Source organism: Phenylobacterium sp. (assembly GCF_016793225.1).
GTDB lineage: Bacteria > Pseudomonadota > Alphaproteobacteria > Caulobacterales > Caulobacteraceae > Phenylobacterium.
In genome coordinates, this window is the sequence record NZ_JAEUMN010000080.1 from 1 (window position 1) to 53782 (window position 53782).

The 53782-nt window shown below is 72.2% G+C and carries 60 protein-coding genes and 1 other RNA gene (1 of these 61 cut by a window edge); 28 read left to right on the forward strand and 33 right to left on the reverse strand.

Features of this window, described 5'->3' with window-relative positions:
- The first annotated feature begins 13 nt into the window (after positions 1 to 13).
- Together JNK30_RS09530 and JNK30_RS09535 are read left to right on the forward strand one after the other, a co-directional pair.
- Positions 14 to 382 (forward strand): DUF2200 domain-containing protein, encoded by a 369-nt coding sequence (locus tag JNK30_RS09530; RefSeq protein ID WP_293481978.1) that lies wholly within the window; start codon positions 14 to 16, stop codon positions 380 to 382.
- 287 nt (positions 383 to 669) lie between these two features.
- Positions 670 to 1878, forward strand: a complete 1209-nt coding sequence (locus tag JNK30_RS09535) for a CoA transferase (RefSeq protein WP_293481980.1) — start codon at positions 670 to 672, stop codon at positions 1876 to 1878.
- Positions 1879 to 2092: 214 nt separating this feature from the next.
- Here the strand turns inward: JNK30_RS09535 and JNK30_RS09540 are convergent, their stop codons facing one another.
- Positions 2093 to 3505 (reverse strand): HWE histidine kinase domain-containing protein, encoded by a 1413-nt coding sequence (locus tag JNK30_RS09540; protein ID WP_293481982.1) that lies wholly within the window; start codon positions 3503 to 3505, stop codon positions 2093 to 2095.
- Positions 3506 to 3654: 149 nt separating this feature from the next.
- Here JNK30_RS09540 and JNK30_RS09545 point away from each other — a divergent pair, with 149 nt between their 5' ends.
- From JNK30_RS09545 to JNK30_RS09555, 3 genes are all read left to right on the forward strand, one after another.
- Positions 3655 to 3969, forward strand: a complete 315-nt coding sequence (locus tag JNK30_RS09545) for a hypothetical protein (protein ID WP_293481984.1) — start codon at positions 3655 to 3657, stop codon at positions 3967 to 3969.
- On the forward strand, positions 3966 to 4391 hold the full coding sequence (locus JNK30_RS09550) for a hypothetical protein (RefSeq protein WP_293481986.1): 426 nt from the start codon (positions 3966 to 3968) through the stop codon (positions 4389 to 4391). Before JNK30_RS09545 ends, JNK30_RS09550 begins: the two co-directional genes overlap by 4 nt.
- 93 nt (positions 4392 to 4484) lie before the next feature.
- On the forward strand, positions 4485 to 4670 hold the full coding sequence (locus JNK30_RS09555; RefSeq protein ID WP_293481988.1) for a DUF1328 domain-containing protein: 186 nt from the start codon (positions 4485 to 4487) through the stop codon (positions 4668 to 4670).
- Between the two features lie 60 nt (positions 4671 to 4730).
- Here the strand turns inward: JNK30_RS09555 and JNK30_RS09560 are convergent, their stop codons facing one another.
- Genes JNK30_RS09560 through JNK30_RS09570 form a run of 3 tightly spaced genes read right to left on the reverse strand, consistent with a single transcriptional unit; the run spans position 4731 to position 6714 of the window.
- Positions 4731 to 5519, reverse strand: coding sequence for a metallophosphoesterase (locus JNK30_RS09560; protein WP_367118740.1), 789 nt, complete (start codon positions 5517 to 5519; stop codon positions 4731 to 4733).
- Positions 5516 to 6403: a diacylglycerol kinase family protein gene (locus JNK30_RS09565; RefSeq protein ID WP_293481990.1), complete on the reverse strand. Its 888-nt coding sequence runs from the start codon at positions 6401 to 6403 to the stop codon at positions 5516 to 5518. Before JNK30_RS09565 ends, JNK30_RS09560 begins: the two co-directional genes overlap by 4 nt.
- A gap of 17 nt (positions 6404 to 6420) precedes the next feature.
- Entirely contained in the window at positions 6421 to 6714 is a 294-nt protein-coding gene (locus tag JNK30_RS09570; protein ID WP_293481992.1) for a hypothetical protein, read from the reverse strand.
- A gap of 126 nt (positions 6715 to 6840) precedes the next feature.
- Here JNK30_RS09570 and JNK30_RS09575 point away from each other — a divergent pair, with 126 nt between their 5' ends.
- The 4 genes from JNK30_RS09575 to JNK30_RS09590 all read left to right on the forward strand — a co-directional run bounded on the left by JNK30_RS09575 (position 6841) and on the right by JNK30_RS09590 (position 8637).
- Positions 6841 to 7182 carry a YMGG-like glycine zipper-containing protein gene (locus JNK30_RS09575; protein WP_293481994.1) on the forward strand — a complete coding sequence of 114 codons (342 nt, stop codon included), beginning with the start codon at positions 6841 to 6843 and terminating at the stop codon, positions 7180 to 7182.
- A 76-nt stretch (positions 7183 to 7258) separates the two neighbouring features.
- Positions 7259 to 7711, forward strand: coding sequence for an OmpA family protein (locus JNK30_RS09580; protein WP_293481996.1), 453 nt, complete (start codon positions 7259 to 7261; stop codon positions 7709 to 7711).
- Positions 7712 to 8140: 429 nt separating this feature from the next.
- Complete coding sequence (locus JNK30_RS09585; RefSeq protein ID WP_293481998.1) at positions 8141 to 8350, forward strand: hypothetical protein; 210 nt, start codon at positions 8141 to 8143, stop codon at positions 8348 to 8350.
- A gap of 11 nt (positions 8351 to 8361) precedes the next feature.
- Positions 8362 to 8637 (forward strand): hypothetical protein, encoded by a 276-nt coding sequence (locus tag JNK30_RS09590; RefSeq protein ID WP_293482000.1) that lies wholly within the window; start codon positions 8362 to 8364, stop codon positions 8635 to 8637.
- A gap of 75 nt (positions 8638 to 8712) precedes the next feature.
- Here JNK30_RS09590 and JNK30_RS09595 read toward each other — a convergent pair whose 3' ends face one another.
- Complete coding sequence (locus JNK30_RS09595; protein WP_293482002.1) at positions 8713 to 9513, reverse strand: response regulator; 801 nt, start codon at positions 9511 to 9513, stop codon at positions 8713 to 8715.
- A 233-nt stretch (positions 9514 to 9746) separates the two neighbouring features.
- On the opposite strand from JNK30_RS09595, the gene JNK30_RS09600 reads away from it, so the two are divergent.
- The 4 genes from JNK30_RS09600 to JNK30_RS09615 are packed head-to-tail and all read left to right on the forward strand — an operon-like array spanning position 9747 to position 12453.
- Positions 9747 to 9935 (forward strand): NepR family anti-sigma factor, encoded by a 189-nt coding sequence (locus tag JNK30_RS09600; RefSeq protein WP_293482057.1) that lies wholly within the window; start codon positions 9747 to 9749, stop codon positions 9933 to 9935.
- Complete coding sequence (locus JNK30_RS09605; RefSeq protein ID WP_293482004.1) at positions 9935 to 10546, forward strand: sigma-70 family RNA polymerase sigma factor; 612 nt, start codon at positions 9935 to 9937, stop codon at positions 10544 to 10546. The genes JNK30_RS09600 and JNK30_RS09605 overlap by 1 nt, the downstream gene beginning before the upstream one ends.
- Before the next feature lie 9 nt (positions 10547 to 10555).
- Positions 10556 to 12265 carry a sensor histidine kinase gene (locus JNK30_RS09610; RefSeq protein WP_293482006.1) on the forward strand — a complete coding sequence of 570 codons (1710 nt, stop codon included), beginning with the start codon at positions 10556 to 10558 and terminating at the stop codon, positions 12263 to 12265.
- A gap of 50 nt (positions 12266 to 12315) precedes the next feature.
- Positions 12316 to 12453 carry an entericidin A/B family lipoprotein gene (locus JNK30_RS09615; protein ID WP_293482008.1) on the forward strand — a complete coding sequence of 46 codons (138 nt, stop codon included), beginning with the start codon at positions 12316 to 12318 and terminating at the stop codon, positions 12451 to 12453.
- 69 nt (positions 12454 to 12522) lie between these two features.
- Here the strand turns inward: JNK30_RS09615 and JNK30_RS09620 are convergent, their stop codons facing one another.
- The 4 genes from JNK30_RS09620 to chpT form a co-directional block, all read right to left on the reverse strand.
- Positions 12523 to 13341 (reverse strand): protein-glutamate O-methyltransferase CheR, encoded by an 819-nt coding sequence (locus tag JNK30_RS09620; RefSeq protein ID WP_293482010.1) that lies wholly within the window; start codon positions 13339 to 13341, stop codon positions 12523 to 12525.
- Entirely contained in the window at positions 13338 to 13706 is a 369-nt protein-coding gene (locus JNK30_RS09625; RefSeq protein WP_293482012.1) for a response regulator, read from the reverse strand. The genes JNK30_RS09620 and JNK30_RS09625 overlap by 4 nt, the downstream gene beginning before the upstream one ends.
- 75 nt (positions 13707 to 13781) lie before the next feature.
- Entirely contained in the window at positions 13782 to 15854 is a 2073-nt protein-coding gene (locus JNK30_RS09630; RefSeq protein WP_293482014.1) for a S9 family peptidase, read from the reverse strand.
- A gap of 31 nt (positions 15855 to 15885) precedes the next feature.
- Entirely contained in the window at positions 15886 to 16536 is a 651-nt protein-coding gene (gene chpT, locus JNK30_RS09635) for a histidine phosphotransferase ChpT (protein WP_293482016.1), read from the reverse strand.
- Between the two features lie 88 nt (positions 16537 to 16624).
- On the opposite strand from chpT, the gene cysQ reads away from it, so the two are divergent.
- The gene (cysQ, locus tag JNK30_RS09640; protein ID WP_293482018.1) at positions 16625 to 17392 is read left to right on the forward strand and encodes a 3'(2'),5'-bisphosphate nucleotidase CysQ; all 768 of its coding nucleotides are present in this window, start codon (positions 16625 to 16627) and stop codon (positions 17390 to 17392) included.
- Between the two features lie 13 nt (positions 17393 to 17405).
- Here cysQ and JNK30_RS09645 read toward each other — a convergent pair whose 3' ends face one another.
- Positions 17406 to 17585 carry a hypothetical protein gene (locus tag JNK30_RS09645; protein WP_293482020.1) on the reverse strand — a complete coding sequence of 60 codons (180 nt, stop codon included), beginning with the start codon at positions 17583 to 17585 and terminating at the stop codon, positions 17406 to 17408.
- 346 nt (positions 17586 to 17931) lie between these two features.
- Here JNK30_RS09645 and JNK30_RS09650 point away from each other — a divergent pair, with 346 nt between their 5' ends.
- From JNK30_RS09650 to JNK30_RS09670, 5 genes are all read left to right on the forward strand, one after another.
- Complete coding sequence (locus JNK30_RS09650) at positions 17932 to 20067, forward strand: TonB-dependent siderophore receptor (protein ID WP_293482022.1); 2136 nt, start codon at positions 17932 to 17934, stop codon at positions 20065 to 20067.
- A 65-nt stretch (positions 20068 to 20132) separates the two neighbouring features.
- Positions 20133 to 20954, forward strand: coding sequence for an enoyl-CoA hydratase-related protein (locus JNK30_RS09655; protein ID WP_293482023.1), 822 nt, complete (start codon positions 20133 to 20135; stop codon positions 20952 to 20954).
- A 36-nt stretch (positions 20955 to 20990) separates the two neighbouring features.
- Positions 20991 to 22181, forward strand: coding sequence for an acyl-CoA dehydrogenase (locus JNK30_RS09660; RefSeq protein ID WP_293482024.1), 1191 nt, complete (start codon positions 20991 to 20993; stop codon positions 22179 to 22181).
- Between the two features lie 119 nt (positions 22182 to 22300).
- On the forward strand, positions 22301 to 24658 hold the full coding sequence (locus JNK30_RS09665; protein ID WP_293482025.1) for a PAS domain-containing protein: 2358 nt from the start codon (positions 22301 to 22303) through the stop codon (positions 24656 to 24658).
- A 62-nt stretch (positions 24659 to 24720) separates the two neighbouring features.
- Positions 24721 to 26127 carry a M20/M25/M40 family metallo-hydrolase gene (locus tag JNK30_RS09670; RefSeq protein WP_293482026.1) on the forward strand — a complete coding sequence of 469 codons (1407 nt, stop codon included), beginning with the start codon at positions 24721 to 24723 and terminating at the stop codon, positions 26125 to 26127.
- A gap of 11 nt (positions 26128 to 26138) precedes the next feature.
- Here JNK30_RS09670 and tilS read toward each other — a convergent pair whose 3' ends face one another.
- The 13 genes from tilS to JNK30_RS09735 all read right to left on the reverse strand — a co-directional run bounded on the left by tilS (position 26139) and on the right by JNK30_RS09735 (position 37318).
- On the reverse strand, positions 26139 to 27308 hold the full coding sequence (gene tilS / locus JNK30_RS09675; protein ID WP_293482027.1) for a tRNA lysidine(34) synthetase TilS: 1170 nt from the start codon (positions 27306 to 27308) through the stop codon (positions 26139 to 26141).
- A gap of 107 nt (positions 27309 to 27415) precedes the next feature.
- A complete protein-coding gene (gene ybgF / locus JNK30_RS09680) occupies positions 27416 to 28258 on the reverse strand; it encodes a tol-pal system protein YbgF (RefSeq protein ID WP_293482028.1) in 843 nt (280 codons plus the stop codon).
- Positions 28259 to 28264: 6 nt separating this feature from the next.
- Entirely contained in the window at positions 28265 to 28831 is a 567-nt protein-coding gene (pal, locus tag JNK30_RS09685; RefSeq protein WP_293482029.1) for a peptidoglycan-associated lipoprotein Pal, read from the reverse strand.
- A 67-nt stretch (positions 28832 to 28898) separates the two neighbouring features.
- Complete coding sequence (gene tolB, locus JNK30_RS09690; protein WP_293482058.1) at positions 28899 to 30194, reverse strand: Tol-Pal system beta propeller repeat protein TolB; 1296 nt, start codon at positions 30192 to 30194, stop codon at positions 28899 to 28901.
- Positions 30195 to 30196: 2 nt separating this feature from the next.
- Positions 30197 to 31006 carry a hypothetical protein gene (locus JNK30_RS09695; protein ID WP_293482030.1) on the reverse strand — a complete coding sequence of 270 codons (810 nt, stop codon included), beginning with the start codon at positions 31004 to 31006 and terminating at the stop codon, positions 30197 to 30199.
- Entirely contained in the window at positions 31003 to 31497 is a 495-nt protein-coding gene (locus JNK30_RS09700; protein WP_293482031.1) for a biopolymer transporter ExbD, read from the reverse strand. Before JNK30_RS09700 ends, JNK30_RS09695 begins: the two co-directional genes overlap by 4 nt.
- Before the next feature lie 3 nt (positions 31498 to 31500).
- Positions 31501 to 32202, reverse strand: coding sequence for a protein TolQ (gene tolQ, locus JNK30_RS09705; RefSeq protein ID WP_293482032.1), 702 nt, complete (start codon positions 32200 to 32202; stop codon positions 31501 to 31503).
- 51 nt (positions 32203 to 32253) lie between these two features.
- Entirely contained in the window at positions 32254 to 32703 is a 450-nt protein-coding gene (locus JNK30_RS09710; RefSeq protein WP_293482033.1) for a YbgC/FadM family acyl-CoA thioesterase, read from the reverse strand.
- Between the two features lie 310 nt (positions 32704 to 33013).
- Positions 33014 to 34042, reverse strand: coding sequence for a Holliday junction branch migration DNA helicase RuvB (gene ruvB / locus JNK30_RS09715; RefSeq protein WP_293482034.1), 1029 nt, complete (start codon positions 34040 to 34042; stop codon positions 33014 to 33016).
- 121 nt (positions 34043 to 34163) lie between these two features.
- A complete protein-coding gene (gene ruvA / locus JNK30_RS09720) occupies positions 34164 to 34778 on the reverse strand; it encodes a Holliday junction branch migration protein RuvA (RefSeq protein ID WP_293482035.1) in 615 nt (204 codons plus the stop codon).
- A 78-nt stretch (positions 34779 to 34856) separates the two neighbouring features.
- A complete protein-coding gene (locus JNK30_RS09725) occupies positions 34857 to 35990 on the reverse strand; it encodes an NAD-dependent epimerase/dehydratase family protein (RefSeq protein ID WP_293482036.1) in 1134 nt (377 codons plus the stop codon).
- Between the two features lie 75 nt (positions 35991 to 36065).
- Entirely contained in the window at positions 36066 to 36569 is a 504-nt protein-coding gene (gene ruvC, locus JNK30_RS09730) for a crossover junction endodeoxyribonuclease RuvC (protein ID WP_293482037.1), read from the reverse strand.
- A gap of 50 nt (positions 36570 to 36619) precedes the next feature.
- Positions 36620 to 37318: a cistern family PEP-CTERM protein gene (locus JNK30_RS09735; protein ID WP_293482038.1), complete on the reverse strand. Its 699-nt coding sequence runs from the start codon at positions 37316 to 37318 to the stop codon at positions 36620 to 36622.
- 211 nt (positions 37319 to 37529) lie between these two features.
- Between JNK30_RS09735 and JNK30_RS09740 the strand changes: the two genes are divergently transcribed.
- Positions 37530 to 38489 carry a hypothetical protein gene (locus JNK30_RS09740; protein WP_293482039.1) on the forward strand — a complete coding sequence of 320 codons (960 nt, stop codon included), beginning with the start codon at positions 37530 to 37532 and terminating at the stop codon, positions 38487 to 38489.
- Positions 38490 to 38619: 130 nt separating this feature from the next.
- The gene (locus JNK30_RS09745) at positions 38620 to 39327 is read left to right on the forward strand and encodes a PEPxxWA-CTERM sorting domain-containing protein (RefSeq protein ID WP_293482040.1); all 708 of its coding nucleotides are present in this window, start codon (positions 38620 to 38622) and stop codon (positions 39325 to 39327) included.
- Positions 39328 to 39398: 71 nt separating this feature from the next.
- On the opposite strand, the gene JNK30_RS09750 is transcribed toward JNK30_RS09745, so the two are convergent.
- The 4 genes from JNK30_RS09750 to JNK30_RS09765 form a co-directional block, all read right to left on the reverse strand.
- Positions 39399 to 39941, reverse strand: coding sequence for a hypothetical protein (locus JNK30_RS09750; protein ID WP_293482041.1), 543 nt, complete (start codon positions 39939 to 39941; stop codon positions 39399 to 39401).
- A 171-nt stretch (positions 39942 to 40112) separates the two neighbouring features.
- A complete protein-coding gene (locus JNK30_RS09755; protein ID WP_293482042.1) occupies positions 40113 to 40298 on the reverse strand; it encodes a hypothetical protein in 186 nt (61 codons plus the stop codon).
- Between the two features lie 109 nt (positions 40299 to 40407).
- On the reverse strand, positions 40408 to 41136 hold the full coding sequence (locus JNK30_RS09760; RefSeq protein WP_293482043.1) for an SHOCT domain-containing protein: 729 nt from the start codon (positions 41134 to 41136) through the stop codon (positions 40408 to 40410).
- 78 nt (positions 41137 to 41214) lie between these two features.
- Positions 41215 to 42000, reverse strand: coding sequence for a site-2 protease family protein (locus JNK30_RS09765; RefSeq protein ID WP_293482044.1), 786 nt, complete (start codon positions 41998 to 42000; stop codon positions 41215 to 41217).
- A gap of 105 nt (positions 42001 to 42105) precedes the next feature.
- Here JNK30_RS09765 and JNK30_RS09770 point away from each other — a divergent pair, with 105 nt between their 5' ends.
- Positions 42106 to 42729 carry an adenylate/guanylate cyclase domain-containing protein gene (locus JNK30_RS09770; RefSeq protein WP_293482045.1) on the forward strand — a complete coding sequence of 208 codons (624 nt, stop codon included), beginning with the start codon at positions 42106 to 42108 and terminating at the stop codon, positions 42727 to 42729.
- A 31-nt stretch (positions 42730 to 42760) separates the two neighbouring features.
- Here the strand turns inward: JNK30_RS09770 and JNK30_RS09775 are convergent, their stop codons facing one another.
- Positions 42761 to 43798 (reverse strand): fatty acid desaturase, encoded by a 1038-nt coding sequence (locus tag JNK30_RS09775; protein WP_293482046.1) that lies wholly within the window; start codon positions 43796 to 43798, stop codon positions 42761 to 42763.
- A gap of 59 nt (positions 43799 to 43857) precedes the next feature.
- The gene (locus JNK30_RS09780) at positions 43858 to 44991 is read right to left on the reverse strand and encodes a serine hydrolase (protein WP_293482047.1); all 1134 of its coding nucleotides are present in this window, start codon (positions 44989 to 44991) and stop codon (positions 43858 to 43860) included.
- Positions 44992 to 45050: 59 nt separating this feature from the next.
- On the opposite strand from JNK30_RS09780, the gene ssrS reads away from it, so the two are divergent.
- The 3 genes from ssrS to JNK30_RS09795 all read left to right on the forward strand — a co-directional run bounded on the left by ssrS (position 45051) and on the right by JNK30_RS09795 (position 46722).
- A non-coding RNA gene (gene ssrS / locus JNK30_RS09785) (6S RNA) lies at positions 45051 to 45213 on the forward strand.
- A 118-nt stretch (positions 45214 to 45331) separates the two neighbouring features.
- Positions 45332 to 45889 carry a 5-formyltetrahydrofolate cyclo-ligase gene (locus tag JNK30_RS09790; RefSeq protein WP_293482048.1) on the forward strand — a complete coding sequence of 186 codons (558 nt, stop codon included), beginning with the start codon at positions 45332 to 45334 and terminating at the stop codon, positions 45887 to 45889.
- Positions 45886 to 46722 carry a TIGR00282 family metallophosphoesterase gene (locus JNK30_RS09795; protein WP_293482049.1) on the forward strand — a complete coding sequence of 279 codons (837 nt, stop codon included), beginning with the start codon at positions 45886 to 45888 and terminating at the stop codon, positions 46720 to 46722. The genes JNK30_RS09790 and JNK30_RS09795 overlap by 4 nt, the downstream gene beginning before the upstream one ends.
- A 145-nt stretch (positions 46723 to 46867) precedes the next feature.
- On the opposite strand, the gene JNK30_RS09800 is transcribed toward JNK30_RS09795, so the two are convergent.
- Complete coding sequence (locus JNK30_RS09800; RefSeq protein ID WP_293482050.1) at positions 46868 to 48607, reverse strand: ATP-binding protein; 1740 nt, start codon at positions 48605 to 48607, stop codon at positions 46868 to 46870.
- A 198-nt stretch (positions 48608 to 48805) separates the two neighbouring features.
- Here JNK30_RS09800 and JNK30_RS09805 point away from each other — a divergent pair, with 198 nt between their 5' ends.
- Entirely contained in the window at positions 48806 to 49162 is a 357-nt protein-coding gene (locus tag JNK30_RS09805; protein ID WP_293482059.1) for a phage holin family protein, read from the forward strand.
- Here the strand turns inward: JNK30_RS09805 and JNK30_RS09810 are convergent.
- The 3 genes from JNK30_RS09810 to groES form a co-directional block, all read right to left on the reverse strand.
- Positions 49159 to 49821: a DUF6624 domain-containing protein gene (locus tag JNK30_RS09810; RefSeq protein ID WP_293482051.1), complete on the reverse strand. Its 663-nt coding sequence runs from the start codon at positions 49819 to 49821 to the stop codon at positions 49159 to 49161. The genes JNK30_RS09805 and JNK30_RS09810 overlap by 4 nt on opposite strands.
- Before the next feature lie 143 nt (positions 49822 to 49964).
- Positions 49965 to 51611: a chaperonin GroEL gene (groL, locus tag JNK30_RS09815; RefSeq protein WP_293482052.1), complete on the reverse strand. Its 1647-nt coding sequence runs from the start codon at positions 51609 to 51611 to the stop codon at positions 49965 to 49967.
- Between the two features lie 42 nt (positions 51612 to 51653).
- Entirely contained in the window at positions 51654 to 51965 is a 312-nt protein-coding gene (gene groES / locus JNK30_RS09820) for a co-chaperone GroES (RefSeq protein WP_293482053.1), read from the reverse strand.
- Between the two features lie 217 nt (positions 51966 to 52182).
- On the opposite strand from groES, the gene JNK30_RS09825 reads away from it, so the two are divergent.
- On the forward strand, positions 52183 to 53397 hold the full coding sequence (locus JNK30_RS09825; RefSeq protein WP_293482054.1) for a cyclopropane-fatty-acyl-phospholipid synthase family protein: 1215 nt from the start codon (positions 52183 to 52185) through the stop codon (positions 53395 to 53397).
- 104 nt (positions 53398 to 53501) lie between these two features.
- A protein-coding gene (locus JNK30_RS09830) for a hypothetical protein (protein WP_293482055.1) crosses the window boundary here: on the forward strand, positions 53502 to 53782 show its 5' portion. It continues 145 nt past the right edge of the window; 281 of the gene's 426 nt are visible here — the first part of the coding sequence; the start codon lies at positions 53502 to 53504; its stop codon lies beyond the right edge, outside the window.

A 53782-nucleotide genomic window follows, 5' to 3' on the forward strand; every position in this document is an offset into this window, starting at 1 on the left:
CTAGCGTTCGGCCATGTCCGCACCCGGCCACCGGATCTATCGCGCCAGCTTCGCGAGCATCTATCCGCTCTACGTCGCCAAGGCCGAGCGGAAGGGCCGCACCAGGGCGGAGCTGGACGAGATCCTGCGCTGGCTCACCGGCTACGGCCAGGCCGGCCTCGAGGCGCAGATCGCGTCGAACTGCGACCTCGAGGCCTTCTTCGCCCAGGCGCCCCGGATGAACCCGGCGCGGACCGAGATCCGGGGCGTGGTCTGCGGCGTCCGGGTCGAAGCCATCGAAGAGCCGCTGATGCGTGAGATCCGCTACATGGACAAGCTCGTGGACGAGCTCGCCAAGGGGCGGGCGATGGCGAAGATCCTGCGAAGCCCGGTCGGGGCCTGAGGCGCCGCCCGGCGCGGAATTCGGCAGAACCGGTCTGCGAAATCGGGCAGTGCGGCGGAACGCGGGACCGGCCACCCTGGCGGCGGAAGAAAGGAGCCCGCCATGACCCTCGGCCTCAGCCTGATGACCCTCGGTTTCGCCGTCGTCATGGCGATCCCGCTGTTCGGCCCGATGCTGATCGCGGCGCTGTAGGGCGGCTCGCGCCGGCGGCCTGCAATTCCGTTTGCGGCCGCCGCAAACCAGAACGGGCTTCACGGCGGCGCGGGCGGACCGCTAAACGCTGCGCCATGACAGACGCGCAGCCTTCCGGCCCCCTGGCCGACCTCGTCGTGATCGAAATGGGGACGCTGATCGCGGGCCCCTTCTGCGGCCAGATCCTGGGCGACTTCGGCGCCGAGGTGATCAAGATCGAAGATCCCAAGACCGGCGACCCCATGCGCCAGTGGGGCCGCAGCCTGCCGAAGGGTCTCTCGCCCTGGTGGCCGGTCATCGGGCGCAACAAGAAGTCCGTGGGCCTCGACCTGCGCAAGCCCGAGGGCCAGGCGCTGGCCAAGGAGCTCATCGCCGGGGCGGACGTGGTGATCGAGAACTTCCGCCCGGGCGCCATGGAGAAGTGGGGCCTCTCGTACGAGGCGCTTTCGGCCGTCAATCCGCGGCTCATCATGGCCCGCATCTCGGGGTTCGGGCAGACCGGCCCCTATTCGCAGCGGGCCGGATACGGCCTGATCGGCGAGGCGATGGGCGGCCTGCGGCACGTGACCGGCGAACCGGATCGTCCGCCCGCCCGCGCCGGCATCTCGATCGGCGACAGCCTGGCGGCCATGCATGCGGTGATGGGGATCACCATGGCGCTGCATCACCGCGAGCGGTCCGGGAAGGGCCAGGTGATCGACGCGGCGCTCTACGAGAGCGTGCTGGGCGTGATGGAGAACCTGATCACCGAGTACGACATCACGGGCTACGTGCGCGAGCGCTCGGGCTCGATCCTCCCGGGGATCGCGCCGTCCAACGCCTATCCCTGCCGGAACGGCGAGATGATCCTGATCGGCGGCAACGGCGACAACGTCTATGCGCGCCTCACCGAGGCCATGGGCCGGCCCGACCTGAAGACCGATCCGAAGTTCGTCGACCACGCCAGCCGCGGCGTGAACCAGGCCGAGCTGGACGGCGTCATCGCCGCGTGGACCGCGACGTTCGATCTGCCGGCGCTGCTCGCGCTGCTGGAGGAGAAGGGCGTGCCGGCCAGCCGCGTCTACCGCGCCCCCGACATGCTGGAGGACCCGCAGTTCGCCGCGCGCGAGGCCGTGGTCACCGTGGACCATCCGGTCTTCGGGCCGGTGCGGATGCAGAACGCCTTCCCGAAGCTGTCGGCGACGCCGGGCCGGGTGCGCTGGCCGGGGCCGGCGCTGGGCCAGCACACGGACGAGGTCCTGGCCGCGCGCGCGGCGTGCTCGCCGCAGAAGCTGGCCGAACTGCGCGCCGCCGGCGTGATCTGACCGAGGGCGCGAGCCGGCCCGCGACCTTTGCCGCGGACCGATCGCCGAAGTCCGGGTCGCCTGCTTCCGGGCGAGGTCCCTTGGCCGCCGGTCCGGCCCCCGCGGTGTCCGCGAGCCTTCGTGGCGCGACGGATAGGCCCGGTGCGCGCCAAAGCAGAGGTGACGGGTTGTCCCAGCGCGCTCCCGCCGCGCGGCGTTCCGACGCAGGGGCCGGCTAGTCCTTGCCGAGGAGCTCCGCAACGGCGGCCGCCACCTGGGTGACGTCGTAGGGCTTGCGGATGACCGGCGCCTCGAAGCCGCCGGGCGCGCCGCCCACCTCGCCGTAGCCGGTGGCGAAGACGAACGGAACGCCGCGCTGGCGCAGCACCTCGGCCACCGGCGTCACCGAGCGGCCGTTGAGGTTGGCGTCGAGGACGGCGGCGTCGATCTGGCGGTCGAGCAGCGCCATCGCCTCCTCGAGCTCGTAGGCGGGCCCGACGACCTCCGCGCCCGCCTCGGACAGTCCGGTCTCCAGTTCGAGCGCCAGGAGCACGGCGTCCTCCACGATCAGCACCCGCGCGCCCTTCAGGCTGGCCGGGCCCCGCGAGGTCGGCACTGTTTCGGTGACGCGCTGGGACGGCGACTCAGGGACGACCTCCGGCCGCTCGGCCACCGCCTGCGGGCCGGCCTGCAGCCTGACCTTGACGCCGGCCGGGGGATACTCGACCGCCACATTCCCGTTGAGCTCGCGCCCGGTGACCTGCTCCAGCAGCGTGGATCCGAAGCCGCGGCGGGCGGGCGGCTGGACGGTCGGCCCCCCGGTCTCGGTCCAGGTCAGCTCGAACCCGCCCGCCCGCCGCTCCCGCCACGCCAGGTGGACGTGGCCGGTCTCGGTCGACAGCGCGCCGTACTTCACCGCATTGGTGGCCAGCTCGTGCAGCGCCAGGGAGAGCGCGTTCGCCGCCCGGGGCGTCAGGAAGAGCTCGGGACCGGCCCAGCTGGTCTGGCCGGGCGCGATCGCGCCCAGTTCGGCGGCCGCCAGGTGGTCGATGGCGGCGCCCCGCCAGCGGGCGGCCGTGAGCAGCTCGTTGGCGCTCGCCATGGCCTTGAGACGGCCGGAGAAGGTCGTGACGAAGGCGTCCAGCGAGGTCGTGCGCTTGGCGGTCTGCTGGGCCAGCGCCTGGACCGCCGCCAGGACGTTCTTCACGCGATGGTCCAGCTCGGCCATGAGCTGGAGGCGCTGGTCCTCCTCCAGCCGCCACTGGGTGACGTCCTCCACCACGCCGGTCACGCAGCGGATCCGGCCCTCCTCGCGGACGACCACGCCGGCCATGTGGAGCCAGATGATCCGCCCGTCGTCGGGCCGGATGAACCGGTAGCGGGAATCGAAGTGGTCGCCGGCCTGGAACGCCGCGTCGCGCGTGGCGCGGAAGGCCGCCAGGTCCTCCGGGTGGACATGGGGCTCGACGAAGATCCCGATGCGGCTCGCCTCGCTTTCACCGGCGGGCAGGCCGGTGATCGCGGCCATGCGCGGGCTCACCACGACGCGGCCGCCGGCGATGTCCCATTCGAACTCCCCGAGACCGGCGGCCTGGAGCGCGAGCTCGAGGCGCTCCCGATCGGCGCTGCGTGCCGCATCACGAGTCATCGCGCCAAGATAGGTAAATGTCGTCCACCGCTCCACCCAGAGGCGCAATCTTTCGCGTGCTCTGAACCTTTGCGAGCAGGCGCCTTTGCGGCGGGGGCCGGACGTCCTATGTTGCAGCGCAGCCAAGGCTCAGCTTCCGGAGACGAAACATGCCCCCCAAGGCCGGCCAACTGACGACCGACGAGGCCTCCGCGGCCGCCAACGACACCGCCGCCCGCATCAGCGCCGACGCCCAGAAGGCGATCGCCGACGCCGTGAAGCGGATCGAGGGCGCCGTCCAGCAGGGCCTGGAGCAGCTGCGGGCGCAGAGCCGCGTCTACGCCGACGTCGCCGGCGAGCAGCTCGACGAGGCGGCGCGCGCCGCCAGCGAGCAGATCCGCGCCCGGCCGCTGGCCGCCACGGGCGCCGCCCTGGGCGTCGGCGTGCTGATCGGCCTCCTGCTGGCGTCCGCCTCGCGGCGTTGAACAAGCTCTTCGAACTCCTGGACCTGCGGCGGGTGCTGGCGCTCGCCGCCGCCGTCTCCGCCGTGGCCGTCGCGGCCGGCGTGGTCGTCGTCGCCGCCGCCTATGGCGTGTTCGCCCTGGCGCGGATCTGGCTGATCCCGGCGGGCGCGGCGGCGGTCACCGCCGCCCTGTTCGCCGCCGTCGCCGTGACGGTCGCCTGGATCGCGGCGAGACCGGTGACGCCTCCCAAGCGCAAGGCCGTCGCCGCGGAGGACGAGCAGGCCGGCCTCGTGGACCGCGTGATCCTGCTGGCGCGCGAGCGGCCGCTCATCGCGCTGGGCGCCGCCGCGGCTGCGGCCGTGGTCCTGGTGCGAAATCCCGCGGTGGTCAGCGCCATCGTCACCGCCTTCATGGCGGGCGGGGCGACCCGGCCCGAGAAGTAGCCGCCGCGCGCGCCCGCGCCGCGAGGGAACGGCGCCGCTCCAGACACGTTGCCTCCGCCGCAGGCCCAAGATGGCCTGAGGAGGAGAAACGACATGCTCGGTTGGGCTCTGACCTTCCTGGTGGTCGCGCTCATCGCCGGCGTGCTGGGCTTCACTTCGGTGGCCGGCGCGGCGATGGGGATCGCCAAGATCCTGTTCTTCGTCTTCCTGGTCCTGTTCGTGGTCTCGCTGGTCCTGCACCTCGTGCGTGGACGCGGCGTCGGCCCGGGACCGCTCTAACGACGTCCTTGCGGCTTCCGGCCGGATCGCAGCCTGCGGTCCCGCCGGAAGGCGTGGGGTCTAGGACTGGGCGCGGCGGTCGAGCGCCCAGGTCCGGTAGGGCTCGTAGCGCGAACCCGTCCAGGCCAGCGCCGTCACCTTGATGCAGGCGCCTTCGACCTCGATCTCGTTGTACCCCGGCGGGACGCCACGTTCGCGGACCGACAGCGTGCCGGCCCCCACCGCATAGGTGCGGCCGTCGCCATGCGGGTAGGGCCAGGTGAAGGGCGCGTGGATGTGGCCCGACAGCACCAGGTCCACCCGGGCGCGGGCAAAGACCTCGGCCGCCCGCTCGCCGCCCCAGACCTTGGCCGTCATCGGCCCCCCGAGCATCTCGATCAGCGGATGGTGCACCACCACGATCCGCAGCGCGTCGCCCGGCGCGAACCAGTCCGCCGCCGCGCGCGCCTGGCGGACCGAGATCTGGCCCTTCGACCAGTTCAGCCGCGGCTGGGCGCCCCGCGCGGTGTTGAGGCCGCGAACCGCCACCCCATCGGCGCGCCAGCACTGCGCCTGGGCCGGCCCCACGTGCCGCTCGAACCGCGCGAAGGGCGTGAAGACCCGCTCGAGGGGCGCGAGGTAGGGGGCGTCGTGGTTGCCGGGGGTGACGAACTTCGGCTCGGGCAGCCCGCGCAGCCATGCGCCGGCCGCCTCGAACTCGGGGTGCTCGGCGAAGCGCGTGAGGTCGCCCGAGACGATGGTCAGGTCGAAGCCTCCGCCGCGGATCCGTTCGCCCGCCGCCTCGACGGCCGCGGGGTTCTCGCCGCCGAAGTGGATGTCCGACAGATGCGCGAAGCGGATCGTCTTCACCGCTCTTCCACGGGCAGGGCCAGGACCCGGCAGATCCGCGGGTCGAAGTAGACCTCGCTGGCGGGGGGCAGCATCGTGCTTTCGCCGTCGAGCAGGGCGGGGATCGCGTGCGCGCCCCAGATGCGCGCGCGGCGGCACGGCTGGTTCTCCACCGCCGGATCGACGCGCCAGTCGCGGACGATGGCGTTGATCCCCAGGCGCACGACCTCGCCCGCGCCGCGCGGGTTCAGCGCGGCCGCCTCGAGCGCGGGCGCCTCGTCGTTCATGATCTTGGACGCGATGGGACACATCAGCACGAGGGCCTCGGCCTTGGCCCGGGGGCCGCCGTCGATGCTGTAGCGCAGGCGGCCCGTGAACGCCCGCTGGAACGCCTTGCGGGCTTTCTGCACCGCCCCGGCGATGTCGCCCTCGCGCGCGGCCTCGCGGGCGGCCCCCAGCCGGGCGGGGGATCCGAGGATCGCGGCGCAGAGGAACCGGTGCCCGCCGATGCAGCCGCCGCCGATGTCGCGCTCGACGCCATCCTCCAGCAGTTCGCGCAGCGCCTCCTGCCAAGGCCGGCGCCCGTAGACGGCATGCGGCAGCATGTTCATCGTCCCGCCGGCCAGCGGCGCGATGAGGGGGCCGTCCGGTCCTGCGAGTTCGGCCGCCGCCCGCGCCGTGCCGTCGCCGGCCAGCACGATCAGGAGGTCCGGCCCGGTGTCGAGGCCCGCGCGCAGGCTGTCCACGAGGCCGCCCGGCTCAGGCAGTCGGATGTTCGGGGAAATTCCGGCCTCGCCGAGGATGCGCTCGAGCTCTTCGCGCGCGTCGGCTCCGACCCCGCCCGAGGCGAGGTTCGCCACCACCTCCACCTTGGCCAGGCGGGGACGGGTCGTGGTGTCTGGCAACGGCCCCCCTCGCCGGATCAGTTCGTGACGTCGCGCACGGCCTCGCCGGCGTTCGCGGCTGCGCCCTGCACGGCAGGGGCCGCCTGGTCGGCGGCGGTCGCGAGGTTCTGGTCGACCACCTGGCCGGCAGTGCCGAACGAACCGTTCACGGCGGCGAGCGCCATGACGATCAACCCGACCGCAGCGGCCACGATCAGGAAGGTCATGAGCACCGGATGGCGCCGGCGGGCGCGCCGTGCGTCGCGGCGGCCCATCTCGTAGGCCTGGCGGACGTCGCTGCGATTGTCGTCTCGATCGCTGTAGGAGGTCACGGCACGTCTCCCGGTCAAAGTGTTCCCGCGATGCAACGGCAGGCGTCGCCCTTGGTTCCGGAAAGGAACTGCGCCTTGGACGACGCGTTTGGGGCGCCAGGGACACCCCATAGGAGAGACATCGGCATGTTGAAGCCTGTTATCGCGATCGCCGGCGCCGGCCTTCTCGCCGCCGCCTGCACTACCACCGGCCATACGGAACGCAGCGCCGTCGGCGGCGCGGCCCTCGGGGCCCTCGGCGGCGCCGCCATCGGCGCCATCTCCGGCGACGTCGGCGTCGGCACCGGTGCGGCGGTCGGCGCCGCCGTCGGCGGCACGGTCGGCGCCGTCAAGGGCTGCAGGGACGAGGGCGGCTGCGGCGCGACCAACAACAACCGTCGCCAGTATTACGACGAGCGCGCCGGCCGCTATTACTACTACGACCCCGCGAGCGGGCGGTACTACTGGGAAAACGGCGCGCCCCGCTGAGGCGCGGCCGCAGGATGATCTGGAAACGGGCGGCCGGACTGATCCGGCCGCCCTTTCGCCATGAGCGGAGGGCGTCATGAAGACGGCGGCGACGATGGCCGGAATGCTGAGCCTGGCCGTGGTGGTCTCGGGTTGTCAGACGGTGCGGGACGCACGCGCCCGCCTGGTGCGCGAGCCGAAGGCGTGTCGCGACATGACCATCCCGGTCTACTTCGAACCCAACGTCGCGCAGCTGACCGTCGAAGGTCGCCGCGTGATCTCGGCCGCCGCGCGCCAGGCCAGGCCCTGCCGGGTCGAGGCGGTGCGCGTGCTGGGCCTGGCCGACGCCGCCGGATCCGCGGACGCGAACCTGGACCTCTCCCGCCGGCGCGCCGACGCGGTGGCCCGGGCGATCCTGGCGGCCGGGCTTCCCGCCGCGACCTTCGAGGTCGACGCGGCCGGGCAGGCGGGCGCGGTGGCCGCCGACGGCAGCGTAGCCCCCGTCCGCCGCCGCGCCGACATCACCCTGAAGCTGGGCGACCCCAGCTAAGCCGGGTCGATCCCCACCTCGCCGTCAGCTATCGTTCCGGCTTCGGCAGAGCCGAAGGCCGGGACCCATACGCGCCCGATGGCTGGGATCGCCCGCGGGCGCCGCCGCTCGGCCCGCAGTAACCACCCTGAGCCCGGCGCAAAGAAGAAGGGGCCGGCGGAAGCCGGCCCCAGTTTGCATCATCGAGAAAAGGGGTGCGGAGACGGCAGACTGGCAAGCTCGCCAGTCTCAAGTCGGGGGGGGCGTCGCCGCCTCCGCACGGTTAAGAACACACTCCGCGGAGAAGCGTTCCGCGCGTTCATCACTTTTTTGCCCGATTTGATTCCGGCCGCCCGAGCGCCCCTCCCGGCGGTGGAACACCGCCTTGACCGTCGCGTTTAGACCGCGCCGGACGAAGCCCTCCGGCGCCAGGAGCAGAGGCGGCCTCCCATGCGCAGTTCCTTCGTCGCCACCACCGGGCTGAAGCTGGTGCGGACGCCGAGCGCGCGCCGCCAGGCCGTCCGCCGGCGCATGGTCATCGCAGGCGCTGTCGCGGTCTTCGCGCTGGCGTCCGGAGCCATCGGCTACCTGACCGCGCCCCAGGGCGCCCCGGACGAAGCGGCCCGCACCGGACCGTTCAGCTACTTCCCGTCGGAGTAAGGAAACCCATCATGAGCCTTCCGTCACAAGAGTCCGACGACCACGCCCCGGTCACGAACGCCACGCGCGCCCGGCAGAGCCGCGGGGGGCGTCACATCTTCTGGGTGCTGGTGTTCGGCACTCTGCTGTCGGCCCTGGGCATGTTCGCCGCATGGACGTGGCGGACCGCCGAAGAACCGGTCCCCGTCGGCCAGGGCATGGAGCGCGTCGACGGCCGGACGACCACCGACACGCCGGCGCCGCCGCCGGCGGACCGCAGCTACCCGAACGGTCCCGCGCCCAACTGAGGCGATCGTCGCCGACCAACGAAAAGGGCGCCGCAGAGCTGCGGCGCCCTTCGCATTTCGGGGTCGGAGTCCGCGTCAGGCCGCCTGGCGGGACGCCTTGCGCGGGTGGAAGAACAGCGCCTGCCCGATCGCCGCCTTCACCGTTTCCGGCTGGAACGGCTTGGTGATCAGGAAGGTGGGCTCGGGCCGCTCGCCGGTGAGCAGGCGCTCGGGGAAGGCGGTGATGAAGATCACGGGCACGTCGAAGCGCTGCAGGATGTCCTTCACCGCGTCGATGCCCGAAGACCCGTCGGCCAGCTGGATGTCGGCCAGCACGAGCCCGGGGGTCTGGCGGGCCACGGCGTCGACCGCCTCGGTGCGCGTGGCGGCGATGTCGACCACCGTGTGGCCGAGCTCGGTCACCAGCGCCTCGATGTCGGCCGCGATCACCGGCTCGTCCTCGATGATCAGGACCTCGGTGGCCAGCTCGGCGTCGATCTCGGCCTGGGCGTCGGCGATCAGCCGCTCGACCTCGGGGAAATCGGCGCCCAGGATCTCCGCGGCCTCGCTGGGTGTGAAACCCTCGAGGGCGGTGAGCAGGAAGGCCTGCCGCGAGCGCGGCGCGATCCGCATCAGGCGGCGGGTGGCGTCGTCGACGGCCACGTCGTCTTCCGCGGGGGCCTCGAGCTGGGCGCCCGACGTGAGCCAGATCGCATGGAACACGTGATAGAGCGCGACGCGCGGGGTCATGTTGTCGGCGAGCGTCCGCTCACCGGCGGCGAGCGCCTCGAGCGCCACGCGGACGTAGTGGTCGCCGGTCGTCTGGTCGCCGGTAAGCGCACGCGCGTAGCGGCGCACGTACGGTAGATGCGGCGCCAGTCGGGCTAGAAGACTCAAAGGGGTACCCCTCCCGTTTTCGAAGTTCGAGCGTGGGCGCCGGACGCAGGCGAGCTTCCCTGGCCGGACCCCATCATGGGCGAAAACGTGAATACGTGGAACCGGTTCCCATCGGACGAGGTTTTCCGCATCTTGTTCTGCGAAGAGCGGGAACCCGTCGCGGGGGCAGGACGTTGAGCGGTCGCAAGACAGACGAGAGGGGGCGGGCTCCGCGCGAGCGGGTCGCCGACGAAATGATAGAACAACGTCCACTCCCCGAGCGCAGGAGGGCGGCCGCCGCCCTGGACGAAGCGCGCCTGCGCCAGCAGGCGATCGGCGTGCGCCTGCGCCAGATGTTCGACGAAGTGGTGAACGAGGCTGTTCCGGACGAGTTCCTGGAGATCCTCCGCCGCGCCGACGAGCGTGGATCGGGAAAGTCCTGATGGAACCCGCAACCGAACAGAAGGCGCGCCCGCCGCGCACGCCCGAGGACGACGCCGCCTTCAAGCGCGAACTCGTGCAGCTCATCCCGCACCTCCGGGCGTTCGCGCGCACGCTCTGCGGCGATCCGACCGCGGCCGACGACCTGGCGCAGGACGCCATGATGAAGGCGTGGGACGCCCGGGCCAGCTTCCAGATGGGCACGAACATGAAGGCCTGGACCTTCATGATCCTGCGCAACCAGTTCTATTCCGAGAAGCGCCGGTCCTGGCGGCAGAGCCAGCTGGACCAGGAGGCGGCCGAGCGGACCCTGGTGGCCGTGGACGACCCCGAGGCCCCGGTGGCCCTGGACGAACTGCGCCAGGGGCTGGCGATGCTGCCGGCCGAGCAGCGCGAGGCCCTGATCCTGGTGGGCGCGGGCGGCTTCGCCTACGAAGAGGCGGCCGAGATCTGCAACTGCGCGGTGGGCACGGTGAAGAGCCGGGTGAGCCGCGCGCGCCGGGCGCTCCACGCGATCCTCGAGCAGGGCGAGTACGACCGCGACGGAGCCTCCGCCGGCGACGCGATGCGTTCTATCCTGGCCGACGCGGAGCGGCTAAGCAGCGTCCGGTAAGGACGTCGCATGGCCCCGTGGAGTTCGCTGAGCACGATCCGGGTGCGTCTGATCGCGGCGCTCGCCGCGGCGTTGCTCCCGGTTCTCATCCTGGGCGCGCTGCAGTCCGCGATCGGCTTCCAGCGCGAAGGGCGCACGCTGCGCGAGAATCTGGGCTTCGCCGCCGAGCGCAGCGCCGCCACGGCGCGGGCGCGGCTGGAGAGCGCGGAAGTCCTGCTGCAGACGCTCGCCCCGGGCGCCGTGGGCTTCCAGTGCCAGGAACGCCTGGCGCAGGTGACCACGCGCATCCCGGGATACCTGAACCTCATCCGCTTCGACCGGCAGGGCCGCGTGGTGTGCGCCGCCGGCGGCGTGCCCGCCGACCCGCAGCGCGCCGGACGCGCCTGGTTCCGTGAGCTGGCGGGCGGCCGGAACGTCGCCTTCACGCAGGAGCCGGGCCTGCCGCTGGCGCGGGAGCCGGCCGTGCTGGCGGCGGCGCGGGCCACGACCGTGGACGGCGCCTTCGACGGCGCGTTCGCGGCGGTGATCTCGCTGGCCACCCTGCAGCCCCGGACCACCGACCCTTCCTTGCCGCGCGGCGCCGAGGTGGGCCTGGTGGAGAAGGACGGCCATTACATCAGCGTCACGGACGCCGGCGCCTTCCCGCAGCTGCCCGCGGACTGGCGCGCCAAGGTGGACGCCACCGGCACGCTCGTCTGGTACGGCCGCGACGGCCTGGGCCGCCGCAGGGTCTATTCCGCCGCCCCGGTGGTGGGCGACGAGGTCTATGTGGTGCTCTCGGCGCAGTCGCCCGGGCTGCTCTCGTGGGCGCGGCTGAACCCGCTTTCCGGCATCCTCTTCCCGCTGCTGACCTTCCTGTTCGCCCTCGTGGCCGTCTCAGCGGTCACGGGTCGGGTGGTGGTGCGCTGGATCGAGTACCTGCAGCGGATCGCGGCGCTCTACGCCCGTGGCCGCCTGTCGGTGCGCCCGGTGCAGGCCGAGCAGATGCCGCCCGAGATCCGCGAACTGGCCGAGACCCTGGAGGACATGGCCGACGCCATCGTCGGCCGCGACGCGTCCCTGCGCGACAGCCTGGCGCAGAAGGACGAGCTGATGCGCGAGATCCACCATCGGGTGAAGAACAACCTGCAGGTCATCTCGAGCCTGCTCAACATGCAGCAGCGCGCCCTCACCGATCCGGCGGCGCGGTCGGCCATGAGCGACACCCGCCAGCGGATCACCGCCCTGGCCCTGATCTACCGCGCCCTCTACCAGGGCCCGGACCTGAAGCGGGTCGACCTGCGCCCGTTCCTCGAAGAGCTCACGGCGCAGCTGGTGAACGGCGAGCTGGTCCACGGGCAGACGGTGCGCACCGAGCTGTCGGTCGACACCCTGGTCATCGATCCCGACCGCCTGGCGCCGCTGGCGCTATTCGCCGTCGAAGCCATCACCAATGCGCAGAAGCACGCCTTCGCCAACCGCGGCGGCGTGCTGAAGCTCGAGTTCACGGTGCGCGGCGAAGAGGCCGAGCTGGCCATATCGGACGACGGGGCGGCCACGGACGCGGCGCTGGCCACCTCGGGGGTCGGACGCACGCTGATGAACGCCTTCGCGCGGCAGCTCCGTGGCCGCGCCGAGCTGGCGCGTAATCCGGCGGGCGGCGTGACGGCGCGGCTGCTCTTCCCGACCCCGTCGGCGGACATCTCGGCGCCCGTCCGGGGGAACCAGGCCGCCGCCTGAAGCGTTGCCGCCGGGCCTACAGAATGACCCACCCCCCGGGAGACTGCCACATGCGCAAAGTGATCCTCATGGCCGTCATGGCCGCCAGCATGGCGACCGCCGCCTGCAACACCGTGGCCGGCGCCGGCCGCGACGTCGAGTCCGCCGGCGAGGCGGTGACGAGCACCGCGGAAGACGCCAAGAACTAGCCGAGCGAAATGCGAAGCTGACGGCCCCGCCCGGCCCTGCCGGCGGGGCCGTTTTGCGTCCGGGCCGGATCAGGCGGCCGTGCGGACCGCGTCGCCCGGAAGCGCGAACAGGCCCAGGCCGCCGCCCATGGGCGTGAGCTCGCCGCCGGCCTCCTCGCGCAATCCCAGCACCAGCCGCCCGCCCGGGGCGAGCGCCCGCTTGAGGCGGCCCACCACCGCGGCCTGCGCCTCGGGCGCGAGCTGGGTCAGCAGGTTGCGGCAGATCAGGACGTCGAACTGGCCGAAGCGGGCCAGGTCGTCCATCAGGTTCACGCGGCGCCACCGCACCATCTGGCGGATACGCGGCGACAAGGCGAAGGACTCGCCGGCCTTCTCGAAGTGCCGCACGAGCGTGCGCGCCGGCAGGCCCCGCTGCACCTCGAACTGGGAGAACAGCCCGGCCTGCGCCTTCTCGAGGCTCCGCTCCGAGAGATCCGAGGCGAACAGCTCCACCTGGCCCGCCAGCGTCGGGTCCTCGGCCACGAGCATGGCGAGGGAGTAGATCTCCTGTCCCGCCCCGCAGGCGGCGCTCCAGACCCGTACCGGCTGGCCCGCGCGGGCGCGCGCCAGGGCGGGAAGGACGTCGCGCGCCAGGGCGTCGAACACCTGGCGATCGCGGAAGAACTCGGTCTCGGGCAGCACCATGGCCTCGACCAGGCTCCAGGCCAAGCGGGCGTCGCCGTCCGCCCGCACGGCGGCGATGAACGCCTCGGGCGAGGCGAAGCCCTCGCGGCGCGCCACGGGGGCCACCCGGCTCTCGACGAGGTAGCCCTTCTCGGGGTCCACCCGCAGGCCCGCGCGCGCCCGGCAGAGCGCCGCGACGAAGTCGAGGTCGGCGACCGGGATCATGCCGCCAGCCCCAGGCTCGCCAGCTTGCCCGCCACGATGCCGCCGTCGAACGGCTTCATGATGTATTCGTCGGCCCCGGCCTCGAGGGCTTCGCGGATGCGCGCCAGGTCGGTCTCGCCCGAACAGAACACGACCTTCGGACGCTGGCCCCCGGGCTCGGCGCGCAGGCGCTTCAGGAACTCCATCCCGTCCATCGCGGGCATCACCCAGTCGAGCAGCACCACGTCGGGCATGACGGCGCTGCACCAGGCCATGGCCTCGACGCCGTCGGCCGCCTCGGCGACCTCGAAGCCCAGGTCCTCGAGGATGCGGCGCGACACCTTGCGGATCACGCGGCTGTCGTCGACGACAAGGCAGGTCTTCACGAGCGCGGGCTCCGGGTTCGGTCCGCTATCTCGCGCCTCGTTGGTTAACGCCGGGCTGACGCGCGCCGGGGAATTTCAGCGGCCCGTGGGCGCGCCAGCGGGGGCCGGCAGCCAGCGGCGCATCCAGTCCTCGACCTGGCGGTACCACTCCACCGAGTTCTGGGGCTTGAGCACCCAGTGGTTCTCGTCGGGGTAGTAGACGAGCTTCGAGGGCACGCCCTTTCGCTGGGCGGCCGTGAAGGCGGCCAGCCCCTGGCCCAGCGGCACGCGGAAGTCCCGCCCGCCATGGATCACAAGCATCGGGGTGCGCCACGCGCCGACGCGGTCCAGGGGGTTGAACCGGGCGTAGGCCTCGGGCTGCTCCCACGGAAGGCCGCTGGTCTGGTACTCGGAGAAGCCGGGGATGTCGGTGGTCAGCGCCATGCTGCGGGTGTCGAGGATGCCGGCGTGGTTCACCAGGCACTTCCAGGGCGCGTTCCAGACGCCGGCGATCCAGGCGACCATGTAGCCGCCGTAGCTCCCGCCCAGGGCGCAGGCGCGTTCGCCGTCGAGGTAGGCGTAGCGGGCCAGCGCGGCCGCCCAGCCCTTCTGCAGGTCCTCGAGCGGCCGGTCGCCCCAGTGGTTGACCACCGCATTGGCGAAGGCCTCGCCGTAGCCGGCGGACCCGTGGAAGTCGATCATCACCACCGCGAAGCCCATGCCGGCCCACACCTGCGGGTTCCAGCGGTAGCTCCAGGCGTCGCCGAAGCTGCCGTGCGGCCCGCCGTGGATCAGGAAGGCCACCGGATACTTCCGGCCGGGCTGGTGGCCGTGGGGCGGGACGACCCAGCCGTAGACCGTTCCGCCGTTCCAGCCGGCGAAGCTGAACTGCTCGGCCCGGCTGAGCTCGACGCCCCGCAGCGCCGCGCCGTTGTGGCCCGTGAGCGGCGTCTCGCCTGCAGAGCCGAGCTCGTACAGCTGCCCGGGGCGCGCGAGGTCGTCACGGACCACCACCAGCCGGTCGGCCGCCGCGGCGAAGGCGGTCACCGTGCCGTCGCGGGTCAGGGCCCGGGCCGTCCGCGCCGCCGGATCGATGGCGTAGAGCCGGGTGCGGCCCAGGTCGGGCATGGCGGCGTAGAGCGTGCGGCCGTCGCCGGACCAGCGGATCGCCTCGGCGGACCGGTCGAGCCCGGGGTTCGCCTCGCGGACGGCGCCGGTGGCCAGATCGCGCACCATCACCCGCGCATGGACGTCCCAGCGCCCGGCCTTGGCCTGGAGGAAGGCGAGCCGCTTCCCATCGGGCGAGAGGGTCGGCTTGGCGTAGGAGCCGGCGGGATCCAGCGGCAGGGCGCGGGGAGGGGCCGAACCGTCGAGCGGCGCCGAGAACAGCCGGTAGCGCTGGCTGTCGACGCCCCAGGCGCTGCCCGGCTCGAGCGCGGAGAAGATCACCTCGCGGCCCGTCACCGCATAGTCGGCGTCGTCGCCGAAGGGCCGGTCCGGAGCCTCGGCGTCGAAGTCCCTGAAGAGCCGGATCGGTTCCTGGGCGGCCACCCCGTCCCCGTCGAGGCGCAGGGCGAACAGCTGGGTCCGCTCTCCGGCGCGCCAGTCGTCCCAGATGACCGCGGGGAGGCTGTCGAAGGCGGCCGCGGAAACCTGGCCCGTCCGGCGCGCCTCGATCCGGGCCTTCGTACAGGCAAGCGTGTCGCAATCGGGGAACACGTTCAGCGCGGCGATGAGGGTGCGCCCGTCGGGGCTCAGACGATAGCTGGCGACGTTCACGGGCAGGTTGGTGATCTGGGTCGCGACCGCGCCGTCGGCATCGGTGCGCCAGACCTGCTGCACGCCGGTGCGGGCCGACAGGAAGTACAGGTGTCGACCGTCGGGCGACCAGCGGGGATGCGTGGCGATCTTGTCGGAGACGGCGAGCATGCGCGGCCCCAGGCCTGGGCTGCGCCGGTCGAGCATCCACACCGAGCCGGCGCCGCGGTTGTTGGCCCAGTCGGTGGAGCGCACCGAATAGGCGACATAGCGCCCGTCGGGCGACACCTGCGGGTCGCTGACGCGATCCAGCATGGCCAGGTCCCTGGCGGTCAGGGGCCGGGCCTCCGCCGCGAAGACGCAGGCCAGGGCGCAGGCGAGGCCCGCGGCGACAGAACGGAGACGCTGCAAGATGTGATCCCCCGGGGCCGACGGGCGGAGCCTAGGCCGGGAGGGTGGCGGCGAAAACCACCCGCTCCTCGCTCACGTCCGCGAAGACCCGGCCCCCCGCGTCGGCCACGAAGAGGTGGACGTAGTAGGCCTGGACCCAGTGGCCGTGCAGGCCTTCGCCCAGCGGCAGGCCCTGGAGGCCGGCGAGGACCTCGGGGCGCAGCCGGGCGCGGGCGCCGGTCGCCTCGATGGCGATCGCCACCGAGCTCGCTTCCTGGACCGCCTGCACCTTGGCCACGCCGCCTGTGGGAAGCGCGGCGCCCGCCATCTGGGCGAGGTTGAGCAGGGTGCGCGCCGCGGGCTTGTTCACCGCCGGCGTCTCCACGGCCCAGACCAGGTCGGCGCGCATGTGGTTGAACACGCCCGCGGCCAGCTTCTCGAGCTCGCGCGCGTCGAAGGTCTCGGCCGAGGCCGACGCGCCGAACGCCACGCGGCAGAAGGAGAGCAGGTCGGCCAGCTTCTTGGACGAGGAGACGATGAGGCCCATCGCCTCCTCGCGCATGTCCTGCGCCGACGGGTCTTCCAGCAGGTCGAGGCCCGAGGCGATGGCGCTCGCGGGACTGATGAAGTCGTGGCACATCCGCGCCGCCAGGTAGGCGGCGACTTCTGCGGTGCGGGCGGGGGCGGCGGTCGGCTCGGTCATGGAGACGAGTGTTGCCGCGATTTGCGCCTTGGGGAAACGCGCTCGCGCCTCTAAGACGTCGCGCCGACAGGCCAGACCCGAGGGCGAATTGAGCGACCAGAACGACTGCGGCGAATCCCTGGCCGAAATCTGCGAAGCCGCCGCGGCCCTGATCCTGCCGCTGTGGAAGTCGGGCGTCGAGGTTCTGACCAAGGCCGACGAGAGCCCTGTCACCGAGGCCGACCAGCGCGGCGAGAAGCTCATCCTGGAGCACCTGGCCCGGCGGTTCCCCGGCGTGCCGGTGATCTCGGAGGAGGACGCCAGCGAGTTCGGGACGCCGGACGCCATCGGGCCGCGCTTCTTCCTCGTCGACCCGCTCGACGGAACGAAGGCGTTCGTCCGCGGCGATCCGAACTTCACCGTGAACGTGGCGCTGGTGGTGGACGGCCGTGCGGTGGCGGGCGCGGTGACGGCTCCGCCCACGGGCGAGACCTGGTTCACGCAAGGCGGCGCGGCCATGAAGCGCGTCAACGGCGGCCCCGCCGTCCCGGTGCGCGTGCGTCCATGGCCCCAGGGCAAGGCGGTGGCCCTGGTCAGCCACACCATGAAGGAAGAGACCGCGGTGAAGCTGGCGAACGAGTACGGGTTCGACCTGCGCGAGCCGATGGATTCCTCGATCAAGTTCTGCCGCATCGCCGAGGGTTCGGCCGACGTGTACCCCCGTCATGGACCGACGATGGAGTGGGACATCGCGGCGGGGCATGCGGTGCTGGAGGCGGCCGGCGGCACGGTGCTCACGCCCGAGGGCCAGCCCGTGCGCTACGGCAAGGCCGGCGACGGCTTCCGCAACGGCTGGTTCGTGGCCCGCGGCGGCTGACGCCGGCGGTTATTCAGATGTGCTTGCCCGGGTTGGCGTCGAACGCCGGCGCCGTGGCCGCGGGCGCCTGCTGAACCGGCGCGACGACGGGCTCCTGCGACGGGCGGACCTGCGCCGCCAGGACCAGATAGCTCATGAAGCCGACCACGAACGCCACGCAGGCCAGCATGACGTAGGGCTTCAGGGCATCCATGGCGGTCTCTCTCGGCGCGGGGCTCACACCAGACCCAACGGGCAGATCGCGAAGCGGTTCTGGCGCCGCTCGACGCGGCGCGTGCTGCGGGCGCCGAGGCCCGCCATCTCCACATGCGCTCCGGGGAACCACGGCCTCCAGAGCTGTTCCGCGCATCGCGCCCGACGTCACCCGCCCGTTCCTCGCCTGAGGCGGCTCCAGCGGCCGCCGTCTTCGAAGACAGGTACGGATCGCGGCGGCCGGAGGCTTCAACCGGCGGGCGCGGCGAATCTGCAAATCATTCGCATTGCCAAACTCCGCCCGAGTTTTTAAGAACGCCTCGCAGTTGCAGTCCTTGAGGTCCTTCGTGAACGTCCATCGAACCGCCGCCGCCCTGGCGCCGCTGCTGCTGGCCCTGGCGGCCTCCGCGGCCCGCGCCGAGGAAGCGGCCGAGGCCGCCGAGGTCTCGGGCGTGACCGTCATCGCCCCGCGCGACGACGCCTATCGCGTCGAGCGGACCGCGACCGCGACGAAGACCGACACGGCGCTCCGCGACGTGCCGCAGGCCGTCACCGTGATCACCGACGAACTGATCCGCGACCAGGCCATGCGCGGCATCGCCGACGTCATCCGCTACGTCCCCGGCGTGACCATGGGCCAGGGCGAGGGCCATCGCGACGCGCCCACCCTGCGCGGCAACGCCTCGACGGCCGACTTCTTCATCGATGGCGTCCGCGACGACGTGCAGTACTTCCGCGACCTCTACAACGTCGAGCGCGTGGAGGTGCTGAAGGGGCCCAACGCCATGATCTTCGGCCGCGGCGGCGGCGGCGGCGTGATCAACCGCGTCACCAAGAAGGCGGACTGGTCGTCCGAGCGCGCGGTCACCGCAGAGCTTGGCTCGTGGGATCATCGCCGGCTGACGGCGGACCTGGCCGCGCCGTTCAGCGACGCGGCGTCGGCGCGGGTGATCGGGCTCTACGAGCGCTCGGAGAGCTTCCGCGACTTCGTGAACGTCGAGCGCTGGGGCGTGAACCCTTCGATCGCCTGGCGGAACGGCGCCGGCCTGACGGTGTCGCTGGCCTACGAGCACTTCGAGGACGACCGGACCACCGACCGGGGGATTCCCTCGTTCTCGGGTCGGCCCTCGCCCGCGGGCCGGGGCGACTTCTTCGGCGATCCCGAGCGCAGCTACGCCGTCACCAACGTCGACCTGGTGAACCTGGGCGTCCAGTACGAGGTGTCGGAGACCCTCACCCTGCGCAACCGCACGCTCTACGGCGACTACGACAAGTTCTACGGCAACGTCTTCCCGGGCGGGGCGGCCGTCCCGGGCGTCACCGGGGCCCCGGCGACCTACCCGCTGCAGGCCTATCAGAACGACAGCCCGCGCGAGAACCTCTTCACCCAGACCGACCTCGTCTGGAAGACGGAGCTGGGCGGGATGCGCCACACCGTGCTGGCCGGGGTCGAGCTCGGACGGCAGACCACCCGGAACCTGCGGCTCACGGGACATTTCAACACCGCCGCCGGCCCCACGACGCTCGCCGGCAACCCGTTCATCGACCCGACCCGGCGGGGTCTGCCCATCTTCTTCACCAACACCGGGAGCGACGCGAACAACCGGGTCAAGGCGCGGGTCGCGGCCGGCTACGTGCAGGATCAGATCGAGATCACCCCGCAGATCCAGCTGTTGGCCGGGCTGCGCTACGACAGCTTCGAGGTGGAGTTCTCCGACCGCCGCGCCGCGGTAACGGGCCGGCGTGAATTCGAGCGGCGCGACGACCTCTGGTCGCCCCGCCTGGGCCTGGTGTTCAAGCCCGCGGAGCCGGTCTCGCTCTACGCCAGCTACAGCGTCTCGTACCTGCCGAGCTCGGGGGACCAGTTCTCCTCCCTGACCGCCACCAGCGAGACCCTCGAGCCCGAAGAGTTCGAGAACCTCGAGGTCGGCCTGAAATGGTCGATCAACCCGGATGTCCTGTTCACCGCGGCCCTCTACCGGCTCGATCGCGAGAACACGACCGCGCCCGACCCGGCGCGTCCCGGCCAGGTGCTGCTGACCGGCGCCCAGCGCACCGAAGGCTTCGAGGCGGGCCTCTCGGGTCGCCTGACGCCGCGCTGGGAAGTCGCCGGCGGCTACGCCTGGCAGGACGCCGAGATCACGCGCACGACCGCCGCCGCGCCCGCGGGACGCAAGGTTCCGCTCGTCCCGGATCACACGTTCTCGCTGTGGAACCGGTACGACGTGACCGACCGCCTCGGCGTCGGCCTGGGCGTGGTCCACCAGTCGCGGATGTTCACGTCGATCTCCAACACCGTGACCCTGCCGGGATTCACGCGTGTGGACGCCGCCCTGTTCTTCGACGTCACCGACGAGTTGCGCGCGCAGGTGAACGTCGAGAACCTGCTCGACAAGCGCTACTTCCCCACCAGCCACGGCGACAACAACATCCTGCCGGGCGCGCCGCGGAACGTGCGGGTCTCGCTGACCGCGCGGTTCTGAGCTTTCCCGCCGGCGCGATCGGCGCGACTGTAGGCCCGCGACGACAAGAACGCGGGAGGACGGCGATGGCGGACGGGAGCCACGTGCACGAGGCGATCACCTACGAACGGCGCGGCCAGGTGGCCGTGCTCACCCTGAACAGCCCCGACCGGCTGAACGCCCTGTCCGCGCGCATGCGCGACGAGACCGCCGCCGTGCTCGCCGAGGCGCGCGCCGACGACGGGGTGCGCTGCCTGGTCCTGACCGGCGCGGGCCGCGGCTTCTGCGCCGGCGTCGACCTGACCGGCGCGGCGCTGATGCAGGAGGGCGCGGGCGAGACGCCGCCGCAGAACGAACGCATCGACGAGATGGGCTGGGTAGGCCGGTGGGCCACCATGTGGGCGACCTTCGACAAGCCGGTGATCGGCGCCATCAACGGCGTCGCGGCCGGCGCGGGGCTCTCGACGGCGCTCGCCTGCGATGTCCGGATCGGCTCCGAGCACGCGCGGTTCAAGAGCGTGTTCATCGAGCGCAACCTGTCCCCCGACAGCGGCCTGTCCTACTTCCTGCCCCGGGTGGTCGGCTACGCCGCGGCGGCCGACATGATCTTCACCAGCCGGGCCGTGGGCGCCGACGAGGCGCTTCGCCTGGGGCTGCTCAACCGGGTCGTCCCGGCGGCGGAACTGCTCGACGCCGCCGTCGCCTATGCCGGCGAGATGGCCCAGTGGCCGCCGCTGGCCCTGCGGGTGTCCAAGCGGGTGCTGCAGCAGAACCAGGACGCCGAGCTTTCCGACGCGCTGAAGTACGAGAGCTACGGCCTCAGCCTCGCGCGCCGCGCGCCCAACGACGCCCGGGAATCGCGCCAGGCGTTCCTGGAGAAGCGCAAAGGCGTCTACACGGGGACCTGAAAACCCGGTATCGCCGCTCCGACAAGGAGACCGCACATGCCTCTCGACGCCGGCGCCCCCCAGAAGACCTACCGCTGGGACGACCCCCTCGATCTTTCGTCGCGCCTTTCCGAGGACGAGCGGATGGTCTGGGAGGCCGCGCGCCAGTACGCCCGCGAGAAGCTGCTGCCCCGCGTGGTCTCGGCCTTCGCCGAAGAGCGGTTCGACCGCGAGATCATGACCGAGATGGGCGAGCTGGGCTTCCTGGGGCCGACGCTGCCCGAGGAGTACGGCTGCGCCGGCGTGAACCACGTGGCCTATGGCCTGATCGCCCGCGAGATCGAGGCGATCGACTCCGGCTACCGCTCGGCGATGAGCGTGCAGTCCTCGCTGGTGATGTACCCGATCTACGCCTTCGGCTCCGAGGAGCAGCGGCGGAAGTTCCTGCCCGGCATGGCCGCGGGCAAGATCGTCGGCTGCTTCGGCCTCACCGAACCTGACGGCGGCTCGGACCCCGCCTCGATGCGCACCAACGCGAAGAAGGTCGACGGCGGCTACGTGCTCAACGGCGCGAAGATGTGGATCACCAATTCGCCGATCAGCGACGTCTGCCTGGTGTGGGCCAAGCTGGATGGCAAGATTCGCGGGTTCCTCGTGGAGCGCGGATCGAAGGGCCTGGAGACCCCGAAGATCGAGGGGAAGCTGTCCCTGCGCTCGTCGGTGACCGGCGAGATCTCGCTGACCGACGTGTTCGTGCCCGAGGACATGATGCTGCCGGGCGTGGAAGGCCTGCGCGGGCCGTTCTCGTGCCTGAACAAGGCCCGCTACGGCATCGCCTGGGGCGCCATGGGCGCGGCCGAGTTCTGCCTGCACGCCGCGCGCGACTACACGTCCAGCCGCACCCTGTTCGGCCGCACCCTGGCCTCCCGCCAGCTGGTTCAGAAGAAGCTGGCCGACATGTCGACCGAGATCGCGCTGGGCTTCGAAGGCGCCCTGGCGCTCGGCCGGCTGATCGACGAGGGCGCCTGGGTCCCCGAGGCCATCTCGATGCTGAAGCGCAACAACTGCGGCAAGGCGCTGGCGATCGCGCGCGAGGCCCGCGACATGCACGGCGGCAACGGCATCTCGGGCGAGTACCACGTGATGCGCCACGCCATGAACCTCGAGACGGTGAACACCTACGAGGGCGCCCACGACGTCCATGCCCTGATCCTGGGGCGGGCGATCACCGGCGAGAGCGCCTTCTGAGGATCCGTGGCGAAGCGCCGTTCACCGAGCGGAGTGCGTCTCCACAACCTTAAATTTACACATGGGGGATAACGCTCCGCGCCGCAGGCCGTGAACCGACGGCCGCAGGGGGAAGCGGAATGGCCCGGACGCGCGCACAGGGCGCCGCCGACAAGGCCGAAATGGCGCGCTGGCTGTTCGACAACAGCCGCGACCTCATGCAGGTCTGTTCGCCCGAGGGCGTGCTGCTGCAGGTGAACAAGGCCTGGGTGCTGTTCACCGGCCTGAGCGAGGCCGAGCTGATCGGCCGGTCCGTCCTGGATTTCTGCCATCCCGACGACGTCGCCGGCATCCGCGCCCGCGCCCAGAAGGCTCATCCCGGGGACGTCAGCGAGGCCGAGGTGCGCCTGCGGGCCGCCGATGGCTCCTGGGTCTGGGTCGCCGCGCGCCGCCAGGTCATGGAGGACGGCTGCCACATCGGCAACATGCGCGACGTGACCGCCGAGCGCTCGTTCCGCGAGCAGGCCGAGGACGCGCGGCGCACGCGCAAGATGCTCGGCGCCTCCGCCGGCATCGGCATCTGGGAGTTCGATCCGCACACGCTGTCCATCTGGTGGTCCGACGAGCTCGCCGAACTGGTGGGTCTGGACCGCGAGGTGGTCTGGACCCCCGACCGCTTCTACGCCCTGGTCCATCCGAGCGACCGGGGACCCATGCAGGAGACCATGGGGCAGGCCGTCGCCACCGGCGAGCCGGTCAAGGTGGAGCATCGCATCTGGGCCCGCGACCGCTGGCTGACCATGCGGGTCACGGTGCGCACCGAGCCCACCGAGGCCGGCGCGTTCCGCCTGAAGGGCATCTCCGAGGACATCACCGAGCTCGCGGAGGCGCGCGACGCGGCGCGGCGCGGCGAGCAGCGGGCGCGCCGGGCGCGCCGCGAGGTGTCGGCGAACGCGGCGCGGCTGAACCTCGCGCTGGGCGCGGCCGAGGCCGGGGTCTACGAGATCGACCACGTCCGCAAGACGTTCTGGTGCTCGCCCGAGTTCGAGCGCATCACCGGCCAGAAGAACTCCAGCTACCAAGAGGCCACCGAGCTCCGCTATCCCGGCTTCCATCCCGACGACCTGCCGCACGTGCGCGCCTCGTTCCGCGCGCTGCACCGGGGCGACAAGCGCTCGGGCGAGAGCTTCGAGGCCCGGATCATCCGCCCCGATGGCAGCGAGCGCTGGGTGCGCGTCTTCCACCACCTGCTGGTGAACAAGAACGGCCGCTGGCTCAGGGCCGTCGGCCTGGTTCAGGACTGCGACGTGCTCAAGCGCCAGGAGCTGGCGCTGAAGGAGGCCCGGCAGGCGGCGGAGGCGGCCGCCGAGGCGAAGGCCGCCTTCCTCGCCAACATGAGCCATGAGATCCGGACGCCGCTGAACGGCGTCATGGGCGTGCTCCACCTGCTGAAGAGCGAGACCCTGTCGACGGACGGCCGCGCGCTCCTGGACGAGGCCCTCTCGTGCGGCCGGATGCTCTCGGAGCTGCTGAACGACGTGATCGACTTCTCGAAGATCGAGGCCGGGCGGCTGGAGCTGGCCTGCGAACCCGTGGACCCGGCCAGCCTCGTGCACGGGGTGGTGCGGCTGCTCGAGCCGCAGGCCCGCGCAAAGGGTCTCTCGATGATCGTCGACGCCGATCCGAAGCTCGGCTGGGTGCGCTCCGACCCCGTGCGGCTGCGGCAGGCGCTGTTCAACCTCGTGGGCAATGCGGTGAAGTTCACGGAAGCCGGCCGGGTGGTGGTGCGCTGCCGCCGTGCGGACGCCGGCGTCCTGCGCTTCGAGGTGGAGGACACCGGGGTCGGCATCCCGCTCGCCGCCCAGCCGCGCCTGTTCGAGCGCTTCAACCAGGCCGACGCCTCGACGACCCGGAAGTTCGGAGGCTCCGGACTGGGGCTCGCGATCACGAGGCGCCTTGCCGAGATGATGCACGGCCAGGTCGGGTTTACCTCCGCGGAGGGCGAGGGCTCCACGTTCTGGTTCGAGGTCCAGGCCGAGGCGGCCCAGGCCCAGGCGGCCGAGGCGGAGACGAGCGCGACCGTGCTGGGCGGCGTCCGCATCCTGGTGGTCGAGGACAACGCCACGAACCGCCTCATCGCCACGAAGCTGCTCGAGGGCCTGGGCGCGTCGGTCGACACCGCCGCGGACGGCTACGCCGGCGTGGACGCCGCGGCCCGGGGCGCCTTCGACGTCATCCTCATGGACATCCAGATGCCGGGGATCGACGGCGTCGAGGCGGCCCGCCGCATCCGCGCCCTGGGCGGCCGGGCGGCCCGGACGCCGATCGTGGCGCTGACCGCCAACGTGCTCGCGCACCAGCGCCAGATCTACCTCGACGCCGGCATGGACGGCGTGGTCGGCAAGCCGATCTCCCCGGGCGCGCTGGTCGCCGAGATCGCGGCCGTCGCGGCGGACTGGGCGCAGCAGCCCGCGGAGTCCGAGAGCGACGCCGCCTGACGCCTTTGCGCGGCGCGGGGCGCATGGTTGATTGCGCCCGGTGAGACTGTGCGGAGGGTGGCATGCGCGGCATCGCGGCGGGACTCGGGGCCCTGTCCCTGCTGGCGGCGGGCGGCGCCTTCGCGCAGGCGGCCCGGCCCGACCAGGCGGCCTTCCGGGAAATCTACAAGGAGCTGGTCGAGACCGACACCACCCTGTCCGCGGGTGACTGCACCCTGGCGGCCCGGAAGATGGCGGCGCGGCTCAGGGCGGCGGGGTTCGCCGAGACCGACCTCCACGTCCTGGCCGAACCTGAGAAGCCGAGGGAGGGCAGCCTCGTCGCGATCCTGAAGGGCTCCGACCCCAAGGCCGGCGCCGTACTGCTCCTGGGCCACCTCGACGTGGTGGAAGCCCGACGCGAGGACTGGACGCGCGATCCCTTCACCCTGATCGAGGAGGGCGGGTACTTCTACGGGCGGGGAACGGCCGACATGAAGGGCCTGAACGCCATCTGGGTGGACACCCTGATCCGCCTGAAGCAGGCGAAGACGCCGCCGCGCCGGACCCTGAAGATGGCGCTGACCTGCGGCGAGGAGACGGCCGAGGCGTTCAACGGCGCCGACTGGCTGGTGAAGAACCGGGCCGAGCTCATCGCGGCGGACTTCGTTCTGAACGAGGGCGGCGGCGGCCGGCTGTCGGCCGACGGCAGGCGCGAGACCCTGTCGATCCAGGTCGGCGAGAAGGCGGCCCAGAGCTATCGGCTCACCGTGACGAACCCGGGCGGGCATTCCTCCCGGCCCCGGCCGGACAACGCCATCTACCAGCTCGCCGAAGCGCTGCTGAAGGTCCGCGCGCACGTCTTCCCGGCCAGGTTCACCGAGACGACCCGCATCGGCTTCGGGCTTCGGGCGCAGCGCGGCGACGCCGCGGGGGCGGCCCTGAAGCGGCTTCTGGCCGACCCGAACGACGCCGAGGCGGCCCGGGTGGCGGCCACCGACGTGAACGTGAACTCGATCCTCCACACCAACTGCGTCACGACCCGCCTGGACGCGGGGCACGCGAACAACGCCCTGCCGCAGCGGGCCACGGCGGTGGTGAACTGCCGCATCTTCCCCGGCGAGACGGTGGAGGAGACGCGCGCCACGCTGGAGCGCGTCATCGGCGACCCGGAGGTCAAGGTCGAGACCATCCCGCCGGTCCGGCCCATCGCCGCCAATCCCCCGCTGGACCCCAAGGTCGTGGGGCCGATGAAGGCGCTGGCCGCGAAGCACTTCCCGGGGACGCCGGTGATCCCCGCGATGTCGTCGGGCGCCACGGACGGCCGCTACTTCGGCCCTGCGAAGACTCCGGTCTACGGCGTGCCCGGCATCTTCGGCGACCCGGACGGCAACGGCGCCCACGGCCTGAACGAGCGGATCCGGGTGCGGTCGCTGTACGAGGGCCGCGACTACCTGTTCGACCTGGTGAAGGCCTACGTCGGGGCGAAGTAGCCCGCAGAGCTCTAGTCCGGCTCGCGCGTCACCAATCCGGCCGCCGCGCGGAAGCGTTCGCCCACGAGGCTTGGGACCCCCTCCAGGACGGGGCAGGTGACCTGGCCGTCGTGGATCACCGCCGGCAGCCCGCCGCGCGTGGCGGCGGGCGCCTCGCGCAGCGCCGCCCGCTGGCCGGGCGGAAGCTGGCGGGCGAGGCCGGCCAGGCGTCGCGCCTCCCCGGGTCCCTGAAGCTCGAAGCGCCCGTCCCACACGGCCGGCAGGACCACCGGCGCAAGTCCGCCGCGCGCGGCCTCTCCCGCCTCGCGGAAGGCGCGGATCTCCCGGGCGTCGGCCTCGATCCGCGCGCCCGCCAGGGTCGCGGCGAACGCCGCCTCCCCGCAGGCGGCCGCCGCCAGGCGCATGAGGCGGACGCCGGCCGGCGTCCGCTCGCCGCCGCCCGCGCACACGGCGGCCAGGGCCAATACGCGGCGCGCGGCGTCGGGCGGGGCGTCCCGCAGCGCCGCGCGCGGCAGGCGGATGACGCCCGCGCGCTCGTCGGCGACGGCGGCCAGGTCCAGCGGGGCGGGCTCCCGGCGGGCCTCGGGCTCGGGCGCGGTGCGGCGGGCGCGGCTGCGGGCGAAGCGGAGGTCCGCGTTGGCAGGGTCCTCGATCCAGGTTTCGCCGCGGGCCTCCAGGGCCCTGCGCAGGTCCTCGCGGCGCGCGTCGAGCAGGGGCCGCAGGAGGAACACGCCGCGGCCCTCGGGCCATACCGGCGACGGCGACCACTCCCGGGGGTCGGGCAGGGTCGAGCCGGCGGCGCGCATGGCCGCGGCCTCGGCCAGGTCGTCGGCCGTGTGGCCCATCAGGACCACGCGCGCGCCGTCCGCGCGGGCCGCGTCGGCGAGGCGCGCGTGGCGGGCGCGGCGGGCGGCGGCGGGCAGCCCGGTCGCCGGCTTGTCGCCCTCCCACGAGAGCGCGCGGAAGGGGCGCTCCAGCCGCTCCGCCACGGCGGCGCAGGCGCGGGTCCAGGCGGCGCTCTCCGCCTGCAGGCCATGGTCCACGGTCAGGATGAGCATCGGCCGCCCGTTCGCCCGCGCCCAGGCGTCCGCGATCAGGGTCAGCGCGAGCGAGTCGCCGCCGCCTGACAAAGCCACCGCGAACGGCCGGTCGGTGTTCCGCGAAAGCCGGCGGTCGAGCACGTCGCGCGCGACGGCCTCTGCCGTCCGACCGGTCGAACAGGCTCCGTCTCTTTGAATCAGACCGCGTCCTCGCGGCGAAACCGGCTTCCGCTGTCGCCGAACGCGCTCTAGGCGGCGCACTTGGCCTGGGTGCGGGTCGCGGCGGCGCGGCCGGCGACGGCGGCGGGGGCCTTGGGATAGCGGCGCGTCAGCTCGGCGAGCGTCTGGCAGGCGTCGGCGGGCTTCTTCAGCGCCACCAGCGAGCGCGAGAGCTCGACCACCGCGTCCGGCGCCCAGCCGGTCTGCGGCCAGCCGCGGATCGCGCCGATGTAGGCCTTGGCCGCGTCCGCATGGGCGCCACGCACGCTGAGCGTCTTGCCCCACCAGTAGCTCGCCTCGGCCGCGCGGGGGGCGTCCGGATAGTTGGCCACATAGGCCGAGAAGGCGCCTTCCGCGGCGTCGTAGTCGCCGGACAGCATCAGCTGCCGGGCCGCGGTGAAGTCCTTGGCGGGATCGCCTGGGGGCGGCGGCGGGGCCGCCACGGTCTCTTCGGGCGGCGGGGCCGCCGACGCGAGCCGCGTCTCGGCCGCGTTCAGCCGCTCGGTCAGGGTCGCGACGCCGCGCTTCAGCTCGGCGTTTTCGCGGCGCGCCTGGTCGAGGTCGCGCGTGACGGTCTCGAAATTGCCGTTCACGCCGCGCAGCGTCTGCTCCATGTCGCGCAGCCGGTCGGTCATCTCGGCGATCCGCGCGTCGGTGTCGGCCGGCTGCACGACCACCGGCTTGCCGGTGTCGCGCAGCTGGAAGACGATCGCCCGCAGTTCGCGCACCACCTTCTCCATCCGGTCCACCCGCTTGGCGTCGCGCGCGTCGAGCGGGTCGGGAACCGGGAGGGGCGTCTGCGACAGCGCCGGGCCGGCCGCCACCAGGGCGGCCAGGAGGGCGGTGGTGACGAACGCGCGGCCCTTACGCATGGACGGTCAGCGCGCGCCCGAGACGATGGCGGTGCGGGCGTTGCGGTTCCTCTGCCACGCATCCTCGCCGCTGCCGGGGTCGATCGGCTGCTCCTTGCCGAACGAGATCGTCGCGATGCGGCTCGACTCGAGGCCCTGGCCGACCAGGAAGTCGCGCACGGCGTTGGCGCGGCGGGCGCCGAGCGCCAGGTTGTACTCCCGGGTACCGCGCTCGTCGGCATTGCCCTCGATGCGCACGTTCACCGACGGATAGCGGCGCAGCCAGGCCGCCTGGGCGGCCAGGATCGGCTCGGCGTCGGCGCGGACGTCGTGCTGGTCGGTGTCGAAGTAGACGCGGTCGCCGACGTTGACCACGAAGTCCTGCTGAGAGCCGGGCAGGGCGCCCGTCTGGGCCGTGCCCACATCCCCCGGCCCGCTGGGCGGCAGCGGAGTCTGCGGCTGCTGCGCCACCGGCGGCGTCGTGGTGGTCGGATAGGCCGGCTGGGCCTTCTTGGCGCACGCGCCGAGCGACGCGGCGGCCACGCCCACCAGAGCAAGCCGGACAATCGTGCGGCCGTTCAAGCTACGAACCATCAGCGTCTCCTGCAGTCGAGGTTGTCGAATCACTGTCGCGCTCTATCCGGCGGGATTGAGGCGAAGACTAGTTAAGCAATGGCGACCAGGCCGGGTCCGACCCGGCGCCGGGATAAGGCATCGGCTGAAGGATTCGCCCAGTGACATCCACCATCCATAACTTGGGCGCGCCGCCCGGGGTTTCACGGGAGAACATAAGAACGCGACCATTGGGCGCCCAGGTGGGGCCCTCGTCCAGGTAGCTGGTGGTCAGCAGGCGCTCGTCCGAGCCGTCGGGCTTCATCACGCCGATGTGGAACTGGCCGCCCGTCTGCTTTGTGAAAGCGATGAATTCCCCCGTGGGGCTCCACACCGGCGTGGTGTACGAGCCGCCGCCGGACGAGATCCGGCGCGCGCCCGAGCCGTCCGCGCCCATCACGTAGACTTGAGGGGATCCGGCGCGGTCCGAGGTGAACGCGATGCGCGAGCCGTCGGGCGAGAACGAGCCCGAGACGTCGATGCCCGGGTCGGTGGTGAGCCGCGTCGAGGTGCGGCTGGACAGGTTCATCACATAGAGGTCCGAGTTGCCGCCGCGCTCCACCGAGAAGATGACTTTGCCGCCGTCGGGCGAGAACCGCGGCGCGAAGACCATGCCCTGGAAGCTGCCCAGGCTTTCGCGCCGGCCGCTCTGCAGGTTGTAGAGATAGACCGTGGCGCTGTCGGGCCGCAGCGCCATGTAGGTGATCTCCTGGCTGGTGGGCGAGAAGCGCGGCGTCATCACGATCGACTCGCCGCCCGTGAGGTAGCTGGGGTTGGCGCCGTCCTGATCCATGATCGCCAGGCGCTTGACGGTCTTGCCGCGTCCGCCGCTCTCGGCGACGAACACCACGCGGGTGTCGAAGTAGCCCTTCTCGCCGCTCAGCCGCTCGTACACCGCGTCCGAGATCTTGTGCGCCACGCGCCGCCAGTTCTCGGGGCTGGAGGTGAACTGCAGGCCGAGCAGCTGCTGCTCGCGGTAGACGTCCCACAGGCGGAAATCCACGCGCAGGCGGTTGCCGTCGACGGTCACCTGCCCGTTGACCAGCGCCTGGGCGTTGATCGTCTTCCAGTCGGCGAACCGCGGCTGGACGGCCGCCGACAGGTCCTTCTCGATGAAGCTCGCGGGGTCGAGCGGCCGGAAGAGGCCCGAGCGCTGCAGGTTCGCCGCGATCACCTGGCTGATGTCCGCGCCCACCTGGCCGCCGGCGAAGGACGGCACGGCCACGGCCATGGGGTTCACGTCGCCGCGGGTGACGCTGAGCTGCGCCGCCGCCGGCGAGGGCAGGACCGCCGCGAGGGCGCCGAGCGCCGCCGCCAGCGCCGCCACGAAGGCTTTGATCCGCATCATCAGGCTCCTGGTCTGCCGCAGTAGTCGCGGGCGCTGAAATCGGCATAGACGCGCCGGCCCCAGTTCTGGCGGGGCTCCCGGCTGAAGGGCTGGGACCGCAGGACGGCCCGGCTGGCCCGTTCCTCCGCGACGGCCTTCACCGCGGGGCTCGCCGCGCCGATGGACTCCACGTCGAGGTCGCCGGCCAGCCGTCCGCCGGCCCCGATGGTGAAGTGCACCCGCACGGAAACGTCGCGGCTGGCCGAGAGGCTGCAGTCGATGTTCCAGTTGCGCTCGAGCTCGCCCTGCATGGTGGACGAGACCGCCACGCCGGTCGTGGCCGCGAAGCCGTCGGTGTTGCGCGCCACGGGGGCCGTGGACGGACGGGTCGGCCCGCGCGGCGCGGAGGAGGGCCGCTGGGGCGCGTTGCGGGCCGGCCGCGTGAGGCTGGCGGCCAGGGCGTCCAGGTCGAGGCTGGGCTCCGCCGGGCGGGACTTCGCGGGCGGCGCGGCGGCCTTGGGCGTGGGGGCTGCGGCCTTCGGCGCGGGCGTCGGCGGCGGGGGGGCCGGCTGCGGCGGGGGCGGCGCGGGCTCGGGCGGCGCGTCCGGCGTCTGCTGTTCGGTCTGCGCCTCGAGCTCCTGGGGGCCCTGCTCGGCGGGGCGCGCCTCGGCGGGGCCGCTGGCCACGACGGTGACCGGCACCACCGAGCCCATCTTCAGCTCGCGGCTGCCCCAGCTGATCATGAAGGCGGCCGCCACCACCCCGTGCAGCGCCAGCGACCCGAGGGCCGCCGGCGAGCGCTCGAAGCTGAGGCCGCGCGCCCGGCTCATCCGCCCGCCTCGTCGGTGTCGTCGCCTCCGGAGGAGGGACCGCCGGTGTCGGTGATCAGGTTGATGGAGGTGAAGCCCGAGGTCGACAGCGACGCCATGACCCGGGCCACGACCTCATAGCTCGCCTTGCCGTCGGCGCGCACGTAGATCGGCCGCGTCCGGTCCGTGGCCATGGCGGTGAGGCGGGGCGAGAGGCTGGAGAACGGGACCGGCTGGTCGCCGACGTAGAGCGCCCCGTCCGGGCGGATCGAGATGGTGATCGGGTCGGGCACGTCCTGCATGGCGCCGGCCTCGGTCTTCGGCAGCTCGACGGGCACCCCGGCGGTGAGCAGCGGCGCCGAGACCATGAAGATGATCAGCAGCACCAGCATCACGTCCACCAGGGGGGTGACGTTGATCTCGCTGAGCGCGCCGCGGCGGCCGCGGCCGTAGCGCCGCCGCCGCTTGGCGCCGCCCGTGGCGGCGAAGGCGTCGTTGGCCGAGAGCGCCATGGGTCAGGCCCGCTCCGCCAGCCGGCGCTGGATGGCCGTCGAGAGGTCGTCGGCGAAGCCTTCCAGCCGGGCCGCGTACTTGCCAGCGGCGGTCGAGAAGCTGTTGTAGAACACATAGGCCGGGATCGCGGCGGCCAGGCCGATGGCGGTGGCCAGCAGGGCCTCGGCGATCGAGGGGGCCACCACGGCGAGCGAGGTGTTCTTCTGCACCGCGATCGCCTGGAACGCCTTCATGATCCCCCAGACGGTGCCGAACAGGCCGACGAAGGGCGAGGCGGTGGCGACGATGGCCAGGGAGCCCAGGCCGGCCTCCACGCGGGCGCTCTCGCGGGCGATGGTGGCGTCGAGGTGGCGGTCGATCCGCTGGATCAGGAAGGCGACCTGGCCCTCCGAGACCGCGCCCTTGGCGCGGGCGTCGCGCCATTCCTTGAGCGCGCCCTGGAGCATCCGCGGCAGGGCGTGCGCGGGCCGCTCGCCGGCCTCCTGGGCGACGTCCTCGAGGCTGCGGCCCGAGGCGACGGCGTCCTCGAACTGGTCGGCCTCGCGCCCCAGCGCCCGGAAGCGGAACATCTTGTCGAGGATGATGGTCCACGACCAGAGCGAGGCGGCGGCCAGGCCGATCATGACCAGCTTCACCACCCAGTCGGCGCGCAGGAAGATCGAAAGCAGGTCGAAGCTCTCGGGCGTTACGGCGGCCGGGTCCATCGTCTCTCCTGTCTCGTATCGGCTCGTGGTTGGGGGGCTTGCGTGGCGAACTTATGGCGCGAAGTACGGGCGTAGCTTTTCGACCATTTCGCGCGGCGGACGTTTGGCGCGGCCCTTCAGGTCGATGCACACGGCCTGGACCTTCGCCTCGGCGATCAGCTCGTCGCCGCGCACGACCCGCTGGCTGACGAGCAGGCGCGCGCCCTGCACCGCGTCGTAGCCGGTGCGCACCAGCAGCGCGTCGTCGACCCGGGCGGCCTTGCGGTAGTCGACCTCGATCCGCACCAGCGTGAAGGCGGTGGGCTCGGCCATCTGCAGCAGCTCGGTGTGGCTGATCCCGGCGATGCGGAAGAAGTCGCTCCGCCCGCGCTCGAAATAGCGCAGGTAGTTGGCGTGGTAGACCATGCCGGTGAAGTCGGTGTCCTCGTAGTAGATGCGCACCGGCAGCACATGCTCGCGGCCGTCCAGCCAGCCGGCGGAGGGGGCGGCGTCCAGGGTCATGCGAAACGCCCCGCGGCCTGCGCTTCGCGGCTCGCTCCGCCGCTGGGCGCTCGGGAAGCGCGTCTCGCCATGCCCAACACCCCTGTCATCCCGGTTTCCGCGCAGCGGAACACCGGGACCCATAGACTCCGCCTGTCCGCATGAGGCGCGGCGGCCGCCCGCGGGCCGTCTCGCGCATCGGGCGCGTATGGGTCCCGGTCTTCGCCTCCGGCGAAACCGGGATGACAGCCGTGGGCGTGAGCCGTTCCCATCCGGCTCCCGGCGTTTCGCAGGAGGAGGCGGAGGGCGCCGGAGCCGGAGCGGGGCGCGCTCATTCGAACAGGTCCCCCGAGGCGGCCGGCGGGGTCGTCCTGGGGGCGGCCAGGCCCAGGTGGTCGTAGGCCTTGGCGCAGGCCATGCGGCCGCGCGGCGTGCGCTGGATGAAGCCCTGCTGCAGCAGGAAGGGCTCGATGACGTCCTCCACGGCGTCGCGGGCCTCGGCGATGGCGTAGGCCAGCGTCTCCACCCCCGCCGGGCCGCCGGCGTAGTTCTCGATCAGGGCGCGCAGGTAGCGGCGGTCCAGGGCGTCCAGTCCCTGCTCGTCCACGTCCAGGCGGGCCAGCGCGCTGGCGGCGTGCCTGCGGTCGATCACCGTCGCGCCGTCGGCGGCGGCGAAGTCGCGCACCCGCCGCAGCAGGCGGCCGGCGACGCGGGGCGTCCCGCGGGCGCGGCGGGCGATCTCCAGCGCCCCGTCCTCGCTGAGCGGCGCGCCCATCTTGGCGGCGGCGCCCAGCAGCACCCGGGTCAGCTCGTCGTGGGTGTAGAACTCGAGCCGGATCGGGATGCCGAAACGGTCGCGCAGCGGCGTGGCCAGGAGCCCGGCGCGCGTGGTCGCCGCCACCAGGGTGAAGGGCGCGAGGTCGATGCGGATCGACCGCGCCGAGGGCCCCTCGCCGATGACGAGGTCCAGCACGTGGTCCTCCATCGCCGGGTAGAGGATCTCCTCCACGTTCGCGGCCAGGCGGTGGATCTCGTCGATAAAGAGGACGTCGCGCGGCTCGAGGTTGGTGAGGATGGCGGCGAGGTCGCCGGCCTTGGCCAGGACCGGGCCCGAGGTGGCGCGGAAGTTCACGCCCAGCTCGCGGGCGACGATCTGGGCCAGGGTCGTCTTGCCCAGGCCCGGGGGGCCGAACAGCAGCACGTGGTCCAGCGCCTCGGCGCGGTTGCGGGCCGCCTCGATGAAGACGCGCAGGTTCGCCTTGGCCTGCTCCTGGCCGACGAACTCGCCCAGCGTCTGCGGCCGCAGCGCCTTGTCCGCGCCCTCGAAGGGCTGGGGCTCGCCCGAGACGATGCGGGTCATGGTCGAAGCCCGGCGAATGCACCACCAAGCTCGCCAAGAGCACAAGGACGCCACGGCCTGACATGGCGGGCTTGGTGTTCCTGGTGGTTGGAATCGGGGCGCCTGCGGCGCTCTAGCGTGCTCAACGCCCCAGCTCCTGCAGGGCGGCCTTGATGAGGGCCGGCGGCTCGGCGTCCTCGCCCAGCCGGAGCGCGGCGGCTTCCACGACGCGGCGGGCGGCGGGCTCGGCGACGCCCAGGCCCATCAGGGCGGCGACCGCCTCGCCGGACGCGCTGGGCCGGGACGGCGCCACGGGCTGGATCTGGGCGTGGAAGGCGGCGACGGTTCCGTCGCCCAGCGGCTTGCCCTTCAGCTCGGTCACGATCCGCAGCGCCAGCTTGGGGCCCACCCCCTGGGCGCGGGCGACCAGCGCCTTGTCCTCGCGCGCCACGGCGGCGGCGAGTTCGGCGGGCGGCAGGACGTCGAGCACCGCCAGGGCCGCCTTCGGCCCCACGCCCTGGATGGTCCGCAGCTGGACGAAGGCCCCCCGTTCGGCGCGGTCCAGGAAGCCGTAGAGGACCAGTCCGGTCTGCTCGCCCCAGGCGCTCTCCACGTGCAGCAGCGTCTCGGCCCCGATCTCGGGCAGGCGCGAGAGCGTGCGCGCGCCGCAGCGCACGACATAGCCCACGCCCATCACGTCGATCAGGGCGTCTTCCTCGCCGACCTCGGCGACGGCGCCGCGCAGGCGGCCGATCATGTGCGAATCACCGGGGACATCTGCCGCCCAGAGGTACCGCAGGCGGGACTCCGGGGGAACGACCGGTGAACGGCCGAGCTATCCTCGCGCCTTCAGCTTCGCCAGCAGCGCCGCCTCGCGCTCGGGGGTGAGGCCCGCGCGGAGCCTGGCCTGCCGCTCGGCCGGCTGCTCCCGGAACCAGGCCAGGGTGTCGGCGGCGGTCCCAGCCAGCGGGCGGAAGGTGAGGCCGGCGGCCTCGGCGCGCGCGATGCTGCGCCGGTGGAACCCGGCGGAGTCGCCGCCGCGCGACGGGATCCAGACGGGCATGTCGCTCCAGGCCTGCACGTTCTCGGCCGCCAGGAAGTCGTCGGGCGCCCACACCAGCTTCGCGTTCGACTGCACGGCGCCGCCGACGGTCGCCAGCATCCGGCGCATCGGCATGGGCCGCCCCGTGGCGTTGAAGGTCCCCGCCGCCCGCCGCTCGGCCACCCGGACGGTCCACTCCGCGAGGTCGCGCGCGTCGATCACCTGAACCGGGTCTTCGCCGCCGCCCGGCGCCAGCGCCTCGGGCCCCCAGCGGCCGCCGTCGTTGGCGAGCCGCACCGGCCAGTAGCTGAACCGGTCGGTCTGGTCGCCCGGGCCGACGATGAGGCCGGGTCGGATCACCGTGGTCGCGGCCTCTCCGAACCGGCGGCGCGCCTCCTGCTCGCTGGCGGCCTTCAGCGGTCCGTAGAGCCGCCCCTGGCTGGCGCGCAGCGTCTCCGCCGTCTCGGCCATCACGTCGGCCCCTTCGTAGGGCAGCACCGCCGCGGTCTCGTCCGCGGGCCGGTCGGCGGCGGCGTAGACCGAGATCGTCGAGATGAAGATGTACTGCTTCACCCGGCCCTCGAGGACGCGGGCCGCGTCGCGCACCCAGAACGGCAGCGTGGTGGGATTGTCGATCGCCGCGTCCCAGCTGCGCCCCTCCAGCGCCTTCAGGTCGCCGGTGTTGCGGTCGCCCAGGAGCTGCTCGACCTCTCCGGGCCATTCCTTGGCCTGCCGGCCGCGGTTGAAGATCGTCACCCTGTGGCCGCGGGCGAGCGCATAGCGCACCTGGTGCGGGCCGATGAAGCCGGTGCCGCCCAGGATCAGCAGGTTCAGGGGGCGAGCGGCGCGCGGGGCCGACCGCGCGGCCGGCGCGGCGAGGGTGATGGCGGCGGCTGCGCCCAGGGCGGTCCTGCGATCGATGCTCATCGCCGCATCTTGCGCGCCGGCGCCGGCCGCTCAAGGGCCCCCGCGACGAGCGGTCGGACGGGCCTGCGCGGCGGCCTACGCCACCCGCCGGGCCGTGCGGGCGTGGGCGTGGGCGATGGCGACGGCCAGGGCGTCGGCGGCGTCGGCGGTGGTCTTGCCGGCGGACGGCAGCAGGCGCGCGATCATCCAGCCCACCTGCGCCTTGTCGGCCCCGCCGGTCCCCACGACCGCCTTCTTGACCACGGTGGCGGCGTACTCGGCCACGGGCAGGCCGGCGCGGGCCGGGACGACCAGGGCCATGGCCCGCGCATGGCCCAGCTTCAGCGCCGACTGGGCGTTGGCGTTGACGAAGGTCTCCTCGACCGCCGCCTCGTCAGGCGCGTGCGCGGCGATGATCGCCTCGATCTCGACGAACAGCGTGTGGAGGCGCTCCGCGAAGGGCAGGGTGTCCTTGGGCGCGATGACGCCGTGGGCCACGTGGCTCAGGCGCGCGCCCTCGCAGGCGATGACGCCCCAGCCGGTGCGGCGCAGGCCCGGGTCCAGGCCCAGGATGCGGATGGGGCGAATCGGCGGGGTCATGGCGCGGGAGGCAGGATGCCCCAATCCGCGCCGTGACTGAAATCCCGCGCTCAGGCCGTGACGGCGCGCCGCCGGCGCAGGACCATGCCCGCGCCCATGAAGCCCATGATCATCAGCGCCCAGGTCGACGGCTCGGGCACGATGGTCGGCGGCGGGTCGGGCGGCGGCGGCAGGCCGCCGAGGACCTTGTCGGAACCCCCGCCCGCGTTGACCTGCTGGAAGCGAACGGCCGCATCGAAGGTCCCGTTCGCGAGATAACCCGCCGCGAACGCGCTCTCGAAGGCCGCGGCGTCCAGGATGGTGTCCACGGTGAAGCGGACCATCCCAAGCGAATTGCCGGCCGTCACGCCGCCGCCCGGATTGCCGCCGCCGAAGCTGTTGCGGTTCAGGCTGATGCCGCGGTCGAACGTGCCCAGGGGCGGGAGCGACGGATTGGTCCACAGCTTGGTGAAGGTCGTGCCGTTCGAGCTGTAGGTCAGGCCGGTGAACGTCGGCAGGTCGAAGGCGAACGCCACCAGGGTCGCCGCCGTGGCGCCCAGGCCGTCCGTGCCGTCCGTGGTGTTCGCGAGCACCAGGTCCATCTGCACGTTCGAGCCGACGTCGGTGAACGTGAATGTCGCCGTCGCGGTGGCGCCGGTGTTCTCCGTGGACCCCCACGAGGGATTGAACTCGAGCGTCACGGCCGCCGCGGCCGGAGTGGCCGCCACGATCGCAGCCGCTACGGCGAGCCCGCCGAAAACATTACGCATCACCGTTGCCCCATACATAAGCGTGGCTTCATTGAGTTCACCGCAATATCTCAAGCCTCGCGCTAAAGATTGAAGATTCTCCCCCCGGGCGAGTGTGCGGCGGGCGGCATCGGGCGTCGCCGCCTGCAACCTGGAGCCGCTCGACAGCCCGCCGTCGCCACTGGCAGTCTTGCCGGGCGCGGAATTGATTGGCCCACCAGGGGACGCAGGCATGCGGGCCACGGCGAAGGACGCCTTCGAAAAAATGGCCGCGACAGGCGGCGGCGATGCCGGCGCGGTGGCGGTGGGCCTTCGGCGGGGCGTGACGACGGTGGGGCTGCGCGCCCTGGCGGCCAAGGCCGTGCACGTGGCGGCCGCCTCGCCCGAGCGGCTGATGGACGTCTACGACAACGCCGCCGCCGGCTGGCTGTCGCAGCCGGTTTTCCCGCCCCGGTTGCGGCTTGAGGAGCCGCTGCCGATCTCCGACCGCTTCTGGGACGCCTTCTGGGACCTCGTGCACTTGCCGACGGACGCGACCCACCAGGCCCTGGCCGCGGCCACGCTGCGCGCGGCCGGCGAGCTGGACCCGCGCATCAACGCGCGCATGGCTGTCGCGGCGATGGACTATCCCGGCGTCGTGGAAGCGGCCGCCGGCGGCATTCCGGAGCCCTACGATCCCGCCGTGATGGAGGGCGCTCCGCCGGCATCCCTAGGATTCCTGCTGCGCCAGGACCGGCTGGCCGGCGGCGACGGCTTCGCCGCGCCGTTCGGCGGCGGACTGGTCGCGCTGCTTCGGCACATGCCGGCGCCGCTCGCCTACATCAACGTGCACACGATCCAGTCCCTGGCGGTGCTGGGCGTGGTCGCGGGGTACGGACCGGCGCGCCTGGACCGCGTGGCCTTCGGCGCCTTCCTGATGGGACAGACGGGCCACCACTACTCGGCGCTCTCCACGGCGGCGACGCTGACGGCGCTTAGCCTCGCCCGACCCGACAGCGTCGACCTGCGGCTCGACTGCATCTTCAGGGCATGGGCGCACGGACGCGAGACGCCGCTGCTGCTCGGTGCGCCGTGGCCGGAGCTGTGGAACCTCCGCCTGGACGAGGTCCGCCAGACGCTCGGGGTGCATCCCTTCGCATCCCCGTACGCGGAAGCGCGGCGACGCATGAACGAGGACCCGGCGGACCGCTGAGCCGCTCCTGAAAGGGCCACACGCTTTAGGCGGCGGATTCTCCTTTCAGGCGTTCGAGTCTCAAACCTCCGGTTAAGATGTCATTACCCCTGCAGTGTGATTGGGGGCCCCGATCCGGGGATAGAACAAAATGAAGCTGAAACTCTTGGCGGCAGTGGCCGCAGGCGCGCTGGGCATGGCGGCGTCGTCCGCCTCGGCGGCCACTTACCTGTCGATCATCGACCACTGGGACGTGAACGGCCCGACGCTGGGCGGCCCGTTCGGCGAAATCGTGATCGAGGAGGTCGGCGACGGCAAGACCCTCAACATCACCGCGACGATCTACGACGGCGTGTGGCAGCAGTCGGGCGTGAACAACATCTTCGCGTTCAACCTTTTGGACGACGGCGCCACCCAGATCACCGAGAACCACAACAGCCCGAACGTGGTGTACAGCCCGACGTCGTACACCCACTCGCCGTGGGGCACGTTCACGGATCACTTCTACATCAATGCGAGCGGCAAGAACGCGCGCGTGAATCCGCTGCAGTTCACGGCCTACAACGCCAACGGCCTGACGTTCGCGGGCACGGGCGTGGTCCCGGGGCCGGGCGGCCTGGTGGACTCTCTGGGCGACGGCAACCGCTTCAATTCGAACGCGGGCGGCTGGTGGTTCCTCGGCCACATCCAGCCGGATGCCGGTGAATCCATCAACGTTGCGGCGCGTGACGCCCGCTGCATCGCCAACTGCCCGGTGACGGGGGTGCCCGAGCCGAGCACCTGGGGCCTGATGATCCTGGGCTTCGGTGGCGCGGGGTACGCCCTGCGGCAGCGGCGCCGGTGGGTCTCCGCCATCTGAGCCGCCGCTCAGTCTGAGCCTTTTCGGGGGTCCCCGGCCTTGCGCCGGGGACCTTCTTGTATGTGGACGCCCTAAGCCTCCGCGGGCCGACCGGACTGGCTCGAGTCCTCCACCAGCCTGGCGACCGGCCGGCCGTCGGGGCCCGGCTCGATCCGGAAGCGCTTGCGGCCCCCCGCCTCGCCGAGGTCGAGGTCCGCATCATGGGTCACGAGCCAGTAGCGTGGTCCCACCCGCACGATCACCGTGCGCGGACGCCCATCGGGCCGCCGGGTCTGGCGCTTCAGGAAGCCATAGATCGCCCCCCGCCGCCACGCTCCGGGGTCGGCCGGATCGCAGTAGGCGACGAGCTGGTCGTCCCCTGCACCCTGGACACCCGTGAGGATCACCTTGCACTTGCTGGGCTTCAGCTCTTCAGGGACATCCGGACTGACGATCCACTGGCAGTGGAAGCCGCGGCAGATCGGATAGCGCGTCTCGTGGATCGAGCAGGCCCCGCCGGGGCGCCCAGGCCGCGCGTGCTCGCACCAGACGCCCGCGGGTTTCTTCAGTTCCTCGATGCCCATCGCCTTGCAGCAGAGGCTGCAGGTTCCGCACGTGCGGACGGTGTGGTTCATGGCGATCTCATGCCGGGAAACGCAGTCGCGGATCGCGCGCGGGCTGGGAAGGGGCGGTATCCGGTGCTGACCTCGGAGCCCGCCCCACTGGCTGCTCCCGTTGAGTTGCCTCCAGCAAGCGTGACCTTAGTCCGCAGGCTGCTTCGTGGCAAACGCGGTTGTTCCGCTGCGTCAGTTTGGCAGCCGCTCCACGTCGCGGACGAAACGCCCGTCGGTGAAGATCTCCACGGCTTCGCAGGTCGGATATCGCTCGAGCATCGCCTCGGCCGCCCGCACCGCGTCGTCGAACGCGCCCAGGACGCCCGCGTCGACAGGCAACGCCAGATCCTGTCCCACCCCGCTCAGGACAAAGAGCATGTCGGTCCCCCCAGAACCAAGCAACCCTATCGTGCACGGATTGTTTCGCGCCAGCAACTGAGGCGCGCACGGAACACTTGCGGGGGGAAAACCGCCGGAATCCCGGCGGTCAGGCGCGGCCCAGGATCTTGGCCTTCATCTCCTGGAACTCGGCGTCGCTGACGGCGCCGGAGTCCAGCAGCTCCTTGGCCTTGCGGATCTCGTCGACCATGCGCTCGGTCGCCGGGGCCCCGGCCTCGCCGCCGTGTCCGCCGATGGTCACGCCGCCCGAGGCCGCGCGGGTCTCCTCGAGGCTCCGGATGCGCCGCTTCTCCTCCCAGGCCTGCTCCTCGTACTGGGCCTTGGCGTACATCTCCGTGGCCGGCCCGCTGGGCACGCCGGGGACCGCGATGCCGGCATAGCCTGCGACCAGGGTGTCGAACGCCAGGTTCGCCCCGCACAGACCCTCCAGCATGTTCGCTTCGATGCGGACGTCCTTCAGGTCCTTCCACTGCATGTCGGCCATCCGGAACCCGCCCAGCAGCCCGCGATGCACCGCGACGACCCGGCTCGACGTGATGGCCAGCGACGTGCGGCGGCGGAAGAGGGCGAAGACGCGATGCTGGATCGCCTGGGCGGTGACCGTCTCGCCGGTCATCAGCGTGCGCGCCAGGATGGCCTCGGCCTTGGCCGCCCGCGCAGGCGCGCCCACGAAGACGAGCCCGATCCAGGCGGCCAGCGGCGCGATCAGGATCAGCCAGGCCCAGCCGCCCAGGGGACTCAGGCTGGCCCCGTAGGCGGCGAGCGCCACGAGCGCCCACAGCCCGAGCGCCTTCATGATCTCGGTGACGCCCAGCATGCCGCCCTCCGCTCGCGGACCCGACGGACGGACGGTATCGGGGCGCCGGGCGGCGCTCAAGCGCGGATCAGGCGCCCGTCATCGCCAGAAGTGGAAGGCCGCCCAGCCTTCCGCGATGGCCGGGCCCGGCACGCCGAGGGCGCGGGCCAGGTCGGCGGCCGCGCCGAACAGCACCGCGCCGAACCCGGGGACCAGCAGCAGCAGGCCCAGCAGCGCGATGAGCGCGAGGCCCTCGTAGCGCGCCACCCGCGCGGCGAGCCCCGGCGGCAGGAAGGGCCGGATGGCGTTGAAGCCGTCCAGGCCCGGGACCGGCAGCAGGTTCAGGATGAGGGCCGTGGCCTGGAGGAACGCCAGCATCGCGAGGCCCGCGAAGAGCCCGCTCGGCAGCGCCGTGCGGCTCCACAGGGCCAGCACGCCGGCGAGGCCGAGCAGCACGACCAGGGTCGCGGCGGGCCCGGCCAGCGAGGCGGCGGCGCGCCACGTGGGGCCGCGCATCAGGTCGTTGCGCAGGTACACGGCCCCGCCCGGGAAGCCGATCCCGCCCAGCGCGAGGGCGATGAGCGGGATCACGAGGCTGGTCCCGATGTCGCCGTAGCGGCGCGGGTCGAAGCTCAGGTAGCCCTTCTCCCGGACGGTGTGGTCGCCGGCGAGGAACGCCGTGCCCGCGTGGGCGAACTCGTGGGCCATCACCGCGAGCACCCAGCCCACCATCACGAAGGCGAAGGTCAGCGGCGTGCGGCCGGCCGGATCGAGCGTCAGGCCCCAGCCCAGCGCGACGAACGCCGCCAGGAGGACGAGGCCCACCAGGTTGTTCGGCGGGGCGGCGGCCTTCGCCGGCGCGGGATCCAGGGCGTCGTCCGTCATCCCGCAGAGGGGTGGGGCTTTCCGCGACCTTCCGCAAGGGGTCGCCTTGACAGGTCGGGGCCGGGGCGGTGGCATCGCGCCCATGCCGCGAGGGAGAGCGAACGGATGACCAGCGCCGCGTCCGAGGCCGCATCGCCGCAGAACCCGCACGACCGCCTCTACGCCCTCCTGTCGCAGATCATCGAGGAGCCCGAGCGCCGGGGCGAGATCTCGGCCCAGATCGAGGCCGAGTTCACCAAGCGCCGCGCGGTGCTGGTGCTCGACATGAGCGGCTTCTCGCGCACCACCCAGGTGCACGGCGTGGTCTCGTTCCTGGTGATGATCCATCAGATGCGGCTGCTGGCGGTGCCGACGATCGAGGGGCTGGGCGGCATACTGGTGAAGGCCGAGGCCGACAACCTCTACTGCCTGTTCGACGAGGTGGCGCCGGCGGTGAAGGCCGCGCGCGAGATCATGCGCCAGCTCTCCACCGTCAACGTCCTGCTGCCCGCCAGCCGGCGCCTCTACGCGGCGATCGGCATCGGCTACGGCGACATCCTGGCGCCCGGCGACGAGGACCTGTTCGGCGACGAGGTGAACCTCGCCTCCAAGCTGGGCGAGGACGTGGCCCAGGGCGGCATGGTCCTGCTCACCGACGCCGCCCGCCGCCAGCTCGACCCCGCCGTCGCCTCCACCGAGGAGCGCGCCAGCATTTCGGGCCTCGCCCTGACCTACCACGCGGTGACCTGAGGTCGCGCCGGCGTCTCCGGCCCGCCCGCGTTCAGCGGTTGCGCCGCATCCGAGCCACCAGGCGGCCAAGGGCGGGGATGAGTTCGGGCTCCTCCGCGCGGCGATAGTCGTGGTCGGCCGGCAGGGCGTCGACCAGGCGCCGGTGGGCGATCCCGAGGTTGTGGTAGGGCAGGCGCGGCATCAGGTGGTGCAGGGCGTGGTAGCGCAGGCCCACCGGGGCCCAGAGGAACGGCAGCAGCGCGGGCGGCGGCACGTTCACCGAGTCCAGGAACTGGTCCAGGGGCGCCATGACCTCGCCGTCGTTGTCCCAGCGGTGCGCCACCGCGGTGCGCAGCTGGTTCAGGAAGGTCATCAGCGAGAAGATCAGCGCCGCCGTGGCCACCACCCGCCAGGGGATCAGGCCGGCGATCGCGAGTCCCGCCACGGACCAGCTCCAGAGCCACGCCCCGACCTCCTGCGCCAGCCAGGCGGGCGAGCGCGCGCGGTCGAAGTCCTCGCGGGCGAAGCCGGGGTTGATGACCATGCCCGAGGCGCGCGCGACCGCGAACCGCCGCACCGGCGGGATCAGGAAGCCCAGCGGCGCCAGCACGCCGAACCGGAGCAGGGTCCCGACCGGCGCCAGCAGGGCGATGCCCAGGAACACCAGGAGCTCGCCCACCGGCCGCCGGGCGAGCGGATGGTACTCCGGATCCCGCGCGGTCCCGTAGCGGTCCTTGGCGTGGTGCAGGATGTGCACGCCCTCGTACAGCAGCGAGGGCGTGAGCCAGGGCACGCCGATCAGCACGTTCCACGCGAAGTGGAAGCCGGGGAGGTCGTCGCGCCGCAGGTGGGTCAGCTCGTGGATGAAGCTGATGCCGCGATAGAGGGCCAGCACGCAGACCGCGCCGGCGGCCAGCGCCCAGCCGGGCGAGGCGGCCGTGGCGGCCACGAGGAAGCTCAGCCAGGTGACCAGCGCCGTCACCGCCAGGTCCGTCCAGTAGACGCGCGGGTTCGCCCGCGTCAGGTCGCGGGCGATCTCGTTCGCCTGGCGCGCCAGGCTCTGCTCGGCGGTGGTGGTCGCGGTGCTCAAGGCGCCCGATGTAAGCCCGGCGCGCGGATCGCCCAAGCCCCTTCGCGCGGCCTGCGTCCTCAGGCCTCGTAGGCGGCCCGCTCGACCGCCTCGAACGTGGCCAGCATGCCGGGGTCGGCGAAGGGCAGGAACTGGCCGAAGAGGACCCCCGCCACGCCGCTCGCCGGGTCCGCCCAGTAGTAGCAGTTGGCCAGCCCGCCCCAGGCCAGGCTGCCCGCCCGCCGCGCGCCCGGCACGTCGGCGTCGTTGCGCAGGAACCCCAGGGTCCAGGACAGCGGCGTCCCGGGCATCGGCCGGAAGTCGTGGCTGAGCGGCGGCATGGTGGTCGCCAGGCAGCCTGCCTGTCCCGCCTGGGCCGCCGGCTCGCGCAGCCCCCGCAGCGCCGCCGGTCCCAGCACGCCGCCGCCGTCGTCCGCGATCACGGCGGCCAGGAACCTGAGGTAGTCGCCCGCCGTGGAGTTCAGCCCGCCGCCGCCGTGCAGGACCGGCGCGGAGGGGAAGCGTTCGGCCGGCTCGAAGCCGCCGTCGGCGCCGCGGCGATGCATGCCGGCCATGCGCGACGTCAGGTCCGGCCCCGGTTCGAAGCTGGACGAGGTCATGCCCAGCGGGCGGAAGAACGCCTCGTCCAGGTGCGCCGCCAGGGTCTGGCCCGTGGCGTGCTCGATCAGCCACCCGGCCACGTCGATGCCGATGCCGTACTGCCAGCCCTCGCCCGGCTCGAACACCAGGGGCGGCCCCGACGCCAGCGATCCGGCGAGGCTTCCGCCCGTGGCCGCGAAGTAGCCGGCGAGCTCGGCGCTGAAGAAGTCGTACGCCAGCCCCGACGTGTGGCTCAGCAGGGACCGCAGCGTCAGCGGCCGCCGCGCCGCGCGCAGCCGCGGCCGTCCGTCGGGGCCCGTCCCGTCCAGCACCTGGGGCTCGGCGAGGGCGGGTATGCGCACGCCCACCGGCTCGTCCAGGTCCAGCGCGCCCTGTTCGACCAGCCGCAGCGCCGCCGCCGAGGTGATCGCCTTGGTGCACGAGGCGATCCAGAAGACCGCGTCGGGGTCCATCGGCGTGGGATCGGCCACGCCGCGCGCCCCGGCCGCCCAGAACCGGGCTTCGCCGTCGCGCAGCACCCCCGCCACCAGCCCGGGCGCCGCGCCCCGGGTCACGGCCTCGTCCAGCAGGGCCTGCATGCGCTCGGATGTCATTCCGTCCCCCGGCGACGCTTGAGCCCCGGGGCCCGGCGTCCTACGTTACGCCTCGGCGGGTCTTGCTGCGGCTCGCGTCGAAGGCAACCAAATTCCAGCGACCTTAATTCACTCAACGGGAGCTGTCCCTGCCCGGGATCGTGGTCTCAGGCACACGGCGCCCACCTGGTCTATCCAGGTCGAGGGAATTGAACAGTCCTTCACGGCTCCCGCGGCGCCGCCACCCATCCTCCCCGAGCCTCCGCACGCCCTGCGGCGGGATCCGGCCGGCTCCGCCGCGCCTCGCGCCGCCGGGACCTTCGCAGGCGATAGGACGCGGCATCTGCGCTAGAAGCGGGGGGTGACGTCCAAGACCGACCTCCGCGCCCGCATGCGGGTCCTGCGCCGCCGCCTCGCCGCCGAGGCGCCGGACGCGGCCGGGCGGCTCGCGTCCCATGTTCCCCCCGACCTGCCGCAGGCCGGCGTCGTGGGCCTCTACCATCCGGTGGGCTCCGAGATCGACCCGGGCGGGATCCGCATCGCCGGCGCCGCCGTCGCCCTGCCGGTCGCGGTCGCCAGGAACGCGCCGCTGGAATTCCGCCGCCATGCGCCGGGCGACCCCCTGGTCTCCGACGCGTTCGGCATCCTCGCGCCCACGCCGGCCGCGCCGCGGGTCTCGCCGGACATCGTGTTCACGCCGGTCCTGGCCTTCGACCGCAGGGGCGGGCGGCTGGGGCAGGGGGCGGGGTGCTACGACCGGACCATCGCCGAACTGCGCGCCGCCCGGCCCGTTCTGGTGATCGGCGTGGCCTACGCCGGACAGGAACTGCCGCAGGTGCCCATGGAGCCGCACGACGAACCCCTCGACGCCATTCTGACGGAGACGGGCTTCCTTCGCGTCGCTAGAGAGAGGCGATGAGGTTCGCCTTTTTCGGAGACGTGGTCGGCCGGTCGGGCCGCGAGGGCCTGGCCGAGCACCTGCCGGGGCTGCGCCGCCAGCTCGAGCTCGAGTTCGTGATCGTCAACGCCGAGAACGCCGCCGCCGGCTTCGGCATCACCGAGAGCACCGCCAAGGAGCTGTTCGAGGCGGGCGCCGACTGCCTGACGCTGGGCAATCATTCCTGGGACCAGAAGGAGGCGCTGACCTACATCGTCCGCGAGCCCCGCCTGATCCGGCCCCTGAACTACCCCGCCCTCGCCGCGGCCCCGGGCCGTGGGGCCCAGCTCTTCGAGACCGACGCGGGGCGCCGCATCCTGGTGGTGAACCTGCTGGGCCGCGTCTTCATGGACGCGCTCGACGATCCCTTCGCCGCCGTCGACAAGGAGCTCGAGGCCTGTCCGCTGGGCGCCGTCGCCGACGCGGTGGTGGTGGACATCCACGCCGAGGCCACGTCCGAGAAGATGGCCATGGGCCACTTCTGCGACGGCCGCGCCAGCCTGGTGGTGGGGACCCACAGCCACGTGCCGACCGCCGACGCCCAGGTGCTGCCGGGCGGCACCGCCTACCAGACCGACGCGGGCGCCTGCGCCGACTACGACAGCGTGATCGGCAACCAGAAGGAAGAGCCGCTGCGGCGCTTCACCACCCGCATCTCCGGCGGGCGCTACAAGCCGGCCGAGGGGCCGGCCACGGTCTGCGGCGTCTTCGTCGAGACGGACCCCGCCACCGGCCTCGCGCGCCGGATCGAACCCATCCGCCTCGGCGGCCGCCTGAAGCAGACCGTCCCGGCCCCGGAACCCGCAAGAGCCTAGTCCCGCGGGCGCGGCGCTAGTCGCCCCCTCTCGCTTCGCGAGCTCCCCCAGGGGGGGAGCATCACCCCGAGGTCCTCCCCCCTTGGGGGAGGTCCGGCGGCGCGGCGCGCCGGCGGGGAGGGGGTAGCCGGCAGGACCCCGCCCGCTACGCCACCGCCTCGGCGTCGGCGGCGGCGCTGGCGAGGCGGGCCTCGATGACCTCGCCGATCGCGACGATCAGGGCGGCCGGCTGGACCGGCTTGTGCTGCAGGGCGTCGAAGCCCAGCGCCTTCAGGCGGCCTTCCTCGCCCGACGTGGCGTCGGCCGTGAGGGCGATCACCGGGACGTCCGCGCGCCCGGCCTGGCCGCTGCGCAGGCGGCCCACCGCCTCGACGCCGTCCATGACCGGCATGTGCACGTCCATCAGGACGACGTCGAAGGTCTCCACCCTCAGCCGCTCGAGCGCCTGGGCCCCGTCGGGCGCGACCTCCACCGTGGCGCCGGCCGCCTCGAGGATGGCGCGCGCCACGGCCTGGTTGATGGGGTTGTCCTCGGCCACGAGGATGCGCAGCGTCGGCAGGTCGGCGGGGGCCGCCTCCTCGGGCATGGGCGAACGGGACGGCGGAAGCGGCAGGAACACCCGGAAGGTCGAGCCGGCGCCCGGCGCGGTCTCGACGGCGATCTCGCCGCCCATCATCGACGCCAGCTTGCGGCAGATGGCCAGGCCCAGTCCGGTGCCGCCGTACCGGCGCGCCGTGGAGGCGTCGGCCTGCGCGTAGGGGCGGAAGAGCGCCGCCACCTGGTCGGCGGACATGCCGATGCCGGTGTCGCGCACCAGGATCTCGACGCCGCCGTCGCCGTCGGCCGAGGGCGCGGCGCGCAGCGTCAGCACGACCTCCCCGGCCTCGGTGAACTTCAGCGCGTTGGAGATCAGGTTCAGCACGATCTGGCGGACCCGCGTCTCGTCGCCGGTGACGAGCGGCGGCACGTCGGGTCCCACCTCGCACCGCAGGACGAGGCCCTTCGCCCGGGCGGTCTCGGACCACAGCTCGATCGACTGCTCGGCCAGCGCGCGGAGGTCGAAGCCCGCCACCTCGAGGTCCATCCGGCCGGCCTCGATCTTGGAGATGTCCAGCACGTCGTTAAGGATCGCGAGCAGCCCGTCGCCGGACCGCAGGATGGTGTCGACGTAGCCCTGCTGGCGATGGTCGAGCGGGGTCCGCTGGAGCGCGCGCGCCATGCCGAGGACGCCGTTCAGGGGCGTGCGCAGCTCATGGCTCATCATGGCGAGGAAGGCGGACTTGGCCTCGTTGGCGGCCTCCGCGGACCGCTGGGCCGACGCCAGCTCCGCGGCGCACCGGATGTTGGCGCGGGCGCTCGCCACCACGTACGACAGCAGCATCAGGAGCCCGACGCCGAGCGTGGCGATCGACTCCCCGGCATAGCCGCCGAAGCCAACGGGGAGCAGGAACCAGAGGACGGCGGGCACCAGGCCGAGGGCGCCAAGCGCCACCGGGGACCGGAACGAGAAGCCCTGGGCGTGGACCATCAGGCCGGCCAGCACCGCCATGGCGGCCAGGCGATAGGGCTCGATGCCGGTGGACCAGTAGAGCACGGCGAGCGTCGACCAGACGCTGCTCGAGGCCACCATCGACAGCGCGTAGACGGCCCGGTCCCGCCGCGACAGGGCCGCGCCGACGTTGAGCGGGCGGGTGGCGACGCGGGTGATGAGTTCGGCGGCCAGGAAGCCCGCCAGCCAGAACGACGCCGTGGTCAGGCCGAACAGCCAGGCGGTGAGCGCCGCGGCGCCGGCCCCCATGGCCATGCGGACGCCGAAGATCCGGCGCGCGGTGACGGCCACCGCGTCCAGACGCTCGTCCAACAGCCTTGCGGCGACGCCGACCACGCTGCGCCTTCCCCTGCTTGCGCCCGCCGATCACCCCCCAGTGCGACAGGCCGCCGCACATTGCCGGTGAATGATGAACGGACCCTTGTTCTCCGAGCCCTCCGGGTCCCCGGTCGCGGCGACGGTTCAATCCGTCCCGAACTGTTCTAGGCTCGGCCCAAGGCCAAGGTCGGCCGGAGGAGAGGAGACGCCCGGATGCTGGCGAGGTTTGTGCTGCGGGCCGTGTTCGCGGCCCTGGGGCTGTGGGTGGCGTCCAGGATCGTTCCCGGGGTGGTGGTGACCAGCACGGGAAGCCTGATCGCGGCGGCGCTGCTGCTCGGGATCGTCAACGCCCTGGTCCGGCCTATCGTGGTCATCCTGACGCTGCCGCTGACGCTCCTCACGCTGGGCCTGTTCCTGCTGGTCGTGAACGCGATGATGATCGGGCTCGTGGCGGTGCTGCTGCAGGGCTTCCAGGTGCACGGGCTGGTGCCGGGCGTGCTCGCGGCGATCGTCACCGGCTTCGCGAGCTGGATCGGCAACGCCGCGATCAAGGACGGCCGGCGGGAGGGCTAGGGCGCCGGCTTGGCCGCCCGCGCGGCGGGACCGCACGGGACCTTCACCTTCGACAGGTTCGCAAGCTGCTCGGCGTAGGTGAAGGGCATGCCCGCCTCGCGTCGCCAGGCTTCCACCCGTGAGGCGTCCTCCAGCGGGAACGGCGCCAGCTTGCCGTCGACGCATCGGAGCTGCGAGCCGTAGCGCTGCGGGCGGCCCTCGGTGGTGGCCAGGCGGTCGTACATCAGGGCGTAGTCGGCGCCCGACGCCTCGCCCTGGGCGACGAACCGCTCGATGACCGGCAGGAAGCGGCGCCAGTTCTCGACGCTGCTGTGCTGGATGATCATGAAGGCGGCTCGCGAGGCCTCTTCGCCGTACTTGCTCCGGGAGAACCAGCCCTCGGGCGGGACCATCGCGAGCACCTGGGCCTCCACGGTCCGATCGACGTTCTGCATCGCGGCGCCCATCGCCTTGAAGGCCAGCTCTCGTTCGGCCTCGGGAGCCCTTCCGAGGTCGACGTCCTTCAGCGCCATGCGCGGCGCCTGGTCGAGCCGTCCCAGGCGCTCCAGCCGCTCGCGGTCTTCCCGCGGCGGCGGAAGTCGCGCCTGCGCCGCACGCTCGGCGGCGATGGCGTCGATGACGGGCGCGATCGCGGCCGCGAGCAGCAGTGCGGTGAACATCGAAACCTCCCCCGGGAGACCGCGAAGGCTGCCGCGCCCTGGGGGCAGGATTTGGGCGAACGAAAAAGGGCGGGACCCTGCGGTCCCGCCCTCTCCAACGCGTTCAGCTGAGCGCAGTCCCCGGGTCAAGCCCGGGGCAGGACTTAGAAGTCCATGTCGCCCATGCCGCCCATGCCGCCGCCCGGCATGCCGCCGGCCGGGGCCGACTTCTTGGGCGCTTCGACGATGGCGGCTTCCGTGGTGATCAGCAGGCCGGCCACCGAAGCGGCGTCCTGCAGGGCGGTGCGCACGACCTTCGCGGGGTCGATGACGCCGGCCTGCACCAGGTCCTGGTACTCTTCGGTCTGGGCGTTGAAGCCGAAGGTGGGCGAGGGGTTCTCGAGCACCTTGCCGACCACGATCGAGCCTTCCACGCCGGCGTTCTCGGCGATCTGGCGGATCGGAGCCTGCAGCGCGCGGCGCACGATGGCCACGCCGGCTTCCTGGTCGTCGTTGTCGCCCTTGAAGCCGTCGAGGACCTTCGAGGCCTTCAGCAGGGCGACGCCGCCGCCGGGGACGATGCCTTCTTCCACGGCCGCGCGGGTCGCGTTCAGGGCGTCGTCGACGCGGTCCTTCTTCTCCTTCACCTCGACTTCGGTCGAGCCGCCGACGCGGACCACCGCGACGCCGCCCGCGAGCTTGGCGAGGCGCTCCTGCAGCTTCTCCTTGTCGTAGTCCGACGTGGTGTCCTCGATCTGCTTCTTGATCTGGGCCACGCGGCCTTCGATGTCGGCCTTGTCGCCCGAGCCGTCGACGATCGTGGTGTCGTCCTTGGTGATGGTGACCTTCTTGGCCTTGCCCAGCATGTCGAGGGTGACCGACTCGAGCTTGATGCCCAGGTCTTCGCTGATCAGCGTGCCGCCAGTCAGGGTCGCGATGTCCTCGAGCATGGCCTTGCGGCGGTCGCCGAAGCCCGGAGCCTTCACCGCCGCGACGCGCAGGCCGCCGCGCAGCTTGTTGACCACCAGGGTCGCCAGCGCTTCGCCTTCCACGTCTTCCGCGATGATCAGCAGCGGACGGCCCGACTGGACCACGGCCTCGAGGACCGGCAGCAGGGGCTGCAGCGAGGAGAGCTTCTTTTCGAAGAGCAGGATCAGCGGCTCTTCGAGGTCGGCCTCCATCTTCTCGGCGTTGGTGATGAAGTACGGCGACAGGTAGCCGCGGTCGAACTGCATGCCCTCGACGACGTCGAGCTCGGTCTCGGCCGTCTTGGCCTCCTCGACCGTGATCACGCCCTCGTTGCCGACCTTCTCCATCGCGCGGGCGATCATCTCGCCCACTTCGACGTCGCCGTTGGCCGAGATGGTGCCCACCTGGGCGATCTCGCTGTTGGCCGACACCTTGCGGGCGCTGGACTTGATCTCCTCGATGACCTTGGCGACCGCCTTGTCGACGCCGCGCTTCAGGTCCATCGGGTTCATGCCGGCGGCCACCGACTTCAGGCCCTCGGTGACGATCGCCTGGGCGAGCACCGTGGCGGTGGTGGTGCCGTCGCCGGCCTTGTCGTTGGTCTTCGAGGCGACTTCACGGATCAGCTGGGCGCCCAGGTTCTCGAACTTGTCGGAGAGTTCGATTTCCTTGGCGACCGACACGCCGTCCTTGGTCGAGCGCGGGGCGCCGAAGGACTTCTCGATGACGACGTTGCGGCCCTTGGGGCCCAGGGTCACCTTCACCGCGTTGGCGAGGGTGTTGACGCCGCGCAGCATGCGGTCGCGCGCGTCGGAGGCGAAATAGACGTCTTTGGCAGCCATGATGCTGTCTCTCTTCCTTGAATGTTTGTGACGGTGCGGCGCTTAGGCGGCCTTCGCGACCTTGTCGGACTCGAGCACGCCCAGGATGTCGCTTTCCTTCATGATCAGCAGGTCCTGGCCGTCGAGCTTGACCTCGGTGCCGGACCACTTGCCGAACAGGATGCGGTCGCCAACCTTCACGTCCAGCGCGATGTAGTCGCCGTCCTCATCGCGGTTGCCGGGGCCGACGGCGATCACTTCGCCTTCCTGCGGCTTTTCCTTCGCGGTGTCGGGAATGATGATCCCGCCCTTGGTCTTCTCTTCTTCCTCGACGCGCTTGACGAGGACGCGATCTCCCAGGGGACGAAACGCCATGTCTGTTCTCTCTCTTCCGTACGGAACGGGTTCAAATCTGCGACGTCGGACCGGGCAGGACGTGGCTGTTAGCAGTCCCAGCCCCTGAGTGCCAACGTCGGGGGGCAGTTAGGAACCTCGCCGCCGCGAGTCAAGACGGGGCCCCGGATTCGCAAGCGGTCTTGGCTTTCGCGGAGGCCGACCTACTCTCGCCGCAAAGTGACGCGGGGAGGCGTAGATGGGACTGCAGGCCATGCTCGAGAAGGTCGTCCGCACCGGCGACCTGACCCTCAAGCTGCCCGGCGGGCGCACGCTGAAGCTGGGCGACGGCTCCGGGCCGCCGCTGACGGCGCGGATCACCACCGCCGCGTGGGCCGCCCGCATCGCCGCCAAGCCGGGCCTCGGCGTGGGCGAGGCCTACATGGACGGCGGCCTGGTGCTCGAGCAGGGGTCCATCGACGACTTCATCGACCTCATCGGGGCGAACGCCGAGAACCGCAAGAAGAAGGGCCGCAACCCCTTCCGCCGGTGGCTGAAGCGGACGCTGCGCGAGGCCAACGACCGCGTCGCGGCGCGCCGGAACGTCGCCCACCACTACGACCTCTCCTACGACCTCTATCGGCGCTTCCTCGACGAGGACATGCAGTACAGCTGCGCCTACTTCGAGCGGCCCGACATGACGCTGGAGGAGGCCCAGCTCGCCAAGAAGCGGCACATCGCCGCCAAGCTGCAGGCCCAGCCCGGCATGAGCGTCGTCGAGATCGGCTGCGGCTGGGGCGGCCTCGCCCTGCAGCTCGTCGAGGACTGCGACGTCGAGGTGGACGCGATCACGCTCTCGGTCGAGCAGCTCAAGGTCGCCAAGGAACGCGCCGAGGCGCTCGGCCTGGCGCACAAGGCCCGCTTCTCGCTCACCGACTACCGCGACCTGAAGGGGACCTACGACCGGGTGCTGTCGGTCGCCATGTTCGAGGCCGTCGGCCGGCCGAACTACCAGGAGTACTTCGACGGCGTGGCGCGGCTGATGAAGGACGACGGCGTCGGCCTGGTGCACGCCATCGGCCGGCCCGAGCCCGGCACCACCAACGCCTGGATCGACAAGTACATCTTCCCCGGCGGCTATTCCCCGGCCCTGTCCGAGGTGCTGCCGGCGATCGAGCGGGCGGGCCTCATCGTCACCGACGTCGAGATCCTGCGGCTGCACTACGCCGAGACGATCCGCCACTGGCGCGAGCGCTTCGCGGCGGCGCGCGCCGACATCGCCCAGCTCTACGACGAGCGCTTCTGCCGGATGTTCGAGTTCTACCTGGGGATCGCCGAGCAGAGCTTCCGGGCGCGGCGGCAGTTCATCTGGCAGATCCAGCTGGCCAAGCGGGTCGACGTGCTGCCCATCACCCGCGACTACATCGGCGAGACCGAGAAGGCCTACGCCGTGGCCAAGCGGAAGGCGGCCTGAACGCCTGCGGCAGACCGCGCCGCCCGCGTGAAATGTGTGGAGGCGCCCAAAATCCGCCGCTAGGGTCGGGCTGAACCGCTCGAACGACCGTTTGGAGAGACAGAATGCGCCGCGCCCTTGCGCTCGCCACCGCCCTGGGCCTCGTCGCCCCCCTGGCCATCGCCGGCGCCGCTTCGGCCGAGAAGTGGACCAAGTACGTGGACGCCGCGAACGGCATCCAGTGGTCCTATGACGGCGACTACTCGTACAAGGACCGCGAGACCGGCCGCATCGTCGTGATGCAGGCGATCTCCAAGCCCGACGCCAAGATCGGCCCCTCCGGCCCCGGCAAGCCCGACGGCGTCGGCAGCGTGGTCGCCATCGACTGCGCGAAGAAGAACATGAT

Coding starts and splice junctions, on each gene's coding strand:
- JNK30_RS09530 (WP_293481978.1), top strand. CDS start 14: ATGTCCGCACCCGGCCACCGGATCTATCGCGCCAGCTTCGCGAGCATC.
- JNK30_RS09535 (WP_293481980.1), top strand. CDS start 670: ATGACAGACGCGCAGCCTTCCGGCCCCCTGGCCGACCTCGTCGTGATC.
- JNK30_RS09540 (WP_293481982.1), bottom strand. CDS start 3,505: ATGACTCGTGATGCGGCACGCAGCGCCGATCGGGAGCGCCTCGAGCTC.
- JNK30_RS09545 (WP_293481984.1), top strand. CDS start 3,655: ATGCCCCCCAAGGCCGGCCAACTGACGACCGACGAGGCCTCCGCGGCC.
- JNK30_RS09555 (WP_293481988.1), top strand. CDS start 4,485: ATGCTCGGTTGGGCTCTGACCTTCCTGGTGGTCGCGCTCATCGCCGGC.
- JNK30_RS09575 (WP_293481994.1), top strand. CDS start 6,841: ATGTTGAAGCCTGTTATCGCGATCGCCGGCGCCGGCCTTCTCGCCGCC.
- JNK30_RS09580 (WP_293481996.1), top strand. CDS start 7,259: ATGAAGACGGCGGCGACGATGGCCGGAATGCTGAGCCTGGCCGTGGTG.
- JNK30_RS09585 (WP_293481998.1), top strand. CDS start 8,141: ATGCGCAGTTCCTTCGTCGCCACCACCGGGCTGAAGCTGGTGCGGACG.
- JNK30_RS09590 (WP_293482000.1), top strand. CDS start 8,362: ATGAGCCTTCCGTCACAAGAGTCCGACGACCACGCCCCGGTCACGAAC.
- JNK30_RS09600 (WP_293482057.1), top strand. CDS start 9,747: ATGATAGAACAACGTCCACTCCCCGAGCGCAGGAGGGCGGCCGCCGCC.
- JNK30_RS09605 (WP_293482004.1), top strand. CDS start 9,935: ATGGAACCCGCAACCGAACAGAAGGCGCGCCCGCCGCGCACGCCCGAG.
- JNK30_RS09610 (WP_293482006.1), top strand. CDS start 10,556: ATGGCCCCGTGGAGTTCGCTGAGCACGATCCGGGTGCGTCTGATCGCG.
- JNK30_RS09615 (WP_293482008.1), top strand. CDS start 12,316: ATGCGCAAAGTGATCCTCATGGCCGTCATGGCCGCCAGCATGGCGACC.
- JNK30_RS09620 (WP_293482010.1), bottom strand. CDS start 13,341: ATGATCCCGGTCGCCGACCTCGACTTCGTCGCGGCGCTCTGCCGGGCG.
- chpT (WP_293482016.1), bottom strand. CDS start 16,536: ATGACCGAGCCGACCGCCGCCCCCGCCCGCACCGCAGAAGTCGCCGCC.
- JNK30_RS09645 (WP_293482020.1), bottom strand. CDS start 17,585: ATGGATGCCCTGAAGCCCTACGTCATGCTGGCCTGCGTGGCGTTCGTG.
- JNK30_RS09655 (WP_293482023.1), top strand. CDS start 20,133: ATGGCGGACGGGAGCCACGTGCACGAGGCGATCACCTACGAACGGCGC.
- JNK30_RS09660 (WP_293482024.1), top strand. CDS start 20,991: ATGCCTCTCGACGCCGGCGCCCCCCAGAAGACCTACCGCTGGGACGAC.
- JNK30_RS09665 (WP_293482025.1), top strand. CDS start 22,301: ATGGCCCGGACGCGCGCACAGGGCGCCGCCGACAAGGCCGAAATGGCG.
- JNK30_RS09670 (WP_293482026.1), top strand. CDS start 24,721: ATGCGCGGCATCGCGGCGGGACTCGGGGCCCTGTCCCTGCTGGCGGCG.
- ybgF (WP_293482028.1), bottom strand. CDS start 28,258: ATGCGTAAGGGCCGCGCGTTCGTCACCACCGCCCTCCTGGCCGCCCTG.
- pal (WP_293482029.1), bottom strand. CDS start 28,831: ATGGTTCGTAGCTTGAACGGCCGCACGATTGTCCGGCTTGCTCTGGTG.
- tolB (WP_293482058.1), bottom strand. CDS start 30,194: ATGCGGATCAAAGCCTTCGTGGCGGCGCTGGCGGCGGCGCTCGGCGCC.
- JNK30_RS09695 (WP_293482030.1), bottom strand. CDS start 31,006: ATGAGCCGGGCGCGCGGCCTCAGCTTCGAGCGCTCGCCGGCGGCCCTC.
- JNK30_RS09700 (WP_293482031.1), bottom strand. CDS start 31,497: ATGGCGCTCTCGGCCAACGACGCCTTCGCCGCCACGGGCGGCGCCAAG.
- tolQ (WP_293482032.1), bottom strand. CDS start 32,202: ATGGACCCGGCCGCCGTAACGCCCGAGAGCTTCGACCTGCTTTCGATC.
- JNK30_RS09710 (WP_293482033.1), bottom strand. CDS start 32,703: ATGACCCTGGACGCCGCCCCCTCCGCCGGCTGGCTGGACGGCCGCGAG.
- ruvB (WP_293482034.1), bottom strand. CDS start 34,042: ATGACCCGCATCGTCTCGGGCGAGCCCCAGCCCTTCGAGGGCGCGGAC.
- ruvA (WP_293482035.1), bottom strand. CDS start 34,778: ATGATCGGCCGCCTGCGCGGCGCCGTCGCCGAGGTCGGCGAGGAAGAC.
- JNK30_RS09725 (WP_293482036.1), bottom strand. CDS start 35,990: ATGAGCATCGATCGCAGGACCGCCCTGGGCGCAGCCGCCGCCATCACC.
- ruvC (WP_293482037.1), bottom strand. CDS start 36,569: ATGACCCCGCCGATTCGCCCCATCCGCATCCTGGGCCTGGACCCGGGC.
- JNK30_RS09735 (WP_293482038.1), bottom strand. CDS start 37,318: ATGCGTAATGTTTTCGGCGGGCTCGCCGTAGCGGCTGCGATCGTGGCG.
- JNK30_RS09740 (WP_293482039.1), top strand. CDS start 37,530: ATGCGGGCCACGGCGAAGGACGCCTTCGAAAAAATGGCCGCGACAGGC.
- JNK30_RS09745 (WP_293482040.1), top strand. CDS start 38,620: ATGAAGCTGAAACTCTTGGCGGCAGTGGCCGCAGGCGCGCTGGGCATG.
- JNK30_RS09750 (WP_293482041.1), bottom strand. CDS start 39,941: ATGAACCACACCGTCCGCACGTGCGGAACCTGCAGCCTCTGCTGCAAG.
- JNK30_RS09755 (WP_293482042.1), bottom strand. CDS start 40,298: ATGCTCTTTGTCCTGAGCGGGGTGGGACAGGATCTGGCGTTGCCTGTC.
- JNK30_RS09760 (WP_293482043.1), bottom strand. CDS start 41,136: ATGCTGGGCGTCACCGAGATCATGAAGGCGCTCGGGCTGTGGGCGCTC.
- JNK30_RS09765 (WP_293482044.1), bottom strand. CDS start 42,000: ATGACGGACGACGCCCTGGATCCCGCGCCGGCGAAGGCCGCCGCCCCG.
- JNK30_RS09770 (WP_293482045.1), top strand. CDS start 42,106: ATGACCAGCGCCGCGTCCGAGGCCGCATCGCCGCAGAACCCGCACGAC.
- JNK30_RS09780 (WP_293482047.1), bottom strand. CDS start 44,991: ATGACATCCGAGCGCATGCAGGCCCTGCTGGACGAGGCCGTGACCCGG.
- JNK30_RS09795 (WP_293482049.1), top strand. CDS start 45,886: ATGAGGTTCGCCTTTTTCGGAGACGTGGTCGGCCGGTCGGGCCGCGAG.
- JNK30_RS09810 (WP_293482051.1), bottom strand. CDS start 49,821: ATGTTCACCGCACTGCTGCTCGCGGCCGCGATCGCGCCCGTCATCGAC.
- groL (WP_293482052.1), bottom strand. CDS start 51,611: ATGGCTGCCAAAGACGTCTATTTCGCCTCCGACGCGCGCGACCGCATG.
- groES (WP_293482053.1), bottom strand. CDS start 51,965: ATGGCGTTTCGTCCCCTGGGAGATCGCGTCCTCGTCAAGCGCGTCGAG.
- JNK30_RS09825 (WP_293482054.1), top strand. CDS start 52,183: ATGGGACTGCAGGCCATGCTCGAGAAGGTCGTCCGCACCGGCGACCTG.